The organism is Nitrosovibrio sp. Nv17, assembly GCF_900119085.1.
GTDB lineage: Bacteria > Pseudomonadota > Gammaproteobacteria > Burkholderiales > Nitrosomonadaceae > Nitrosospira.
This window is the reverse complement of the sequence record NZ_FPIQ01000001.1, coordinates 1-56,761: the sequence shown is the minus strand read 5'-3', so window position 1 is coordinate 56,761 and position 56,761 is coordinate 1. Positions and strand designations below refer to the sequence as shown.

Below are 56,761 nucleotides of genomic sequence, written 5' to 3'. Positions count from 1 at the left end.
TGCGCAAATATCAGGTCGCCGCCATGGTCCGCCGAACGGGCATGCCAGAAATGGTTGTAGCCGACGTCATAGAGCGTCGCGGCGGAGGCGAAGCTGGCGATGTGGCCGCCGACGTTGGTGTTCCTGTTGGCGCGCAGCACCATCGCCAGGGAATTCCAGCGCACGTAGGAGCGGATGCGGTGCTCCAGCGCGTGATTGCCGGGGGAGCGCTCTTCCTTGCCGGCGGGAATGGTGTTGATGTAGGCGGTGGTGGCGCTGTAGGGAAGATAGGCGCCGGAACGCCGGGCCTTTTCCACCAGCTTCTCCAGCAGGTAGTGCGCCCGCTCCGTGCCCTCCTGCGTCAGCACGGATTCCAGCGCGTCCAGCCATTCCTTCGTCTCGGTCGGATCTATGTCTGGTATGGGTTCCATGGCTCGTCTCGCATGGGTTGGCGTTCAGCAGCTGGACCGTTGCACGGATGCCGTCCGGGCGGCATGGGCACGCTCCGCGGCCTCTATGGTATTGCACAGCAGCATGGTGATGGTCATCGGACCCACCCCGCCGGGAACAGGCGTGATATGGCCCGCCTTCTCGCGGACTTCCTCGAAGTCCACGTCGCCCACCAGCCTGCCGTCAGGCAGGCGGTTGATGCCGACATCCACCACCGTGGCACCGGCCTTCACCATGTCGGCAGTGATCAGGCGCGCCCTGCCGGCCGCCACTACCAGGATGTCGGCACGTTGCGCATGGCCGGCCAGATCGGGCGTCTTCGAGGTGCAGATGGTGACGGTCGCGCCCCGCTGCAGCAGCATGAGTGCCACCGGCTTGCCGACGATGTTGCTGCGGCCGACCACCACCGCGTGCCGGCCCTCGATCGGAATGCCGTACTTCTCCAGCATCCGCATCACGCCGTGGGGCGTGCACGGCCAGAGGGCGGCACTGCCGAGGACCAGGGCGCCCACGTTGCAGGGATGAAAACCGTCCACGTCCTTCTCCATGGCGATGGCCGCAAGGATCGCATCGCTCGCGTAGTGCCGGGGCAGCGGCAATTGCACCAGGATGCCGTGGATCGCCGGATTCCGGTTCAACTCGTCGATACGCCGCACCACCTCGTCCTGGCCCGCCCGTTCGGGAAACGCATGAATCTCCGAGTGGATGCCGATCTCGTCGCACGCCCTGGCCTTGTTGCGCACATAGATGGCGGATGCCGGATTCTCGCCCACGATCACCACCGCCAGCCCGGGCCGCATGCCAATGCGGGACAGGCGCTCGGCACGCAGCCTCCATTCCGTCCGCATCTCCCGGGCAAGCGCACTACCATCCATGATCCTGGCATTCATATGTGGACTGTCGGCTGACGGGACGCTGCCGTCCCGAGGAGGGTGGATGAAAGAGGAATTATACGTCGTCCGGATACGGCTTTCACCTTTCGTACCGAATCGTCGCAAACCCCCCCTCACGGAGGGCCGGCGCAAGCCCGGCCCGATCTCAGCGGCAGGCGGACGCCTGGCGCATCCCTGTGCACGGATTCGCCCTGTTCACGCCCGAGGCGGGCTAGCGGCATCCGCTTTCCTGATCTTCGCGCGATAGATCAGCAATCCGATCAGGAACGCCGGCAGCATGACCAGGATGGCGGCCAGCAACCCCGCGGCAAGGATGTCCACCCCCTCCGTCTTGGGAAGAAAAATGGTGACGAACCAGATGGTGATGAAGGCTGCGACCATCCCTCCCAGGAACATGATCTTCTTGCCGCGCTCGTAGGTACGCCAGAGCGCGCCCGAAACCCGCACTTCATCGCGATATTCGTCGAACACCACCGCCAGGCTGTCGTCGTCCGGTCCTGCCTCGTAGCCCGCGGTGACGGCGTAGGCGTCGCTGCCATCCTCGACCCGGGATTTGTCGCTCAAGAACTCGATCCGCCGCCGCGCCCTCTTCCTGCTCATGCCTTCCTCCACGAGCATGGACTGCAGCGCCTGGAACGCATGCTCCCGGGCATTCGGCAAGTCCAGGTTTTCACCGTGACGCCACATGACCCCCACCAGATACAGCTGCACCGTCATCTGCCGGAACGGGGGCGCAAAATCATACCCCTTGTCCTTGATCTTCTCGAGCTGTGCAACCAGCAATACGCGCGCGTGCTGCACGCAGATATCGGTCTCGCCTGCTTGCGAGCCGGTTCCGGAGTCACTCATGGCCATGGAGGGATGAGACGACATGTCCGCCTCAGCTATCAACTTTTGAAGAAACTCATTATATACTGGCTATACTGCTACCGGACCCGCCAGATACATGAAATCATCCGCCCGTACGATCGTCCGCCCACACGTTTTCTCATCCACGCCCACCCTACCCACTCAACCAGCCCGATGAAAGGAAACGACCATGAAACACCACAAGTACGTCATCGTCGGCGGCGGCATCGCCGCTGATTCCGCCGTCCACGGCATCCGCAAGGTCGACCCGGACGGCGCCATCGCGATCATCGGCGAGGAACGCCACCTCCCCTACGACCGGCCGCCGCTGTCCAAGTCGCTGTGGAAGGATGCCGCCTACGAGTCCATCTGGCGCAGCACCCAGGGACCGGGCATCGCGATCCATTTGGGCAAGAAAATCGTCGCGATCGATCCCGCCGGGAAAACCGCGACCGACGATGCCGGCAATGTCTACACCTACGAAAAACTCCTCCTCGCCACGGGCGGATCGGTGCGCCGCCTCCCCGGCGCGGGCGAGCACGTCATCCACTACCGCACCGCCGACGACTACCGCAAGCTGCGTGAGCTGAGCGAAAAAGGTTCGGACTTCGTCGTGATCGGTGGAGGCTTCATCGGTTCCGAAATCGCCGCCGCCTTGAGGATGAACGGCAAGAAAGTCACCATGGTCTTTCCGGAAAAAGGCATCGGGGAGCGCGTCTACCCAGGATCGCTGGTCGAATTCCTCAATGCCTACTACCGCGAGCAGGGCGTGACCGTGCTCCCCTCGGAAACCGTCGGGGCGGTGCGGGTTGACGGCAACCGGGTCGTCGTGGCCACGGGAAGCGGCACGGAGCTCGCCGCGGACGGCGTCGTCGCGGGGCTGGGCATCCTGCCGAATACCGATCTTGCCGCCGCGGCAGGGCTCGCGGTGGACAACGGCATCGTCGTCGACGAGCAGTTGCGCACCAGCAATCCCGACATCTACGCCGCCGGCGACGTGGCCAACTTCCACAGCGCCCTGCTGGACAAGCGCATCCGCGTCGAGCACGAGGACAACGCCAACGTCATGGGAGAGACCGCGGGCGGGAACATGGCCGGGCAGTCGAAGCGCTACCTGCACCAGCCCTTCTTCTACTCCGACCTGTTCGACCTGGGCTACGAGGCGGTGGGCGAGCTGGACGCCCGCCTGGACACTGTCGAAGACTGGCAGGAGCCCTTCAGGAAAGGGGTGGTCTACTACCTGCGCAACGGGCAGGTGCGGGGCGTACTGCTCTGGAACACGTGGGGACAGGTCGACGCCGCCACACAGCTGATCGCGGAGGGCGGCACGCACACTCGCGAGACGCTGGCCGGGCGCATCACCGACTAACCGCCGCAGTGCCGCCTTGACCGCGCTGACGCTCGTCCGGCCGGACGACTGGCACCTGCATCTGCGCGACGGCGCGCACCTGCGCGCGGTGCTGCCGGATACGGCGCGGCGCTTCGCGCGCGCCATCGTCATGCCGAACCTGAAGCCACCGGTCACCAGCGTCGGGCTTGCGGCGCGGTACCGGGCGAGCATCCTCGACGCCCTGCCGCCGGGGATGCGCTTCGAGCCGCTGATGACGCTCTACCTGACCGAGGCCACCACGCCGGCGGACATCGCCGAGGCAATGGAAAGCGGCATCGTGGCGGCCGTGAAGTACTACCCTGCCGGCGCCACCACCCACTCCGCCGCGGGCGTGACCGACATCGCCCGTTGCCACGGCGTGCTCGCGGCCATGGAAGAGGCCGGCCTGCCGTTGCTGGTACATGGGGAAGTCACGGATCCCGCCGTGGACGTGTTCGACCGGGAAAAAGTGTTCCTGGAACGCGTGCTCCTTCCCGTCGTCCGGCGCTTTCCCCGGCTGCGCGTCGTGGTCGAGCACATCACCACGCGCGAAGCGGTGGACTTCGTCGAGGCCGCATCCGAAAACGTCGCCGCCACCCTCACCGCCCACCACCTGCTGCTCAACCGCAACGCGCTGTTCCAGGGCGGCCTGCAGCCGCACCACTACTGCCTGCCGTTGCTGAAACGCGAAATCCACCGCGGCGCCCTGCTGCGAGCCGCAACCGGCGGCAGTCCGAAATTCTTCCTCGGCACCGACAGCGCCCCGCACACCCGCGCCACCAAGGAGACAGCCTGCGGCTGCGCCGGGATCTACACCGCGCACGCCGCGATCGAGCTGTACGCGGAAGCGTTCGAGCAGGCGGGCGCGCTTGAACGGCTGGAGGCCTTCGCCAGCTTCCACGGTGCGGACTTCTACCGGCTTCCGCGCAACGAGGACCGCATCACCCTGGAAAAAACGCATTGGAACGTTCCCTCGCAGCTGGCGTTCGGCGACGAGGTGCTGATTCCCTTCCGTGCGGGAGAGCGGGTGGCATGGAGGCTGGCGGAACAGCCCGCGCCCACCGGCGCGGAGGCGTAGGGATCGAACCGTCACCAGTGTTTCCGGGCGCGGTTCCATCGATACAACAGCCGAGCGAACGCATCGTACGCCAGACGCGCGGCCGGTCCAACCCCGGGCACGCGCAGCAGGCGGGCGCCCCAGCGCTGACCCGGAGTCAGCGCCCAGAGCCGGGCAAACGCATCCGCGCCCACGTCGATATGGCCGTCGGCGGCCCTGACGTGCAGGCGCTCCCGTACCGCCTCCAGCGATGTCCCCACTTCCAGGGCGGCATCGGGATGGGCGTGCACGTCGATCCATGCAATATCCGAAACGCCGCAGGCCTCCATGCGCCGACGCTGGCTTTCGATCCCCGCCCTGCAGACCGGGCAGGCGCCGTTGTAGTAGACCGTACCGGACGCTCTGTCCGGAGCGTGCGCGCCGGCATCCTCACGCATGCCTCGGGCCGAACATGATGATGGCCATCCCGGCCAGCGCCACCAGCGAGCCCGCCACATCCCACAGCGTCGGCCGTATGCCCTCGATCAGCCAGAGCCAGAGCAGCGCGAAGCAGATGTAGATCCCGCCGTAGGCCGCGTAGGTGCGCCCCGCGGCGTCGGGATGCAGGCTCAGCAGCCAGGCGAACAGCGCCAGGCTGGCGGCTGCGGGCAGCAGCAGCCACGCGCTGCGGTCATGCCTGAGCCACAGGTAGGGCAGGTAGCAGCCGACGATCTCGGCAAGCGCGGTGGCGGCGAAGAGCAGCAGGGTCTTCAGCTCGAACATGCAGGTATCTTACGCCAGACTTCCCCTGCCAGGGAATGTCAGCCCTTGACCAGGCGAATGCTGCGGAACCAGCCGCCGGCCAGCACCGGTGCGTCATGCTCCAGCCTGAGTTCCGGCACGGCCGCGAGCACCTCCTCGAACACGACGTCGAGGCGGGTGACGACGTGCCGCGACAACCGGTTCAGGGCACGCCTGAACGGAGCGGCTTCGCCCGGCCGGAGGAATTTGTCGAGTATCAGCACGCTGCCGCCGGGCTTGAGCACGCGCGCCGTCTCCCGCAGGCAGGCGGTAGCGTCGGGCACGATGGCGAGGATGAGGTGCAGCACCACGTGGTCGAAGCAGGTGTCGGCAAACGGCAGGGCCATGCTGTCGCCCTGCACCAGATGGAGATGGCGGCCGTTCCCGCGCGGCCGCGCCCGCGCCAGCATGGCGGCGGTGAGGTCCAGGCCGACGTAGCGATGATCCGGAGGCAGGTGCGGAACGTCGAGGCCGGAGCCGATGCCGCTGACGAGGACGTCGAGCCCGCCCTGTCGCGGCAACTGCGCAAGGCTGGCGGCACGCAGCCCGGTGCCGGCCGCCGCCAGCACGGCATCATAGAACGGGGCGATGAGCGTGTACGCACGGCGCAGGGAGGCGCTCATCCTTGCCCTACTTGCGCTTGCGCGGTCGCGGCACCGGCCCACTGCCCGCCTTCGGGGCCGATCCGCCCGCACCCTCCGGATTCCCTGCGCGCACCGGAGCCGGCGGCATACCGCGGCCGGCACGATACGCCCACGCCAGCATCGCCAACCCGGCTCCCATCATCGGCAGCGACAGCCACTGCCCCATGGTGACACCCAGCGTCAGCACCCCCATGAAACCGTCCTCGGGCTCGCGATAGAACTCGGCGAACGAGCGGAACGCGCCGTAGCCGATCAGGAACACGGCGGACACCGCACCGGTGGGGCGCGGCTTGGCGGAGTAGATCCACATCAGCAGGAAGAACGCCAAGCCTTCGAGGGCGAATTCGTAGAGCTGGGACGGATGACGGGCAAGGTCGTCCACGTGGGGGAAGACCATGCCCCACGGCACATCGGTGGGGCGGCCCCAAAGCTCCCCGTTGATGAAATTGCCGATGCGTCCGGCCCCCAGGCCCAGCGGCACCAGGGGGGCGATGAAGTCGGTGACGGCCAGCCAGGGAAGCCGGTACTTGCGGGCGAGCAGCGCCATCGCGGCGATCACGCCGAGGAAGCCGCCGTGAAAGGACATGCCGCCCTGCCACACCGCGAAGACTTCCAGCGGATGGTCAAGGTAGTAGCCGGGTTGGTAGAACAGGATGTGCCCCAGGCGCCCACCCAGCACCACCCCCAGCACGCCGTAGAACAGCATGTCGTCGAGCATGGCGGAAGTGAACGCGCCTTCGGGGCGCGCCCGGATGCGGCGCCGGCCCAGCAGCACGAACAGCGCGAACCCCACCAGGTACATCAGCCCGTACCAGCGCACGGCGAGCGGGCCCACGGCGACGGCAATCGGGTCGAACTGCGGGTGGACGAGCATGAGGCGGGCGGGTTATGCGGTAAAATAGCCGATTATACGGCAACGGACCGCACCGCCGCCGCGTGCGCACGATCATCAATCACAATATTCTCAAGGAGTTCCCATGCCACACAATACGCGCAGCCGCGTCATCACCGAGGGAGCGCAGCGCTCGCCCAACCGCGCCATGCTGCGGGCGGTGGGCTTCGGCGACACGGATTTCGACAAGCCCATCGTCGGCGTGGCGAACGGCTTCTCTACCATCACCCCCTGCAACAAGGGCCTGAATGACCTGGCGCTGGAGGCCGAGCGCACCTTGAAGCAGGCGGGGGCGATGCCGCAGATGTTCGGCACCATCACCATCTCCGACGGCATCTCGATGGGTACGGAAGGCATGAAGTATTCGCTGGTGTCGCGCGAGGTGATCGCGGACTCGATCGAAACCGCGGTGCAGGGGGAAAGCATGGACGGCGTCATCGCCATCGGCGGCTGCGACAAGAACATGCCGGGCGCCATGATCGCGATGGCGCGGATGAACGTGCCGGCCATCTTCGTCTACGGCGGCACCATCAAGCCGGGCCGCTTCCAGGGCCGGGATCTGACCATCGTCAGCGCCTTCGAGGCGGTGGGGCAGTACACCGCGCACCGGATCGACGAGGCGGAACTGCTCGAGGTGGAGCGCCACGCGTGTCCGGGGGCGGGATCCTGCGGCGGCATGTACACCGCCAACACCATGTCGTCGGCATTCGAGGCGATGGGCATGAGCCTGCCCTACTCCTCCACCATGGCGGCGGAGGACGACGAGAAGCGCGCCAGCACCGCCCGCTCCGCCGAGGTGCTGGTGGAAGCGGTCAAGGCGCAGATCCGCCCGCGCGACATCATCACGCGCAAGTCCATCGAAAATGCGATCGCCGTGATCATGGCGGTGGGCGGCTCGACCAACGCGGTGCTCCACTTCCTCGCCATTGCCCACGCGGCACAGGTGGATTTGACCATCGACGACTTCGAGTGGATGCGCGGCCGGGTGCCGGTGCTGTGCGACCTGAAGCCTTCGGGCCGCTACGTGGCGACGGACCTGCACCGCGTGGGTGGCGTTCCACAGGTCATGCGGATGCTGCTCGACCACGGCCTGCTGCACGGCGACTGCATCACGATCAGCGGTCAGACCGTGGCGGAGGTGCTGCGCGACATTCCCCCGACCCCGCGCGCGGACCAGGACGTGATCCGGCAGTGGGAGAATCCCATGTACGCGCAGGGCCACCTCGCCATCCTGAAGGGCAACCTTTCCCCCGAAGGTTCGGTCGCCAAGATCACCGGGGTGAAGACGCCCCGGATCACGGGACCGGCCCGGGTGTTCGAATCCGAGGAGACCTGCATGGCGGCCATCCTCGAGCGCCGCATCCAGCCCGGCGACGTGGTGGTCATCCGCTACGAGGGCCCCCGCGGCGGGCCGGGGATGCGCGAGATGCTTTCGCCCACTTCCGCGCTCATCGGCGAGGGCCTCGGCGATTCGGTGGGGCTGATCACCGACGGCCGCTTCTCGGGCGGCACCTACGGCATGGTGGTGGGCCACGTCGCCCCGGAGGCGTTCGCCGGCGGCGCCATCGCCCTCGTCCAGGAAGGCGACTCGATCACCATCGACGCCGACCGCCGCCTGCTGCAGCTCAATATCTCAGAGGACGAGCTCGCACGCCGGCGCGCGGCCTGGCAGCAGCCCGCGCCGCGCTACGTGCGCGGGGTGCTGGCCAAGTACGCGAAGCTGGTCTCCACCGCCAGCCGGGGAGCGGTGACGGACTAGCGCGCACACCGTCCATTCCGCCACGGACCATGCCCAACCGTCTTTCCGGCGAAACCAGCCCCTACCTGCTCCAGCACGCCGGCAACCCGGTGGACTGGCATCCCTGGGACAGCGAGGCGCTGGCGCTGGCCCGCAGTGAGAACAAGCCGATCCTGCTGTCCATCGGCTACTCAGCCTGCCACTGGTGCCACGTCATGGCGCACGAATGCTTCGAGGACGCGGACGTCGCCGCGGCGATGAACCGGCACTTCGTCAACATCAAGGTGGACCGGGAGGAGCGCCCCGATCTCGACCAGATCTACCAGACCGCGCTCTACATGCTCACCCGGCGCCCCGGCGGCTGGCCCTTGACGCTGTTCCTGACGCCCGAGCAGAAACCCTTCTTTGGCGGCACCTACTTCCCCAGGAGCGCGCGCCAGGGGCTGCCCGGCTTCCTCGACCTGCTGCCGCGTGTCGCCGAGGCCTACCACGAGCGCGGCGATGAGATCGAGCGGCAAAGCGTCTCGCTGCTGCAGGCGTTCGCCAATTCTCTGCCCTCCGCGGAACAGGCGTACGCCGGATTTTCGCAGCGGCCGCTCGACCTGGCGCTGGCCGGTCTGCAGGAGCAGTTTGACGCCGCCGACGGCGGCTTCGGCGCAGCCCCGAAATTCCTGCATCCTACCAAGCTCGAATTCTGCCTGCGCCGCCACTTCACTACTGGCGACACACAGGCGCTGCACATGGCAACCCATACCCTGCGGCGCATGGCGGAGGGCGGGCTCCGCGACCAGCTGGGCGGTGGTTTCTACCGCTACAGCACCGATGCTCACTGGAGCATCCCGCACTTCGAGAAGATGCTGTACGACAACGGACCGCTGCTGTCACTCTATGCCGATGCCTGGCTCGCCAGCGGCGAGCCGCTGTTCAGTCAGGCCGCCGAGGAAACGGCGGTATGGATCATGCGGGAGATGGAACAGCCGGAGGGCGGCTACTATTCGAGCCTGGACGCCGATTCGGAGAACGAGGAAGGCAGATTCTATGTCTGGGACCGCGACCAGGTCGCCGGGATCCTCGACCACGATGAATATGCCGTGCTTGCACCCCGCTACGGCCTCACCCGGGACCCCAATTTCGAAGGCAGGCACTGGCATCTGGAGATCGCCCGGCCGCTTGCCGAGGTTTCCCGGGCGGTCGGCATCGACGAGGACGCTGCCCTGCAGCGGCTCGCCTCCGCACGGGCGAAGCTTCTCGCGGCACGCGCGCTGCGGGTGCGTGCCGGACGCGACGAAAAAATTCTTCCCGCCTGGAACGGACTGGCGATCAAGGGCATGGCGCATGCCGGGAGCATTCTCGGACGCGACGACTGGATACATTCAGCCGCCCGCGCCACCGACTTCGTGCGCGCCGCGCTGTGGCGAGATGGTCGCCTGCTGGCCTCCTTCAAGGACGGCAGGGCGCACCTCAACGGCTACCTGGATGACCATGCATTCATGCTCGACGGCGTGCTGGAGCTGATGCAGGCCCAATTCCGCCCGTCCGACCTGGAATTCGCCATCGCCCTGGCCGACGCGCTGCTGGAACACTTCGAGGACCGGGAGTCGGGCGGATTCTTCTTCACCAGCCACGACCACGAAAAGCTGATCCATCGCCCCAAGCCGGGAATCGACAACGTCATGCCATCCGGGAATGGAATGGCGGCGCAGGCCCTGCAGCGGCTTGGATACCTGACCGGGCGATTCCACTATCTCGAAGCGGCGGAACGCGCCCTGGCGCTGTTCTACCCCTACGCGTGCCGCAACGCCGCCTCGTGCTGCAGTTTCCTGGCGGGAGTCGAGCAGTCGCTCGCGCCCCCCGTGCTCGTCCTCCTGCACGGTCCGGCAACGACCGTACGGGAATGGAAAAGCGCCTTGCGGTCGCGCGCGCCGCTTGCCCTGGTATTTGCGCCGCCGCCGGAACTTAACGTTCCGCTCCCGGGTCTGAACTGGGCGGCCAAGGCGGAGCATACCGCCGGCGCCCGGGTATGCCTGGGCACCCGATGCCTGCCGGAAATCGCCGACCTGCGTGAACTGCTGCGCGTCTGCGAGGTTCGTGACAATACATCATCATAATCATTCAACGGATAAAGGAGCAAATATGAAAGCTGTCTGGATAGGAGTCCTTGCAGCCTCGGCCCTCTTGCTGGCCGGCGGCGCGCAGGCGGATGCCGAGCTGGCCAAGAAGAGTGGCTGCCTGAACTGCCACAACCCCGACAAGAACATGGCCGCCCCGGCTCTGAAGAACATCGCCGCCAAGTACCGCGGCGACGCCAATGCCGAAGCCTATCTGGCAGGAAAGATCAAGAAGGGAAGCGCCGGTGTCTGGAAGATGCCGATGCCGGCCATGCCGCCGAACAACGTCACCGAGGCCAACGCCAAGGTCCTGGCCAACTGGATCCTGTCCCTCAAGTAGGTCGGACGGCAGCACACGAAAGCCGGTACATTCGTACCGGCTTTTTCATTTCAACATGACTCCAGCACCGTGCATTGCCGGACGACGACGCCGCTCATTTCGCCTGCGCCTTGTGCGCCTCGACGTAAGAGCGCAATACGGCATTGATGCGGGACTGATACCGCTTACCTGTATGCCTGAAAAATTCCAGCACTTCGGCATCAATGCGCAGCGTGATTTGCTGCTTGGTGTGGGGCAACTCCGCTGCCGCTTTCATCCATGCAGCATCAGGCAAGCCAAGCGCGTCGCTGTAGTCGATCTGCTCATCAGGCATCGCAGCCACAGCATTCAGCCGGGCCTTTTGCTCCGCACTCAAAAGTGGCGGCTTCTTGAGGTCAAGAGTTCGCTTCACGATATTGCTTTGTTTCGTCGGCATTTGCTTTCCTTGCAGAGATAAGGCGGATGGTGTCCTCGTGTCGAACGGTGTAGATCACATAAAGGACAACCGAATAAGCAAACCCAATCGTGGCCCAACGATCTTCCTCGTAATCCTCGCGTCCGTCGTAGGCGTCAATCCGCCCCGAGTCATAAAAAACAAGCTCGGCATCCTCGAAGGAAACACCGTGCTTCTTCAGGTTTTGCGCCCCTTTGTCGGCGTCCCACTCAAGTTTCATTGTGTAGTTACGTCAAGATTTTGGCTATCGCCTACGCAAGCTCCGGTCTCAGAGCCTTGACCGCCTCGATCTTGCCGTGCTCCGCCATGCGGCAATATACATTCCCCACCCGCCCCACATCGAGGTCAGGTCGATGTATGACTTTTTCATTTCAGGATACTCCACCGCACCGCACCGGAAGTCCAGCCACTTTACACTGCGCCGGCTTTGGATAATACTGGGCGTCGGAAAATCGCGAATACGCTCAACGGCCCGGCCGCCATTCCACACCTTGCGCGGCACCGCCCGATTCCGGATGGCGACCGCTCCCCTTCCCGCAGACCATGGACTGATCCGTGACCAGCCTGCTCGGCGCGCTCCTGCTCCCCCCGTTGAACCTCGTTCTGCTGGCCTTGGCGGGCGTCCTGCTGCGGCGGCGCCACCCGAGGACCGGCCGCGCGCTGGTCTGGCTGGCAGGCGCCCTGCTGTGCCTGCTCTCCACTCCCTTCTTCGCGGATACGGCGCTGCGCCAGCTCGAACCCACGCCTGCGGCGCCCCGCCTCAATAGCGTGCAGGCCATCGTGGTACTGGGCGCGGGAACCTATTTCGAAGCGCCTGAATACGGAGCAAGCACGGTCGACCGGCTCGGCCTGGAGCGTGTTCGCTACGCCGCTCGGCTGCATCGGCTCACCGGCAGGCCGATACTGGCGTCGGGCGGCTCGCCCCGAGGCGGCGACTCCTCCGAGGCGGCCCAGATGCGGGCAGCGCTGCAGCAGGACTTCCAGGTCCCGGTCGCCTGGGTGGAAGAGGCTTCGCGCACGACCCGCGAAAATGCCCATCGCAGCGCGGCCATCCTGGATGCGAACGGCATTACCCGCATCGCGTTGGTCACCCACGCCTGGCACATGCAGAGGGCATCGCGGGAATTCGAACTGGCCGGACTCGAGGTCGTTCCCGCCGCCACCGCCTATACCACGCGGCGTGCGATCGACCTTCACACCTTTCTTCCCGCCGCCGGCGCCCTGCAGAGAAGCGGCTGGTTCTTCCACGAGGTCATCGGGATGCTGTGGTACCGCCTGCTTCCCGCTCCCGCTTCCACGTGAATCATGGTTAAATGATCGTTTTGGCATCGCTGGGGCATGGCATGAAGGCACGGGTGGCGTGGAAGGAGGGAATGAGCTTTCTGGGAGAGTCCGGCAGCGGCCACGCAGTGCTGATGGACGGCCCCCCGGAGGCGGGAGGGCAGAACCTGGGGCCGCGGCCAATGGAGATGCTGCTGCTGGGAACCGGCGGCTGCGCGGCATTCGACGTGGTCCTTATCCTGAAGAAGGGCCGCCAGGACATCCACGGCTGCGAGGTGGAGATCGAGGCGGAACGGGCGCCCGGGGAGCCCAGGGTGTTCACCCGCATCCACTTCCACTTCGTCCTCAGGGGAAAGCAGCTCGGAAGCGAGCAGGTGGAGCGGGCGATCCGGCTGTCCGCGGAAAAATACTGCTCGGCCTCGATCATGCTGGGAAAGACGGCGAAACTGACCCACGACTTCGAGATCGTGGAAGCCGGGGAGACTTCTCAGACCCAGTAGGCGGTGCCCGTCATGATGCGGGAGCCCAGCTTCATGGCCAGCCTGACCGGCAGCGGCAATTCCGCGCCGCCATGGGAAATGGCGACGTCGGCATGCCCGGCTTCGTCCACCTGCATCTGCGCGACAATGGCGCGGCTCTTGCCGTCGTGGTGGGGCAGGCGCTGCAGGTGCCCCGCGAGATGCGCCTCCACCTGGCGCTCGGTCTCCGCGAGGAATCCCAGGTTCCACTTGTCGCCCAGCGTGCCCGCGAAAACGCCGAGTGCGAACGAGCCGCCATACCACAGGGGATTCAACAGGCTCTTGCGCCCGTTGAGTTCCACGATGCGCCGCTCGGTCCAGGCGAGGTGCTCGGTTTCCTCCCGCGCCGACTGCGCCAGCGTCTGCTGCACCCTGGCGTCGCGCGCGGCGAGAGCCTGCCCCTGGTACAGCGCCTGCGCGCAAATCTCGCCCACGTGGTTGACGCGCATCAGCGCGCCGGACTCCTTTCTCTCCGATTCGCTCAATTCGACTTCCGGCAACCCGGCGCCAGGCACCGGGCGCAGGGTCTGCGCCGGGGAAAGCAGCGTGCGCAGCGCGCGATCGAAACCAATGATGAGCTTGTCGAGATCAGGCACCTTTTCCCGTCCGAAACGATTACGATGGCATACCCATCTGCCGCGCCAGCAGGGTCACGGGGTGCAGCACCTCGATTCCCGAGCCGCGTTCGAGCAGTCCGCTGGCGATGTGCAGGGCGCATCCCACGTTGGAGGTGGCGAGATAACGCACGCCGCTTGCATCCAGCGCGGTCATTTTATCACGCAGCAGCGCCTGCGCCATCTCCGGTTGATCCAGGAAATAGGTGCCGGCGGCGCCGCAGCACTGGTCGTTGCCCGCCAGCGGCACGACGCGCGCGCCGGGGATGCGCGACAGCAGCGCATAGGCGTGCGCCGAGGCGCGCATGACATTGCGCAGGCTGCACGGTTCGTGCACGGCGATCCCGTGCGGCAGGGGCGCGAGCGGGACATCGTCCCACACCGGATGGGCTGCCAGGAACGCGCCGATGTCCATGACGCCGGCGGAAAAGTTCTCGGCCTGCCGCTTCGATGCCGACGCCGCCGGGAACGCATCGGCGACGCCGTACTCCGCCAGTCGCGCGCCGCAGCCCGACGCGGTGCTGAGGATGGCGCGCACACCCGGCAATCCATCGAAAGCTGCCACGTTCTGCCGAGCCAGGCGCGCTGCGGTGGGCTTGTCCCCGCCGTGCCGGTGCAGGGCGCCGCAGCATGCCTGCGCGGGAGGAATGTGCACCGTGTAGCCCAACCGGTTGAGAACGAACAGGGTGGCGTTGAGCGTCGCCGCATCCGCCAGCCGGGCAATGCAGCCGAGAAACAGGCCGACCTCGCCGCGCACGCGGCCCGTGGCGGGATAGACGGCCTGCCACCCGCTTGCCGTACCGGTGCCGCGGCCCTTCCCGTCCCCTTCCTGCGGCACGCAGGGGAGATCCACTCGCGGCAGCTGACGCTCCAGGACGGCCAGCCGGCTCTTTCCCAGCAGCCTGGAGCGCCGCACGACCGCCTGCAGGCCACTGCGCTGGTAGACACGCACGAGCGGCCGCAGCGCATCGAGCCGCGCCGGCCGGGCGAGGATCCGGGTCTCCAGCCAACGCCGCAGCCAGGACGATCGCGACGCGCTCCGCTCCCCGTCGGCATCCGCGGACATGCGGATCATGGCGCGAGCTTCATCCACCAGCCCCCCGTAGCCGACGTGGTTGGGACATGCCGCCTCGCAGGCGCGGCAGGTCAGGCAGCGGTCGATGTGCAGGATGAAGCGCTCATTCATCGGGATACGCCCGCCGGCGACCCCGCTCATCAGGGCGATGCGCCCGCGCGGCGAATCCGCCTCGGACTGGGTCACGCGGTAGGTCGGGCAATGCGGCAGGCAAAGCCCGCAGGCGACGCAGCGATTCGCCTCGGCGATCAGCGACTCGATGGAGGCATCGCGGGATGAATCCGGAACGCACTCCGATGGGTTCCCGGAAAACTGGAACCCGAGCCCGGCAGCCGAGCGCTCGCTCAACATGCCCGGAGACGAACCTCGCGCCGATCTGTTTGCATGAATCGATCCATCCATTTGACAGGTTCTCCGCGGTCCGCCATCGTCCACCCGCAGCACACCCGAAAAGTCTACGCCCTAACCCCCGCAAAAACAAAAATAGGTGCCGACACGATCCCTCAGGGGAATCACGCTACAATGTCCCGCCGTGTTGCCACCCTGCCCCACTGTTGCGGTTCGCGCCTTGGAAGCCTTTTTCACCTCCACCCTGCTGGTCGCGCTCGCCGAAATCGGCGACAAGACCCAGCTGCTGTCCTTCGCGCTGGCAGCCCGGTTCAAGCGTCCCTACACCATCATGGCGGGCATACTCGCCGCCACGCTGCTGAACCATGCGCTGGCGGCGACCGTGGGTGCCTGGCTGGCGGGTCAGATCCCACCCCGAACGCTCGGCTGGGTCGTGGGACTGTCGTTCATCGCATTCGGTCTGTGGACGTTGAAGCCCGACACTCTCGACGACGGTCCGCCCACCTTCGGTGCCGGCGTGTTCGTGACCGTGCTGCTCGCCTTCTTCATCGCGGAAATGGGCGACAAGACGCAACTGGCGACCATCGCGCTGGCGGCGCGCTACGATGCCCTGGCGACGGTCGTCTTGGGCACCACGCTGGGCATGATGCTGGCCAACGCACCCGCGGTCTGGATCGGCGGCGCGCTTGCCGAGCGCATCGACATGCGGCGCGTGCGCTGGGTGGCGGCCGCCGCGTTCGTGCTGATGGGGATCTGGTCGCTGAGCGGGCATCCAGGCTACCCCGGCTGACCGGGCGCGCGGCCGGCGCCGCCCCTTTCACAGCTGGCGACTTCTGTCACTGCCGCCGAACCCGGCGAAGCCGATGAGAGGTCCCGAAACGTCCCTGCCGAAGGCGATGGCCTTGAACAGCTCGCCCATCTCGGCGGGGCTCACCAGCGTCTGCAGCTGATTCGCCAGAGGCAGGTACTCGGCAGCACGCTCAACCGGCGTGCGAGCCAGTCTGGCGGCGATGCCGCAGCCGACAAGGAAGTGCGCCTGGGTGGTGTAGCCCAGCAGATCCAGTCCGGCCCCTGCCGCGGCGTCGGTCACGGCGCTGAAGTCGACGTGTGCAGTGATGTCCTGCAGGCCCGGCAGGTGGAAGGGATCGTCATGGGCATGATGGCGGTAGTGGCACATCAGCGTCCCCTGCGTACGCTGCGGGTGATAGTACTCGCTGCGCCCGAAGCCGTAGTCGATCAGCAGCAGGACGCCCCGCCGCAGCACGCGCGCGGCGCTGGCGACGAACCCCCGCGCGGCCAGCCCGATCTCGCTGACATGGTCCGAGGCTTCGTCCGGCCCGCCGGGACCGACGAAAGGAATGAGTTGCCGGGCGGCCTCGAAGAGCGCGCCGTCCTGGAGCAGACGGTCGCTCCAGGCGAACGCGCCGCTGCCGGGCGCCCCCGCCGCCACGCCGCGCTCAAACAGACCCGCGTTTCGCCATACCACCCGATGCACCGGCATTGCGTCCAGCACTTCGTTGGCCAGCATCAGGCCCTCGAACGCATCGGGCAGGCGGTCCAGCCACTCCACGCGACTCGCCAGGGCTGGCGCAAGCCGCTCCAGCGACTGTCGCTGACGCTGACGCAGCTCCCCGCTGAGCTCCAGGATGCAGTAGCGTCCCGGCAGGGCATCCAGCTCTTCCAGTCCGGAGAGCAGGTCGCATGCAAGCCTGCCGGTGCCTGCGCCGAATTCCAGGAGGTCGCCCCCGTTCGGGAGGGACTCCAGTATCTGCGCGGCTTGGCGCGCCAGCGCCCAGCCGAACAACGGCGATATTTCCGGTGCGGTGACGAAGTCGCCCGCCCCGCCGAACTTGGCCGCGCCCCCGCTGTAATACCCCAGTCCCGGGGCATACAGGGCCAGCTCCATGTAGCGGGAGAATGAAATCCAGCCGCCCGCATCGGCGATCTCGGCGACGATGCGATCCTCCAGTGCGCGGCTGTGCCGCAGGGCGGCTTCATCGGGAACGGGCAGCGGCATTGGTGGCGGATGCGAGGTTGTGAGACACTACGATGGGTCGCGCAAGTGTACAGGGACACGTCAGGGAGGGATACCGATGCGGGGAAAGGTCATGCTCGTCACCGGCGGCGCCAGGCGGGTGGGCGCCGCCATCTGTCGCATCCTGCACGCGCGCGGCGCGAACCTGATGGTGCACTACCGGAACTCGGCACAGGATGCGCAGGCGCTGCAGGCCGGACTGGAGGCCGCACGCCCCGGCTCGGTGGCGCTGGTGCAGGCCGACCTGCTGGAGACCGCGCGGCTGCCGAGCCTGGTCGAGGCCGTGCTGGACCGGTTCGGCAGGCTCGACGCCCTGGTGAACAACGCCTCCAGTTTCTTCCCCACCCCCATGGGAGAGATCACGGAAAGTCACTGGGACGAACTCATCGGCAGCAACTTGAAGGCGCCGCTGTTCCTGGCACAGGCCGCGGCACCCGTGCTGAGGAAGCAGCACGGGTGCATCGTCAACATCGTCGACATCCATGCCGAGTGGCCGCTGAAACGGCACGTGGCCTACAACGCGGCCAAGGGCGGTCTGGCGGCGCTCACCCGCTCGCTGGCCCAGGAGCTCGCCCCCGAAATCCGCGTGAATGGCGTCTCGCCCGGCCCCATCCTGTGGCCGGAAGAGGGGGAGTGGCAGGAGGAGGATGCACGCAGGCACATCATCGAGAGAACGCTGCTGAAGCGCACCGGCGAACCGGCGGACATCGCACGGACGGTGGCCTTTCTCGTGGCCGACGCCCCCTACGTCACCGGCCAGATCATCGCGGTGGACGGAGGCCGCAGCGTGAACCTGTAGCGGGCCTGTGGCGGGCGGTTACCCGGTCAGCTTCTTCTTCAGGAGCTCGTTCACCCGCGCCGGGTTGGCCTTGCCCCGGGCCACCTTCATCACCTGCCCCACCAGGGCGTTGAATGCCTTTTCCTTGCCCGCCCTGAATTCTTCGACGGACCTGGCATTGGCTGCGATCACCGCATCGATCCACCCCTCCAGCTCGCCTTCGTCCGAAACCTGCCTCAGGCCCTGCGATTCGATGATCCGGTCGGCGAGATCCTCTCCCGCCTGCTCTTTCCGGTCCTTCCACGCCACGGGATCGTCGCCGGCCTGGGCCCACATTCGCCCGAATACGTCCTTGGCCATCCGGCCGGAGAGGGTGTCGTCCCGGATGCGACCCAGCAGCCGCGCGAGCTGGGCTGGCGACAGCGGGCAGCCGTCGAAGGATTTCCCCACGCCGTTGAGGTGGGCGGAGACCTCTCCCATCACCCAGTTGGCGCACAGCTTGGGGTCGTCGGGCAGCCTCGCGACCACGGCCTCGTAGTACTGCGCCATCTCCCTGTCGGCGGTCAGGGCCGCGGCATCGTAGGCGGACAGGCCATGGTCGCGTTCCAGGCGCTGGCGCATCTGCTGCGGAAGCTCGGGAAGATCGCGCCGCACCTGCGCGATCCAGTCCTCTCCGATCTCCAGCGGCAGCAGATCCGGATCGGGAAAGTAGCGGTAGTCCTGGGCATCCTCCTTGCTGCGCATGGCGCGGGTCTCGTTCCGGTCCGGATCGTAGAGCCGGGTCTGCTGCAGAATCTTCCCACCATCCTCGAGTACTTCCATCTGCCGCCCGGCCTCGTAGTCGATGGCCTTTTCGAGGAAGCGGAACGAGTTGAGGTTCTTGATCTCGCAGCGGGTGCCGAGCCTGTCGGATCCCGCGGGCCGGACGGACACGTTCGCATCGCAGCGGAACGAGCCTTCCTGCATGTTGCCGTCGCAGATGCCGATCCAGCGCACCAGCGCATGCAGGGTTCGGGCGTAGCTGACCGCTTCGGCGCTGCTGCGCATGTCCGGTTCGGAGACGACCTCCAGCAGGGGCGTACCCGCCCGGTTCAGGTCGATGCCGGTCATGCCATGGAAATCCTCGTGCAGCGACTTGCCCGCATCCTCCTCAAGGTGCGCCCGCACGAGGCGGATGACCCTGTCGACCTCGCCCGAGCGTATGGCCACGCTGCCGCCTTCCACTATCGGAAGCTCGTACTGGCTGATCTGGTAACCCTTGGGCAGATCGGGATAGAAGTAATTCTTGCGCGCGAAGACCGAAGGCGAGCGTATCCGGCCGCCTACCGCAAGACCCAGCCGGATCGCCCGCTCCACCGCGCCGCGGTTCAACACCGGCAGCACGCCGGGCAAAGCGAGATCGACCGCGCAGGCAGCGGTGTTGGGTGCGGCACCGAATGCGGTGGAGGCGCCCGAGAATATCTTGGAACAGGTCGAGAGCTGGACATGCACTTCGAGGCCGACCACGATCTCCCATTGCACTGCGCGCATTCCGCTCACTCCCGCGTTCCGGGCGCACCATCGGGACAGGCCTGCGGCACCCGCAGATGCCAGTCGGTCGCCTGCTGATAGCGATGGGCCGCGTTCAGCATGCGCGCCTCCGCGAAGTAGTTGCCGATGATGTGCAGGCCGACCGGCCTGCTCCCTTGGCCGAAGCCCACGGGGATGGACATGGCCGGCAACCCCGCGAGGTTCGCGGCGATGGTGTAGGCATCGGACAGGTACATCTGCACCGGATCGCTGCTGCGCTCCCCCAGGTCGAACGCGACCGTGGGTGAGGTTGGCCCCATGATGAGGTCGCACTGCCGGAAGGCCTCGACGAAGTCCTGCGCGATCAACCGACGCAGTCTCTGCGCCTGGAGGTAGTAGGCGTCGTAGTAGCCTTGCGAGAGCACGTAGGTACCGATCAGGATGCGGCGCTGCACCTCGGCCCCGAACCCCTGCGCGCGCGTCTTGCGGTACATGTCGTCGAGGTCGGCGTACGCCGGCGCACGGTAGCCGTAGCGCACCCCGTCGAAACGGGAAAGATTGCTCGACGCCTCCGCCGGGGCCAGCACGTAGTAGACCGGCACTGAAAGCCGGGTGGCGGGCAGCGATACCTCCACGGCCGTGGCGCCGAGCCTGCGGTATTCCCCGAGGGCAGCCTCGACGGCACGCGCGACGTCGCGATCCACTTCCTTGACGAAGTATTCCTTGGGCAGACCGATGCGCAACCCCGCCAGCGGCTTCTCCAGGTCGCGCGCGTAGTCCTCCGGTTCACGCTGCAGGCTGGTGGAGTCGCGCGCATCGAATCCCGCCATGACGTTCAGCATCAGGGCCAGATCCTCGGCGGTCTTCGCCATCGGCCCGCCCTGGTCGAGACTGGATGCGAATGCGATCATGCCGTAGCGCGACACCATTCCATAGGTGGGCTTGAGGCCCGAGATACCGCACAGCGCCGCCGGCTGGCGGATCGAGCCGCCCGTATCGGTACCGGTCGCCGCCGGGGCCATGCGCGCGGCCACCGAACAGGCGGAGCCGCCCGAACTGCCACCGGGCACGGCCGCAACGTCCCAGGGATTTTTTACCGGTCCAAAGTAGGAGGTTTCGTTGCTGGACCCCATGGCGAACTCGTCCATGTTGGTCTTGCCGATGTTGACCGCTCCCGCCGCATCGAAGCGCTCGATCACGTGCGCATCGTAGGGGGAGACGAAATTGGAGAGCATCCTCGATCCGCAGGTGGTAAGCCGTCCGCGCGTGCAGAATATGTCCTTCTGGGCGATCGGGATGCCGGTCAGCGGTTGCGCCTCTCCGGACGCAATCACTGCATCAGCGGCGCGCGCCTGGCCAAGGCTCGCTTCCTCGTCGACGCTGATGAACGCGTTCAGCACCGGGTTGAGCGACCTGATGCGTTCCAGAAATGCGGAGGTCAATTCGACGCTGGAAATCTTCCTTGCCGCGAGCAGGGCGGACAGGCGCGCGACACTGGAATTCAGCATGACGTCGTCAAAACCGGACAGATCATCAAAGGCGGTGGATGCGATGTCGATGATTGGAAGGGATCCGGATGGGAGCGGACGTGCGCGAAAACCTTCAAACCTATTCGATGACCCTGGGTACCAGATAGAGTCCCGCTTCGACGCTGGGCGCCACCGACTGAAACAGCTGGCGCTGGTCGGCTTCGGTCACCGCATCCGGACGCAGGCGCAGCATCACGTCCTGTGCGTGGGACAAAGGTTCCACCGCCGCTGCCTCCACTGCCTGCATCTCCTGAATCAGGTCGAAAACGCCTGCCAGCTGCGCAAGTACAGCGTGTGCCTGCTCCTCTCCGACCTCGATGCGCGCCAGGTCCGCAACACGTTTCACGTCGTCCAAAGACAGCGGCATTTGCCCCGAAACCCTTATATTCAAATAGCTAATAGAGTATCATAGCCTGCCTGATCGGCGTATTCTTTTCTTGCGCGGCCTGCTCCAGTCATCTTCGACCGATATCGTCCACATGCTCAATTTCATCAACAACAACGTCCTGAAGGGCTATTTCTCGACCGACATGGCGATCGATCTGGGTACCGCGAACACCCTGATCTACGTGCGCGGCCAAGGCATCGTGCTCAATGAGCCCTCGGTGGTGGCGATTCGCCAGGATGGAGGACCCAACGGCAAGAAGATCATCCAGCAGGTGGGACTGGCCGCCAAGCAGATGCTGGGCCGCACGCCCGGCAACATCACCGCGATCCGTCCCATGAAGGATGGCGTCATCGCTGACTTCACCGTCACCGAGCAGATGCTGAAGCACTTCATCAAGAAGGCGAATCCTCCCCGGTTGTTTTCCGCCAATCCGCGGATCGTGATCTGTGTCCCGTTCGGCTCCACCCAGGTGGAACGCCGCGCCATCCGTGAAGCAGCCTATGGCGCGGGGGCACGCAAGGTCGAGTTGATCGAGGAGCCGATGGCCGCGGCCATCGGTGCCAGCCTGCCGGTGGAGGAAGCGACCGGTTCGATGGTGGTCGACATCGGCGGCGGCACCACGGAAGTCGGCGTCATCTCGCTGGGCGGCATCGTCTATTCGAACTCGGTGCGGGTGGGTGGCGACAAATTCGACGAGGCGATCATCAACTACATCCGCCGCAACTACGGCATGCTGATCGGGGAAGTCACCGCGGAATTGATCAAGAAGGAAATCGGCTCGGCCTTTCCAGGATCGGAAGTACGCGAGATGGAGGTCAAGGGACGCAATCTGGCGGAAGGCATTCCGCGCAGCTTCGCCATCTCCAGCAACGAGATCCTGGAAGCCCTGACCGATCCGTTGAACAGCATCGTCAGCGCGGTCAAGTCTGCACTGGAGCATACGCTTCCCGAATTGGGCGCGGACATTGCCGAAAAGGGCATGGTGCTCACTGGTGGTGGCGCGTTGCTGCGCGACATCGACCGGCTGCTGATGGAAGAAACCGGCCTGTCGGTGATCATCGCCGAAGATCCGCTGACGTGTGTCGTGCGCGGATCGGGAGTCGCACTGGAGAACATGGACAACCTGGTCGGCATCTTCGCCAGCGACTGATGCCTGCATAGGGCCTGAATCGGGGTTTTTCTGAACCGGTACGCAATGGAGACAACACCCCAGTTTTTCAGGCAGGGTCCCAGCCTGCCGGCCCGCCTGGGGTTCTTCGTGCTGCTCTCCCTGCTGCTGATGGTAATCGATACCCGGTTCAAGTACCTGCGCGAGATTCGCCAGGCCCTCAGCGTCATCACCTATCCATTGCAACGGCTGGCGAACGTTCCGGTGGTGGTCCATGACAAGGTGGATGATTTTTTCGCCAGCCGGCATGCGGCGGAAGAAAATGCCCACCTGCGGCGTCAACGCCTTGCGGATCGGCGGCAGCTGCAGCAACTGGATGCGCTCAAGACCGAGAATGCGCAACTGCGCAAGCTGCTGGATGCCACCCAGCGGGTTGAAAATGATGCAGTCATGGCCGAGATCCTGCACGTGCCGCACGACCCGTTCAATCGCAAGGTGATCCTCGACAAGGGCAGCCGGCATGGAATCAAGCCTGGCCAGGTCGTGGTGGACGACGTGGGCGTGGTGGGGCAGGTCACCCGCGATGCTCCCTGGTTGTCCGAGGTTACGCTCATTACCGACAAGGATCACTCGGTACCGGTGCAGATCGTGCGCAACGGCCTGCGTTCGGTGGTGTCAGGCACCGGCAAGGACGGCACGCTGGAATTGCGCTACGTCGCGGTCAATACGGATATCGAGGAAGGCGACATGCTGGTTACTTCCGGAATAGACGGCGTCTATCCGCCCGGCCTCCCCGTGGCGACGGTCTCCAAGATCGAGCGCAACCCATCGTATGTCTTTGCCCGCGTCACCTGCGCCCCCGCAGCGAATGTCGGCCACCACCGACAACTGCTGATCCTGTCCATGCTGACGCCCGCCATGGAGAATCCTGCGGAAGCATTCCCTTCCGACTCCCAGCCCGAAGGCAGGAAGCGAAAAGAAGTTGGCGTTCGCTGATCATCCTCGAGAAGAGATCCTTCGACCCGTCAGAGGCTCCTTCATCCTTCTGAGCCTGGTCGCGTCGATACTTCTGAGCCTGGCACCCCTGACCGACGTCCTGCATGCGCTCTGGCCGGATTTCGCCGCCATGACGCTCCTCTACTGGTGCATCAATCAGCCCCAGCGGGTGGGCATGACCAGCGCCTTCAGCATGGGGCTGCTGATGGACGTGGGCAATGCAGCCATCTTCGGGCAGCATGCCCTGGCCTACAGCATCATGGCATTCATCGCCCTGCTGTTCCATCGGCGCCTGCACAACTTCGGCTTGCTGCAGCAGGCGCCCCAGATGGGGCTGATACTGCTCGCCGGGCAGTCCGTCATGCTGCTGACCTGGCTGCTGAACGGCATGGATTTCCCACCGTGGGATTTCTTCCTCGGCAGCGTGACCGGTACCCTGCTGTGGCCGCTGCTCGCCTCGGTGCTGAGGGCTCCCCAGAAGCCCAGAAGGACCGAATCGAATACGCTATGAAACGCAGGGTAGAGCTTCGCAACCATCCACGCGAACTTCGCTTCTTCCACATGCGGCTGGGAATAGGCGCAGGCTTCGTATTGCTGCTGTTTCTTCTCCTGTTTTCGCGCTTTTTCTACCTGCAAGTGTCGCAGCGAGACCACTACCATACGCTGGCGGAAGCCAACCGTATCTCCATCGCGCCCATCGTCCCGAACCGGGGACTGATCTTCGATCGCAACGGCGAAGTACTGGCGCACAACTACTCGGCCTATACGCTGGAAATCGTGCCCAACAGGACAGCGAATCTGGAGGCGCTCATCGATGAATTGTCCACCATCGTCGAAATAGGCGCCAGGGATCGCAAGCGTTTCAGGAAATTGATGGACGAGAGCAAGCGGTTCGAAAGCCTGCCTATCCGGACGCGCCTGTCGGACGTGGAAGTGGCGCGCTTTGCCGCCAACCGCTACCGCTTTCCGGGTGTTGAGATCAAGGCGCGCCTGTTCCGGCAATATCCGAAGGGAGAGATCGCATCGCACGTGGTGGGCTATATCGGCCGCATCAACGATCGGGATCTGGAGCAACTGGAGGCGGGCAAGAATCTGGCCAACTACCGTGGCTCCCTGTACATGGGCAAGATCGGCATCGAACAGAGCTATGAACAGGAACTGCATGGCATCACGGGCTTCGAGGAGATGGAAACCGATGCGGCCGGGCGGATCATACGGGTGATCTCCCGTACTCCCCCGGTATCGGGCAACGACCTGACCCTGTCGCTCGACATCAGGCTGCAGGAAGTCGCGGAGAAAGCCTTCGGGGACCGGCGCGGCGCACTGGTGGCGATCGATCCGGCCACCGGCGACGTCCTGGCGTTCGTCAGCAAGCCCGGATTCGATCCCAACCTGTTCGTGGACGGCATCGACTCCGAGAACTGGGACCTGCTGAACAACTCCATCGACCGGCCTCTGAACAACCGCGCCCTGCGCGGCCTCTACCCTCCCGGCTCCACCTTCAAGCCATTCATGGCGCTGGCGGGTCTGGAACTGAAGAAGCGCACGCCACGACAGGAAATCAGCGACACCGGGTACTTCAGCCTTCCCGGCAGCAGCCACCGCTTCCGCGACTGGAAGGCGGGCGGCCATGGCTACGTGGATCTGCACAAGTCCCTGGTGGTATCGTGCGATACCTACTACTATGGCCTCGCCCACGATCTCGGCATCGACAGCATCTTCAATTTCGTCAGCCAGTTCGGTCTCGGGAAGAAAACCGGCATCGACATCGAAGGCGAAGCCGGCGGACTTCTTCCCTCTCAGGAATGGAAGATGAAGCGCTACAAGCAGAAATGGTATGCGGGGGATACCATCTCGGTGGGCATCGGCCAGGGCTACAACCTCGCCACACCGCTGCAGCTGGCGTTCGCAACCGCGATTCTCGCCAGCGGAGGTACCGCTTTCCGGCCCCATTTGGTCAAGCGCATCCGCAACAGCAAGGACGACGACATCCAGGAGATCACCGCGCAGCCCCTCTACACGCTGGATCTCGATCCCGTCAATCTGGAGCACATCCGCAACGCGTTGGTCGCAGTCACCCAGCCCGGCGGCACCGCAGCACTGGCCGGCGCCGGCGCCGCTTACACCTTTGCCGGAAAAACGGGGACATCCCAGGTGATCGGCATGAAGCAGGGAGAAAAGTACGTGGAGAACAAGATTCAGGAGCGCCACCGGGACCATGCGCTGTTCGTCGCCTACGCCCCTGCCCAGGCGCCACGCATCGCCCTGGCGGTGCTGGTGGAAAACAGCGGGCATGGCGGCGCGGCCGCCGCGCCGGTCGCAAGGCTGGTGATGGATTACCACCTGCTCGGCAGGTTGCCTGCCGAGCAGGTGGCCAACTCGATTCCGGAAGATGAGAACGGCGCCTACGATTGAGCGGTTGCGCTGGTGGCACTATCTCACGCGCCATGTGGACGGCTTTCTGCTGAGCGGCATCCTGCTGCTGATGCTGACAGGGCTCGCCACGCTCTACAGCGCCACCGATGCCAACCTGGGCCGTGTCACCAATCAGGCGGTCAACATGCTGGTCGCGCTCGGCATCATGTGGCTGGTGGCGTACATCCCCCTGCAGCATATCATGCGCATCGCGCTTCCCCTGTACGTGATCGGGTTGATCCTGCTGCTCGGTGTGGCGCTGTTCGGCGAGATCAACAACGGCGCCCGCCGCTGGCTGAACATCGGCGTGACCCGCATCCAGCCTTCCGAGCTGATGAAGGTGGCGGTGCCGCTGATGATGGCATGGTACTTCGACAAACATGAAACCACCCTGCGGCTGCGCGACTACGCGATCGCGACGGCACTGCTGCTGATTCCGGTGGTGCTGATCCTGCGCCAGCCGGACCTGGGAACAGCGTTGCTGATCACGGCCAGCGGCTTCTACGTCCTGTTCCTCACCGGATTGTCCTGGCGCATCATGGCCGCGCTGCTGGTCGCGGGCGCAGTGAGCCTGCCCATTCTGTGGTCGATGATGCACGACTACCAGCGGCGGCGTGTCATGACGTTGCTCGACCCGACTCAGGATGCGCTGGGGGCAGGGTATCATACCATCCAGTCCACCATCGCCGTCGGTTCGGGAGGCATACTGGGAAAGGGGTGGCGAAAGGGCACGCAGACCCACCTCGACTTCCTGCCGGAACGGAGCACCGATTTCATCTTCGCAGTATTTTCGGAGGAATTCGGCCTGATCGGCAACTCGCTGCTGCTCCTGCTGTACCTGATCGTCATCGCCCGCGGCCTGATGATCGCCGCCAACGCCTCCACCCAGTTCACCCGGCTGATCGCCGGATCCATCACGCTGACATTCTCCACCTATATATTCGTCAACATCGGCATGGTGATCGGCATCCTGCCGGTAGTGGGGGTACCGTTGCCGCTGATCAGCTACGGCGGAACCTCGATGGTGACAATGCTGCTCGGGTTTGGTATTTTGATGAGCATCCGGACGCACCCCAAATTGGTGAAAACCTGAAGACGCCTCCGAAATGCTCTTCGCCGTGGAAACGAAACATATGAGTTGCTACAGACTATGTGGCGTGGCCGTGATGGTGATATTCCTGGCCGGCTGCGGCAGCTTCCTGAAACGCGACGGGAGCGGGAGGACGCCTTCCGCCGCCCCGGTGAAATCCGGCACCGCTGCAAAGAAGGGCGGCTATTATCTCGACGACGGGCCGGGCGACGATCCGCCGGGCGACCTGGCCTCGATCCCGGACGCCGTTCCACGGGCCGAGCCCCTGCGCGCAGCCAACATGCGGCCGTACGTCGCGCTGGGCAAATCCTATACGCCGATGACCACCCTGGATCCCTATCGGGAACGGGGCATCGCCTCCTGGTATGGCCGCCGCTACCACGGTCAGAAGACCGCGTCCGGTGAGGTCTATGACATGTACGCCATGACCGCCGCGCATCCCACGCTGCCACTGCCCAGCTACGCCCGTATCACCCACCTTGACAGCGGACGGTCCGTGATCGTGCGCGTCAATGACCGCGGCCCTTTCCATTCCGATCGCCTGATCGATCTCTCCTACACCGCCGCCTTCAAGCTGGGCGTGCTGGATGGCGGCAGCGGCTGGGTGGAGGTGGAAAGCATCCTGCCGGGTGCGGAGTCTCCCGCCGCCGCAGCGACGACGACGTCTGCTTCACCTCCACAGGATGCGCCGCCGGTGCAGAACCGGGCCGGGACGGCCGATGCCGCAACCACGAATATGCCGGCTTTGCCGGACACGGGCGGCATCTACCTGCAACTGGGCGCCTTTGCCGCCTACGACAATGCGGACAGCTTCCTCGCCCATATGCGGACGGAACTGCCGGCGCTGAGCCATGTACTGGGCATCGTCCCCCGGGATGGCCTGTTCAAGGTGCACGCCGGACCCTTTCCCGATCATGCCGCAGCACGGCAGGCGGCGGACGGGATCGCACGAACGCTTTCCATCCGGCCCATGCTGCTGGTACGCTAGCCTAGGGCCGCATCCCTTGATAGAATCGACGTTTTCATCAAGCCCGCCCGCCCACGAGACCAGGACCAACCCATGACCACCCCTAATTTTCGACCCGCCGCGCAGATCGGTACCTTCTATCCCCCGCAACGCGTCCTGATGGGGCCTGGGCCCTCGGACACGCACCCGCGCGTGTTGTCGGCCATGGCACGGCCGACGCTGGGCCACCTCGATCCGGTCTTCACGGAGATGATGGAAGAGCTGAAGAGCCTGCTGCGCTACACCTTCCAAACCTCCAACCTGCTGACCTTTCCAGTATCCGGTCCGGGATCGGTCGGCATGGAAATGTGCTTCGTCAACCTGGTCAATCCCGGCGACAAGGTGATCGTCTGCCGCAATGGCGTGTTCGGTGGACGCATGATCGAAAACGTGCAGCGTTGCGGCGGTACCGCGGTCGTGGTGGAAGACAAGTGGGGGGCTCCGGTCGATCCGCAGAAGCTGGAGGATGCGCTGAAGCAGAATCCCGACACCCAGGTCGTCGCCTTCGTGCACGCGGAAACCTCGACCGGCGCCCTCTCGGACGCCCGGCTGCTGTGCGAGATCGCACAGCGCCACGACTGCCTCACCATCGTGGACACCGTCACTTCGCTGGGCGGCTCGCCGGTGCAGGTGGACGAATGGAAGATCGACGCGATCTATTCCGGCAGCCAGAAATGCCTGTCCTGTCCGCCGGGGCTGTCGCCGATCAGCTTCTCGGAACGCGTGGCGGAGCGGGTCAGGAACCGCAAGAGCAAGGTGCAGAGCTGGTTCATGGATCTGAACCTGCTGCTCGGCTACTGGGGCACCTCCACCCGCACCTACCACCATACCGCGCCCACCAACGCCCTGTACGGCCTACATGAAGCCCTGGTGATGCTGTACGAGGAGGGACTCGAACATTCCTGGGCGCGCCACCGGCGTAACCACATTGCCTTCAAGGCCGGACTGGAGACGCTGGGTATGGGCTACCTGGTCGAGGAGGCGGCGCGCCTGCCACAGCTCAATTCGGTGCATGTCCCGGCCGGCATCGACGAGAAGGAGGTGCGGCGCAGGCTGCTCGACGACTACAGCCTGGAGATCGGCGCCGGCTTGGGCGATCTGGCAGGCAAGATCTGGCGCTTCGGCCTGATGGGCTACTCCAGCAAGGTCGAGAATGTCGTGCTGTGCCTGAATGCGCTGGAAACGGTATTCTCCGACATGGGCAGGAAGGTCGAGCCTGGGTCCGCCGAAGCGGCGGCACACCGCGCTTATGCGAGCCACCCTGCCCTGCAGCAGTCCAGCCCCGCCAAGGAAGAGGCGATAGCCTAGGCAGGAAGCAAGCAGCGGCGAGGTGTGTGCTACAGGCCCAGCCGCTGCCAGATGGTCGTCGTCAGCCCCGCCGAATTCAGCGTGTAGAAGTGCAGCCCCGGCGCGCCGGCACTGAGTAGCCGGTCGCAGAGGTCCGTGACCACATCCAGCCCGAATGCGCGGATGGAAGCGCCGTCATCCCCATAACCCTCCAGCTTTTTCCTGATCCAACGGGGAATCTCGGCGCCGCAGGTATCCGAGAACCGCGCCAGTTGGGAAAATTTGTTGATGGGCATGATACCGGGCACGATGGGAACATCGATCCCCATCGCCTCGCAGGCATCGATGAAATTGAAGTAGGCGTCCGCGTTGTAGAAGTACTGGGTGATCGCAGAATCCGCCCCCGCCTCCACTTTCCGTCGGAAATTCAGCAGATCGTCCTGCGCCGAGGGTGCCTGGGGATGGTACTCCGGGTACGCCGCCACCTCGATGTGGAATGCGCTTCCGAACTCCTTGCGAATGAATCTGACCAATTCCTCCGCGTAGCGGAATTCCCCCGACTGCGCCATGCCCGAAGGCAGGTCACCCCGCAGAGCGACGATGTGGCGGATGCCGACCTCCCGGTATCTTTCCAGCATGGCACGTATGCTTTCCCGCGTCGAACCGATACAGGAAAGATGCGGCGCCGCGGCATGGCCTTCTGCCTGGATCTTCAGCACCGCCTCCAGCGTGCGGTCCCGCGTGGACCCCCCTGCCCCGAACGTCACCGAAAAAAATTTCGGATCGAGTTGCGCCAGTTGCCTGCAGGTCGCGCGCAGTTTTTCCATCCCATCCGCCGTCTGTGGCGGGAAGAATTCGAAACTGAAAGTCGGCACGAATCTCTTCTGGGATTCCATCATCCGGGATTCGATCGGGTACGATGCCTGCGCGCGAATCAGTACCGGTACATCGCGGGCTTGTAGGGTCCGTTCCTGTCCAGGTTCAGGTACCGCGCCTGCTCGTCGGTCAGGATGGTGAGCTTCGCGCCCAGCTTGCCCAGATGCAGGCGCGCCACCTTTTCGTCGAGGTGCTTGGGCAGTACGTAGACGCCTTGTGGATAATCCGCACCGTTCTTCCACAGTTCGATCTGCGCCAGCACCTGATTGGTGAAAGAACTGGACATGACGAACGAGGGGTGGCCGGTGGCGCAGCCCAGATTCACCAGACGCCCCTGCGCCAGGACGATGATGCGCCGCCCTGTCGGAAAGACGACGTGATCCACCTGCGGCTTGATGTTCTCCCATGGGTACTGCTGAATGGAAGCGATGTCGATTTCCGAGTCGAAGTGGCCGATGTTGCAGACGATGGCCTGATCCTTCATCCGCAGCATGTGCTCATGGGTGATCACGCGCAGGTTTCCGGTGGCCGTGACGAAGATGTCGGCCTGGTCGCAGACCTCGTCCAGGGTGACGACGCGGTAGCCTTCCATCGCCGCCTGCAGGGCGCAGATCGGATCGATCTCGGTCACCCATACGGTCGCACCCAGGCCACGCAGGGACTGGGCACAGCCCTTGCCCACGTCGCCGTAGCCGCACACCAGCGCGATCTTGCCGGCGATCATCACGTCGGTGGCGCGCTTGATGCCATCCACCAGCGATTCGCGGCAACCGTAGAGATTGTCGAACTTGGACTTGGTGACCGAGTCGTTGACGTTGAATGCGGGAAACGGCAATTCGCCGCGCTTGTGCATTTCGTACAGGCGATGCACGCCGGTGGTGGTCTCCTCGGTCACGCCGCGAATCGCCGCAAGCCTGCTGGAATACCATCCCGGCTGGCGCTCCAGCCGCTTGCGGATGGCCGCGAACAGCACTTGCTCCTCCTCGCTCCCGGGATGCGCAATGACCGAAGGATCCCGTTCCGCCCGGCTTCCGAGTAACACCAGCAACGTCGCGTCGCCGCCGTCGTCCAGTATCATGTTGGGCCCGTGATCCGCGCCCGAGGCATCGGTCCATTCGAAAATGCGGTGGGCATACTCCCAGTACTCCTCCAGCGATTCGCCCTTGTAGGCGAAAACCGGCATACCTGCCGCAACGATGGCTGCAGCCGCGTGATCCTGGGTGGAGAAGATGTTGCAGGAAGCCCAGCGCACCTCGGCTCCCAAATGGATCAGGGTCTCGATCAGCACCGCTGTCTGGATCGTCATGTGCAGGGAGCCGGCGATGCGCGCACCCGCCAGGGGACGCGCATCGCCGTATTCCTCCCGCAACGCCATCAGGCCGGGCATCTCGGTCTCGGCGATGGCGATTTCCTTGCGGCCCCACGGCGCCAAGGACAGGTCGGCTACCGCGTGGTCGGGGAGGGCTCTCTTCGGGGAGGATGCAGCGGTGGAAGTGGAACCAAGCACAGCGCTCATGGAATCAGTCTCCGGAAATGGACGAGCGCAGTTGTGACGATCCTTCCCGGCCGAGCCTCGCGGGATATACCCGTTGCAGCGCTCCTCGACCGGGGGAATTGAATCCGGTATGTCTGTGGCCTGGACCTGTCTGCCCGGCTATATCACTGCGACCGCAGCAGCCGTACCGAAGCCGGCATCGGCGCGCAGCTGCGCGGCCTTGTCGAGGGCTTCCCAGGTGAATTCCGGCTCGTCGCGCCCGAAGTGGCCGTAGGCAGCCGTCTTCTGGTAGATCGGGCGCAGCAGGTCGAGCGTATGGATGATGGCGCGCGGACGCAGATCGAAGTGCCTTTCGATCAGGGTGACGATCTCGGTATCGGGAAGTTTGCCGGTGCCGAAGGTGTCGACCATGAGCGAAACCGGCCGTGCAACCCCGATGGCATATGCTATCTGAACCTCGCAGCGACTGGCGATGCCGGCAGCGACGATGTTCTTGGCGACATAGCGACAGGCGTAGGCGGCCGAGCGGTCGACCTTGGACGGGTCCTTGCCCGAGAAGGCGCCGCCGCCATGATGAGCCGTCCCGCCATAACTGTCCACGATGATCTTGCGACCCGTCAGTCCGCAGTCTCCCATGGGCCCTCCTACCACGAAACGGCCGGTTGGATTGACCAGGTAGCGGGTCTGTCCGTTCAGCATGTTCTTCGGAAGCACCGGCTTGATGATCTCCTCGATCACCGCTTCACTCAATTGTTCATGGGAAACCTGGGGGTCGTGCTGGGTCGAGATCACAACGGTTTCGATACGCTGCGGCTTGCCATTGTGATAGCGCACCGACACCTGGGACTTGGCATCCGGACGCAGCCACGGCAGGCGCCCGTCCCGCCTGAGCTCCGCCTGCCGCTCCATCAGGCGATGGGCATAGTAGATCGGCATCGGCATCAGTTGCGGCGTCTCGTCGCAGGCATAGCCGAACATCAGCCCCTGGTCGCCGGCCCCCTGGTCCATTTCCTCTTCCTTGGTGCGATTGACTCCCTGGGCGATATCGGGAGATTGCTTGTTGAAGGCGGTCAGGACGGCGCAGGTATGGTAGTCGAACCCGATGTCCGAGCCGTTGTAGCCGATGCGCCTGACGGCCGCCCGCGCAACCTGCATGTAGTCGACGTTGGCCGTGGTGGTGATCTCGCCGGACATCACGATGAGGCCGGTGCTGCATAAAGTCTCGCAGGCCACCCGGGCATTGACGTCCTGCTCCAGGATGGCATCCAGGACGGCGTCTGAGATCTGGTCGGCCACCTTGTCGGGATGGCCTTCGGACACGGATTCGGAAGTAAACAGGTAGTCGCTCATGGGTACGCGGTCGGTTGGCATTCAGGAAAAACCGCAGGATACCAAATTATGTGCGGATTAAGAAGGACAAGCTCGAAAAACGCGATACCCCCTGGTTAATCTGGCGGTGGCCAGGGCGCCCGTGCAAATCCGGCGTGGGCCCCGGCTCGAAATGACGGCATGACTGCTGCGACCGCCGATTGACAGGAATTTCGTCCTGTAACACACTCGCACTGATCCATGTACGCTCGGGACCAATTCGCGATGAAGGCAGGAATCACCGGCCGATGAAGCTCAGATTCACCAAGATGCATGGGCTGGGCAATGATTTTGTCGTCATTGACGGCATCCGCCAGTCCATTCACCTCGATCCGGCACAGCGGCGACACCTGACCGATCGCCACTTCGGCGTCGGTTGCGACCAGATCCTGCTTATAGAGTCTCCTGCCACGGATGACGCCGATTTCCGCTACCGGATCTTCAACGCCGATGGAAACGAGGTGGAGCAGTGTGGAAACGGCGCGCGCTGCTTCGTGCGATACGTTCATGATCGCGGGTTGACGAACAAGGATGAAATCCGTGTGGAAACCCGCGGCGGCCTGATCACGCTGCGGCTCGAACCAAATGGCAACGTCGCCGTCGACATGGGCGTACCGCGATTCGAACCGGATGCCATTCCCTTCATCGCGGATGGATACGCGCCGGTCTATCCGCTCGAGCTCGATGGGAAATGCGTGGAAATCAGCGCCGTTTCCATGGGCAATCCTCACGCGGTGCGGTGGGTGGATGACGTCGATCGGGCGCCGGTGCAAACCGAGGGTGCGCTGATCGAAGGCCATCCTCGCTTCCCTCGCCGCGTCAATGTCGGATACGCACAGGTGCTGGATCGAGGACACATCAGGCTGCGGGTGTACGAACGCGGCACGGGCGAGACGCTGGCGTGCGGTACGGGCGCCTGCGCTGCAGTGGTGGCCGGCATCCGGCGGGGCCTGCTCGCTTCCGAGGTCGAAGTCCGCTTTCGCGTGGGCAGTCTGGCTATATGCTGGGAGGGAGAAAATCGGCCAGTATGGATGACGGGGCCCGCCACTTTCGTGTTCGACGGCGAAATCGACCTGGCGAACGCTTCATGAAGGACATTCCGGCTGCTCCTTGCGGCATGACGACCGGGAGATGGAGACAAAAGGGGTGAAGCTCGATCCGGAAGAGGTCGTTCGCTATCTGCAGGAACACCCGCAATTCTTCGACGAACACGCCGGCATCCTGGCAGAGATACGGATTCCATGCCGGCACGACGGCAGGACCATCCCCATCAGCGAGCGGCAGGTAGCAGTACTCCGGGACAAGAACCATATCCTGCAGGACAGGCTGGCTGAACTGATCAGATTCGGGGAAGAAAACGATACCCTGGGCCAGAAACTGCATCGCCTTGCAATCATGCTGCTCGGCTGCACCTGCCTGGGCGATCTTCTGCAACGGCTGGATTCCCACCTGCGCGGAGAATTTCTGATTCCCCACGTGACGTTGCGCCTGTGGGACATCGTCGCCGATCCGGCACCTCCCGAACTGGCGCCCGTGAGCCCGAGTGCCCGCACCCTGGCGGAAGACCTGCTGCAGCCCCGTTGCGGCCACCACGTGCCGGACGAAATCAGGAACTGGTTCGGAACAGGCGCGGGCCACCTGCGTTCCTTCGCGACGATCCCTTTGCGGAGGCAGCGCACCTTTGGCCTGCTGGTACTGGGAAGCGAGGATCCGCAGCGCTTCTACCCGGAAATGGGCACCCTTTATCTGACGCGGCTCGGTGAACTCGTAAGCGCCGCATCGGTGCGATATCGGCCATCCACGGGCAATGGAGGCACCGAGGCGTGACTAGCACCGTCAGCGCGCGCAATGACACGGGATCCATGCTTGCCGCGAGTTATGTGTCCCATCTTGCCAATGAGCGCCGCTTGTCGACGCATACCTGCGGGAACTATTCGCGCGACATCTCGGTGCTGCTCTATTCGGCAGGGGAAACGCCGCTCGACCAGTTGCGGGTATATGATATTCGCCGCTTCGTGGCGCAGCGCCATGGCAAGGGATTCTCGGGAAAAAGTCTCGCCAGAATGCTGTCGGCATGGAGAGGATTCTATCGCTACCTGATGCGCAACCACGGCTACACCAGCAACCCGTGCGCAGGCGTGCGCGCGCCCCGGTCTCCCCGCCCCCTGCCGCGTACCCTGACTCCCGACGAGGCTGCGAGACTGCTGGACTTCAACCCCGGCGGCGATCCGATGGCGATGCGGGACAAGGCCATGTTCGAGCTATGTTACTCCTCGGGGCTCAGGCTGGCGGAACTCACCAACCTGCGATCGCAGGATCTGGATCTGTACGACGAAACGGTGCGTGTCGCCGGCAAGGGCGGCAAGACCCGGATCGTACCAGTGGGCGCGGCGGCAAGACGCGCCCTGCATGCCTGGCTGGCACTGCGGGAGACGCTGGCCCGGCCCGGCGCCACCGCCCTGTTCCTGTCCCGGCACGGAAACGACATCAGTTCGCGGTCCATCGCCCAGCGACTGAAGAGCCAGGCCGTCCGGCAGGGTATCGACTCCGGCATCCACCCCCACGTGCTGCGACACTCGTTCGCATCCCACGTGCTGCAGTCCAGCGGCGACCTGCGCGCGGTACAGGAAATGCTGGGGCATGCCAGCATCAGCACCACCCAGGTCTACACGCACCTCGATTTCCAGCACCTTGCCAAGGTGTACGACGTCGCGCATCCGCGGGCTAAAAAGTCCCGCGCAGGCATGACCGACCATGCGCCCGACGGGGACTCCCCGAAAGATGAAAGGTAAGGAGTGTCCCCGGAACCCGGAGCGGTTCATGTCACCTCGACCCCATTTATCGAATCGGCATCAAGGGTGTGGATGATCCGGGTGCCGGAAGCCTGAACCGTGCATGCGGCCGACGCCGGCCCTGACCTCGATGCGGACAGGGCCACCGGGACGATCCGGCGACCGCCATCGAAAATACGCCGATAACGAGTGCCTCTCGCCCGATTTGAGTATAATCGACGCTTTCCTTTTTCATTCCGGGACGTGGCAGACTTTCGCGGCACCACCATACTCTCTGCGCGGCGCGGCGCCCAGGTGGCGCTTGGCGGCGACGGGCAGGTCACGCTGGGTGCCATCGTGGCCAAGGCCAGTGCCCGCAAGGTACGCCGACTCTACCATGGAAGGATACTGGCCGGTTTTGCAGGCGGTACCGCGGATGCCTTCACCCTGTTCGAACGCTTCGAGGGCAAGCTGGAAAAGCATCAGGGACATCTCATGCGTTCGGCAGTGGAACTGGCCAAGGATTGGCGCACCGATCGCATTCTGCGCCGCCTGGAGGCCATGCTGGTGGTGGCGGACCATGAGAGCACCCTCATCATCACGGGTTCCGGCGACGTCATCGAGCCCGAGTTGGGACTCGCCGCCATTGGCAGCGGCGGTTCGTATGCACACTCGGCAGCGCGGGCGCTGCTCGAAAACACCGATCTGCCCCCATTGGAGATCGTCAGGAAATCCTTGACCATTGCCGGCGACCTGTGCATCTATACCAATCAGAATCATGTGATCGAAACCCTGGGGTGATTGCTGCATGCAGAATCCTTCCGTCCGCCATGACTGAGGGTCCACCCTCAACCAGCCAGATACCCTGTCGGACCTCGGGTATTCCCTTTTTTCCTCGTACCCCCGCCTTGCCACCGACGCCCTTGAAATCATGTCGCAACTGACCCCGCAGGAAATCGTCCAGGAACTGGACAAGCACATCATCGGACAGGATGCCGCCAAGCGCTCGGTTGCCATCGCCCTCCGCAATCGCTGGCGCAGGCAACAGGTGCAGGAACCCCTGCGGCAGGAGATCACGCCGAAGAACATCCTGATGATCGGCCCGACAGGTGTCGGAAAGACGGAGATCGCCCGCCGGCTCGCTAAACTTGCGGATGCGCCCTTCATCAAGGTGGAAGCAACCAAATTTACGGAGGTGGGCTACGTGGGGCGTGACGTGGATTCCATCGTCCGCGACCTGGTGGAGTCCGCCATCAAGCAGGCGCGCGAGAAGGAGACGCAGAAGGTGAGGGCGCGCGCGGAAGATCATGCCGAGGAGCGTATCCTCGACGTACTGCTGCCTCCCGCACGAGAACTGATACCGCAATCCGAAACGGTAGAGAACGAGGGTACGGCGCGGCAGAAATTTCGAAAAAAATTGCGCGAGGGCGAGCTCGACGACAAGGAGATCGAGATCGAGGTGGCGGGGGCGCATGCTCACATGGAGATCTTTGCACCCCCTGGAATGGAAGAACTCACCACGCAGATTCAGGGCATGTTCCAGAATTTGGGCGGGGAAAGAAAAAAGACCCGCAGGCTGAAGATTCGCGAAGCGATGAAGCTCATCATCGACGAGGAGGCCTCCAAGCTGGTCAATGATGAGGAGCTCAAGGTGCAGTCGGTACGGAACGTGGAACAGAACGGCATCGTCTTCCTGGATGAAATCGACAAGATCACGAGCCGCTCCGAAACCTCCGGTGCGGACGTCTCGCGACAGGGTGTGCAACGGGACCTGTTGCCGCTGGTGGAAGGCACAACCGTTTCAACCAAGTACGGCATGATCAGGACGGATCACATCCTGTTCATCGCCAGTGGTGCCTTCCATCTCTCCAAGCCTTCCGATCTGATCCCCGAGCTGCAGGGCCGTTTCCCCATCCGCGTGGAATTGGGCAGCCTGACCGCCCATGATTTCGTGCAGATACTCACCAATACCGACGCCTGCCTGGTGCGCCAGTACGAGGCGTTGCTGAAAACGGAGAACATCACGCTGGAGTTCACGCCCGAGGCGGTCAAGCGACTGGCGGAGATCGCCTATACGGTCAACGAGAAAACCGAGAACATCGGTGCAAGACGGCTTCACACCGTCATGGAAAAGCTTCTGGAGGATGTGTCCTTCGATGCCGAAAAGCACAGTGGTGATGCCATCACCATCGATGCCACCTACGTCGACGTGCGTCTCGGCGGCCTGTCGCAAAGCGAGGATCTGGCCCGCTACGTCCTCTGAGTCGCAAGGGGTTCGTCAGCGACCCTCGCGCAGGACTCCCAGCAACGCTCCGCGCGATCGCAGGTCCTGCATGGCTGCGGCCCCCCCCTGGATCACGGCGTCGGGAACGGGGTGGCGGCTCTCCGCTGCTATGATCGCGAGCGCCTCGCGACCGGTATGCTCCTCCCTCTCCAGCAGACTCATCAGACGCGCGGTGAATGCATTGATCTCGATGAAGCGGATGCGCTCTCCGGCATCGCGGAATACCAGCAGCCGGGTCTCCCCCGGCGTGACGCGGGTCCTTGGCCGGATGCGATGCACGGGCCAGCGGTAGCACAGGTTGGCCAGCGCCGGTGCGGCCACAGGACGCCGGGCCAGCAGGTCCCCGTCCACGTCGATCCGCTCCCAGTCCAGCACTCCCATCGACGTGGCGAGCGCCAACTCCACCCATTCGTAGTGCGCCAGTTCCAGCATGAACTCGGGATAGTCGGGCAGCGGCACCCATTCGTCCTGAAGAAACCCCACGAATTCATTCGGGATGTCCCGGAAATAAGGCGATCGGCTGCGATGCACGGCCACAAACGCGCGCACCAGCCGCTCCCAGCGGCGCGCGCCCAGCACTTTCCTCAGCACGGGAAAACAGGTCAGCAGGAAGCCGTCGATGTTGCCGTAGACCAGCCTCCGGTACACCCGCATGCGCGCCGCGTCGGTCCCCTGGGGCCGGGCATTGTTCCGCGGGTCGCGGAGATGGGCGGCGAAGGCATATTGATAGCGCTGGAATTCAGGCAGTGGTGCAGGCATGGCCCACTCTCGCATGCCGCGACTGGATGAGGCCGATACGCTCGACCTCCTGCACCAGTTCATGCAGCGGCGGAATATTGAAATCGCGTTCCAACAGTGTGGGTGCCACGCCATGGATGCGATAGGTCTGATCCAGCAGCGACCACACTGCATCGATGACATCCGCGCCGTGCGTATCGATGATCAGGCGTTCACTTTCCCGGTAATGGCCAGCGACGTGCATATAGGCGATGCGCTCGCCCGGCATCGAGCGGATGAATTCGACAGGATCATAGCCATGATTCACGCTGTTGACATAGACGTTGTTGACATCGAGATGCAGATCGCAGTCCGCTTCCTGCAGGATGGCAAGGATGAATTCCGCCTCGCTCATGTCCGCGATCGGGGCCTTCACGTAGAACGAAGCGTTCTCCAGCGCGATGCGGCGCCCCAGGATGTCCTGGGCGCGGCGTATACGCCCGGCCACATAGCCCACCGCCTTTTCCGTGAATGGGATGGGCAGCAGGTCGTAGAGATGGCCGTCGTCGGAGCAGTACGAGAGATGCTCCGTATACAGGTCGATCCGATGGCAGTCCAGAAACCGTCGTATCCCGCGCAGCAATTCCTCATCCAGGGGAGCAGGGCCGCCGATGGAGAGCGACAGGCCGTGGCAGACGAAAGGATAGCGCTCCGTGAAGCTGCGCAGATCCCTTCCTGCCGCGCCCCCCAGGTCGATCCAGTTCTCGGGCGCGATTTCGAAGAAGTCGATGGCGGCGGGAACGCGCACCTTCAACTCGGCAATCAGCTCACGCCGGAAACCGAGGCCTGCGCTGATACGCTGCAAGGATTTCATCATGGTCTTCACGATGACGAGACGGCAGGGGAACGAGGGTCATCGACGCAAGGATGCGGACTCAACCCGAAAACCGATGGAAGAAGCCGGGTTCGCTCACATGCACGCAGCATCCCCCGGCCCCTGGCCGAACGAACGGCCGGTATCTCTATCGCCGCCTACTTGGCACCGCCACACTTGCCTTCTTTGGCCTTGCTCTTCGCTTCCTCCTTGGTGATGTAGCCGTCCTGGTTGGCATCCATGCGCTTGAACATGGCGTCGTGATGCGCAGCCCACTCCTCTCGGGTGATTCTGCCGTCATTGTTCGCGTCCGCCATGGCTGCGCCGCATTTTCCTTCGCCGCACGCATTCTGGCTCTTGCCGCCACACTTGCCTTCCCCGCATTTCCCCTCGCCACACTTGCCTTCCCCGCTGGTCTTTTCCCCGTATTGATGGGCATCGACCACCATGTAGCCCTTTTCTAGAGGCTGCACCGAAAAAGGGTTGTCGGCCGCGGAAACCGTGGCCACGTTACCGAAACCGAGGACGAAGGCAGATCCGACAGCGACGGAAAGGATGGATTTTTTTCTGGACATGACGTTTTCTCCTGTATGGGTAATTCCGATGAGTGTAGGTGCCCAAGCCAGCCGGAATCTCCCCCTTATTCCTTCCGGGACGACTCGACACGCGAACATGCATATAGCCACCGAGACCATTCTTGTCGAAGCCAGCGATGGCCTGCCGGTAACATAGCACAGTTTCCGGCGAGGTGCGACAGGCTGCCATTCCCCTCTGCAGGCTCCCGGCAGTCCGGCCGGAAGGCGAGGCGGATTCCCGGCTCATTGCTGCAAACCTGCGGGCATTCCAGTAAAATTCCAAGCCGGCGCCTGCCTGCACCCGAAGGTGCGCTGGCGCGGTGAGCGCGAGGCTACGGCCGGACGCCGAATCGCGGCGTCCGCACACGCTGCTTCAGTCGTGCATCCCGGCCACACTCCGGCAGAAACGATTCCGTTGCGCCCAACCCCTCCGATTTAGGATATGATCTTTTTCTGCACCATCCACAACCTTGATACGTCACCGAATATAAAAGGGACCTCACATGCCGCAAGAATTGCGTAAACCAGCGGCCCCCTACAAGCCGAAAAAGGGGGAAAGCTACATGAGTTCCAGACAGCTCATGCATTTTCGTAGCATATTGGAGGGAATCAAGACCGAATTGGGCCAGGACATCGAGCGCACGGTTCATACGATGCAGGACGAGGCCACCATTTTTGCCGATCCCAACGACCGTGCCAGCCAGGAGTCGGACATGGCATTGGAGTTGCGCAATCGCGATCGCGAACGCAAATTGATCAAGAAGATCGAGGAAACCATCGCCAAGATAGATACCGGAGATTATGGCTACTGCGAAAGCTGCGGCATCGAAATCGGCCTCAAACGCCTGGAGGCCCGCCCCACCGCCACACTCTGCATAGATTGCAAGACGCTGGACGAAATCAGGGAAAGACAGGTCGCCAAGTAGAAGAGGATGTCTTGGCCATCGCTGGCGCATCGGCACGTTTCCCGACCGCAGCGGCTCTCCCGGTCACAAGGGAGAATGGATTCTCCCCCGTTTTCTGAGGCCCGCGCCCTGCCAGGCGCAGGAGAGCGGCGACATGCGTTCCGGTATCAGGAAATCGTGCTGTCGGTGCTGTCGACGATCTCCACCACGGTGACCGCCTTCATGCTGAGCCGCAGCCGCCCCTTGTCGTCGGCCTCCAATACCTTGACGCGCACTGCCTGACCTTCCTTGAGGTAATCGGCAACGCTGTTGACACGCTCGTTGGCGATCTGGGAAATGTGAAGCAGGCCATCCTTGCCCGGGAGAACGCTCACGATCGCACCGAAATCCAGCAGCTTCAGGACGGTACCGTCGTAGATCCGCCCCACCTCCACCTCGGCGGTGATGTCCTCGATGCGCTTTCTCGCCAGCTCGCCGCCCTCGGCATTGATACAGGCGATCATCACCGTGCCGTCGTCGGTGATGTCGATGGTGGTGCCGGTTTCCTCGGTCAGCGCACGGATGACCGCCCCCCCCTTGCCAATCACGTCGCGTATCTTTTCCGGATTGATCTTTATCTTGATGATGCGCGGGGCATGTTCTGAGATGTCCTCGCGCGTGGCAGGAAGCGCCTGTTTCATGATCTCCAGGATGTGCATGCGGCCTTCTCGCGCCTGCACCAGGGCGGCGTGCAGGATATCGCGGGTGATGCCCTGTATCTTGATATCCATCTGCAACGCGGTGATGCCCTTTTCGGTGCCCGCCACCTTGAAATCCATATCGCCCAGGTGGTCCTCGTCCCCGAGTATGTCCGTCAGCACCGCGAACCGATTCCCCTCCTTGATGAGCCCCATGGCGATCCCCGCCACATGCGCCTTCAGGGGCACACCGGCGTCCATCAGGGCCAGACAGCCGCCGCATACCGAGGCCATGGAACTCGAACCGTTCGATTCGGTGATTTCCGACACGACCCGCAACGAATAGCCAAATTCCTCGGCAGAAGGCAGCACCGCCACCAGGGCCCTCTTGGCCAGGCGGCCATGCCCGATCTCGCGGCGCTTGGGGGTGCCCACGCGACCGGTCTCCCCGGTGGCGTAGGGGGGCATGTTGTAGTGGAGCATGAAACGCTCGGAGTAGTCCCCCTGGAGCGCATCGATCTTCTGCTCGTCGCGCCCCGTTCCCAGCGTCGCGATCACCAGCGCCTGGGTTTCCCCGCGAGTGAACAGTGCGGAACCATGCGTGCGCGGCAGCAGCCCGCTGCGGATCGTGATGGGACGGACGGTGCGCGTGTTGCGACCATCTATGCGCGGCTCGCCATCGAGAATCTGGGAGCGCACGATCCTCGATTCGAGGGCGAAGCAGATCTCCTTGACGCGCTGACCGTCCGGCCCGCCTTCGGTATCGACCCCGACTTCGGCAAAAACCTTCTTCCAGACATCATCTATCGCCTCGGATCGCGCCTGTTTCTGCTTCAACTGGAACGCATGACGCAGATCGGCCTCGGCCAGGCCGGCAATTCTCTCGGCGAGCGCACCGTCCGTTTCCGCGGGTGCCCAGTCCCACGCAGCGGCCCCCGCTTCATCGGCAAGTTCATTGATGGCGTCGATCACGGTCTGCATCTGCTGGTGGCCATGCATGACCGCACCCAGCATGACCTCCTCGGATAATTCCAGGGCCTCGGATTCCACCATCAGCACGGCCTGCTGCGTACCCGCGACCACGAGATTCAATTCGGTCTGCTTCAATTCGGTCGTGGTCGGATTGAGCACATACTCGCCGTTCAGATAACCGACCCGCGCAGCGCCGATGGGACCGTCGAAGGGAATGCCCGAAAGCGCCAGCGCGGCCGAAGCGCCTATCATGGCGGGAATATCCGCGTCGATCTCGCTGTCGGAGGACAGGACGGTGGCAACGATCTGCACCTCATTGTAGAAGCGCTCCGGAAACAGCGGCCGTATGGGCCGATCGATCAGACGGGAAGTCAGAATCTCCTTCTCGGAAGGGCGTCCCTCGCGCTTGAAGAAACTTCCGGGAATCCTGCCGGCGGCATAGCTCCGCTCCTGGTAGTCCACCGTCAGTGGGAAAAAATCCTGGCCTTGCTTGGCATTCCTCGCACCCACCACGGTAACGAGCACCACGGTATCTTCCAGGGAAACCATGACTGCACCATGCGCCTGCCTTGCGATTTCGCCTGTCTCCAGGGTCAGTCGATGGCGCCCGTAGGAAATGCTCTTCTTGATTGGTTTCAAAATTGACTGCCCTTTATTTATACAAAGATTGCGTTGTCCGTGCCCATCATCGGGAACCGCATCGGCACGCCGGAAAGAACCGCCTTGCGCTCTTCTCTTACATGCTGCGCCGAGCCATCCCTGGACGGAATCGGGCGGTCACTTGCGCAGACCGAGGCGCTCGATCAGTACCCGATAGCTGTCCATGCTGTTACGCTTGAGGTAGTCGAGCAGCTTGCGACGACGGCTGACCATCCGCAACAGGCCCCGGCGGGAATGATGATCCTTGACGTGCGCCTTGAAATGGGTCGCCAGATCATTGATACGGGTGGTCAGCAACGCCACCTGTACCTCGGGGGAACCGGTATCGCCAGCCGCGCGCTGGTAGTCGCGCACGACCTGTGCTTTCCGATCGGTTGTGATTGGCATGTGCGTCTCCATTAAATGCCTGATACGAAAGGCCGGTATTTTACTCTTTAACGACGCGAATTCTCAAGTAACGCGAAAATTTTATTTTATCCGCGGCCGATCCGGTGGCCGGGAAACGTTCATCCGGCACTACCCGGCGAACCCCAATTCCCTGCCGGCATGGCGCGACACCGCCGCCAGCGTGGCGCATGCGGCGCGGGAATCCGCCCCCAGGCGCAGCAGCGTGCCGATTGCCACACGACCCCGCAGCAGCAGCATCGCCAGGCGCACCGGATCGGGGCTGCCGTCGCGGCGCAGCGCTCCGAGCAGCGCCGCGGGAGGCGAGCACTCCACCGGATCCGATATCGCGCGCACCGCCAGGAACGCCGTTCCGGTGCGGAAGGCGACTTCCGCCACGGCGCCGCTCTCCATGTCCACCGCACGTGCCCCTGCGGACTGCGCCAGTTCACGCTTGGCCGCAGCCGAAGCCAGCATGTGCGGACTTGCCGCCAGTATCCCGCCCGCTATCCGCACGCGCGCCGAAAGCAGTTCCCGCACCCGGCTGCGCCACTCGGTATCGATCGGGAGCAAGCGATCGGCGGAAACCGAATCCGGCAACATCAGGTCCCCCGGTCGCAAGCTGGAATCCAGCGCTCCGGCAAACCCGAAGCTCACCAGGGCGGAGGCGCCTCCGGCGTGCAGTCCCTCTGCCGCCTCACGCGCCGCCTCCGCGCCGATTCCGCAAAGCCATATCGCCGCGCCGGGTCCCAGGCTGACCCGGCTGTTGAAGGGCAGGCGCCGCGAAGTGACGCACCGTGCTTCCATTCGCATCGCGGTCACGATGCCCACGCCCGTCACGTGGAGCGGATCCGCGTCAGCGCGTGATACCGGACCAGTGCCCAGAGCGGGAAATAGCTCGTGTACCCATGATACTTGAGGTAGAAAACCCTGGGAAAACCCGGGGCGGTGAACCACGGCTCATGCCACAACCCGTCGTCGGACTGGGTGTCCAGCAGATACGCGATCCCCCGCGATACCTCATGGCTCTCGCCTTCACCCGCAGCCATCAGGCCGAGCACCGCCCATGCCGTCTGGAAGGACGTGCTGGTTTCGAAACGTCCCGCCAGTCTCGGATCGGCATAGGTATCGTTGCCTTCTCCCCAGCCCCCGTCGTCGCGCTGCACCGACTTCAGCCACTGCACTGCACGGCGCACGGCGAGGTGATCAGTATCCACGCGTGCCAGCCGGCAGGCCTCCAGCACCGACCAGGTACCATAGATATAGTTGCTCCCCCAGCGCCCGAACCACGCGCCGCTGGACTCCTGCTCGCGGAACAGGTAGGCCAGGCCGCGTTCCACCGCTTCCCTGTGGCTCGGATCGCCATGCAGCGCCAGAAAACCGGTGCATCGGGCCGTCACGTCGCTGGTAGGCGGATCGAGCAGGGCGCCATGGTCGGCAAACGGGATTTCGTTCAGGTAATAGTAGGTATTGTCGCTGTCGAATGCCGCGAACCCGCCGTTGCGAGACTGCATGCCGGCAAGCCAGTTCGCCGCGCGGACGATACTGTCGCGATAGGCCTGCGGATCCGCCTGGTGCAGGGCCCATGCAACCGCAGCGGTATCATCCAGATCCGGATAGTGGGGATTGGCATATTGAAATGCCCAGCCGCCTCCTGGCAGATCGGGATGCTCCACCTGCCAGTCGGCGGGCGCATCCAGTATCTGGTTGGGAATCAGCCAGTCCAGGGCCCGGCGCACCGGCTTCTCATCCACCTTTCCGCCCTCCTGCAGGGCAAGACCCGTCAGCACGGTGTCCCATACGGGCGACGTGCACGGCTGGCACCACGCGCGTTCGCCCTCCTCCACCAGCAGCCCCCGGAGCGCGCTGCGGCACTGCTCGCGATAGGGATGCTCGTAGGGATACCCCAGCAGGGCCAACGCCTCGTTGGCGTTGACCATCGCCGGGAAGATGGCCCCGAGGCCGCATTCGCCATTGAGCCGTTCGATGATCCAGGATTCGGCGCGCTTCAGCGCGAAGCGGCGCAGGAAAGACGGAATGAACGGTTCGAGCGGCGAGGCGAGGCGCTCCGCCCAAAGAAATATCCGGTTCAGCCGGGTACGCACCGGGAAATAGCCCCGCTCATTCTCCGGAGGCACCGTGAACAACTCCCGGATATCGACATTGCGCGGGTTCGCCGCACGCGCCTTCAGGCTGCAGAGGATGGACAGCGGAATGGTCACGGTACGCGACCAGTAGGCCACCTTGCTCAGGTGGAAGAAAAACCAGCGCGGAAAGAGAATGATCTCCACCGGCACGAAAGGAACGCCGCGCCAGGGAATCTGCCTGTACATCGCAAGCAGCATTCGTGTGAACACATTGGCGCGCGCGGCGCCACCATGCGTCAGGATGGCCTTGCGCGCACGCGTCATGTGCGCGGCGTCGGGTGAATCGCCCACGAGCTTGAGGGCATAGTAGGCCTTGATCGTGCAGCTCAGGTCGATGTCGCCGCCATGGTACAGTGGCCAGCCGTCATGCGCAGGCACCTGCTTCTCACGAATGAACCGGGCCAGCCTGATCTCCAGCGCCTCGTCTATGTCATCCATGAAGTGCATCATGAGGATGTACTCCGCTGGAATCGTACAGTCCGCCTCCAGCGGAAAACACCAGTGGCCATCCTCCTTCTGCAGGGCGAGCATCGCCTCGCGCGCCGCTGCCAGCCCATCCTCCAGCGCCCCCGGAGTCGGCGACTCATCCTGCAAAGGCAATCTCGCAGTACGTTCCAGTCTTTTCATACCCTCCCACCTCTCTCATTCCATCCCTGGCGGCATGGAAGCTGTCTTTTCACGTCATGCATTCCCATATGTGACAGTCCTGCATACGCAGCATCCTCCAACGGGATGAAGTATAAACAATAATCGTCCAAAAAGTGTACGACTTGGCACGCGTATCCTTGCGTGCGCGTGGGTGAGGACTCATGCACCCGCCCTTCGAGCGGGCGCCCGCAGGATCGCCGGCAGGATCACGAGCGTGCAGATCAGCGTGAAGGCCAGGCCCACCGTCAGCATGATGCCGATGCTGGCGGTGCCATCGTGGGCCGAGAACATCAGACTGGCGAAATCCACGAGTGCGGTGAGGGCACTGTAGAAAATGGCGCGCGCGGTACTCGTGTGGATCAGCATCTCGCTCACCATCTCGTTGTTCAGGCTCCTGTGCACCATGTGCAGGCTGCTGTCGATGCCGAGGCCGAGCAGCAACGGCAGCGCAATGATGTTGGCAAAATTGAACGGGACGTTCAGCAGGATGGTGAACGCAGCAGTGAACAGGCTGGACAGCAGGAGAGGAATCAGCACCAGCAGCGTATACTTCACGCTGCGCAATATGATCAGCAGCGCCACGATGATCCCCAGCAGCGCCAGCAGGAATGCGTGGATGAACGCCTGGACGACCGCCTCGCCCGCTTCCAGGCCGATCATGGGTGCGCCGGTCGCGTTGGGCGCCACCTCCAGCACTGCCCGCACGAAATGCCGCAACGCCGTGTTGTCGTCGAGATTCTCCGCCGGATACACCGCCAGCCGGTACTCCCCCGTCGGGCTGCGCCAGCGCCGGCTCAGCGCCTCGGGCAGATCCTGCTCCTCGAACGGAGCCGCTTCCATCGCCGCGCGCAGGCTGCGCAGGGCATTCGGCAGCGTCATCAGCATGTCATCCTCGACGTCCGCCAGCAGCTTGCGCCTCTCGGGAACGGATGCCGCGTCCAGCCGTACGAACAGTGCCCTGAGAGAGGCGGCGAGCGGCCGCGCCACTGCCGCCGCGGCATGCCCGGCGTGCCCGGCCACGAATCGATCCAGCGCAGCCGCCAACTCCTCGAGTGCCTGCCGCTGACGAGGCGAAGCGTCCTCTGTCTCGCTTCGAACCCTTTCGGACAGCTGGATCGGCCCCATCGTCAGCGCCACATCCTCGATCAGTCCCATTTTCACCTCCTGCTCGGCGGGCACGAAATCCAGAATCGTGACCACCTTGCTCACTTCGGGCAATTCGGCCAGCCGCTGCGCCAGCCGCTGCGTCTCCTCGCTGCCGCTGGCCAGTGCCATCGCATGCCAGGGCGACTGGTCCGGATCGGCCAGCAGCTCGCGAAAGGTCTTGACCGCCTGTCCGGTCTGATCCTGCAGGTTGAGCAGATTGTAGTCGAACCGCACCTGCGGCAGCAGCAGGACTGCTGCAATGGCAGCGGCCGCCGCGACGGCATAGGTCAGACGATGCCATCTCAGCGACCACTCGAGCATGCGCCCGACGGAAGCCTTCGTGCCGGAAATGTCCGGCAGCCGACCAGAGGAATAGCGCAGCAGGGCGGGACCCAGGGTCAAGGTCACGAGCAGGCTGATGATCATGCCCGTTCCGGAGATGATGCCCAGTTCCGCCACACCGCTGTAATCGGTGGGGATGAACGCATAGAAGCCGATGGCGTTGGTGATCGTGCATGCGGTCAACGCAGCGCCGGCGTCGCCCCCCGATACGTACACCGCCCCCGTCGGCGGCAGGCCGTTTTTCAGGATTTCACGATACCGGAGCAGGAAATGGATGGCGAAATCCGCCCCCAGGCCTATGTACAGCACCGCAAACGCGATGGAGATCAGGTTCAGGTGGCCCACCGCCGCGGTGGCAAAGGCAGCGGTCAGGACCAAGCCCATGCCGAGGCAGAGCAGCACGTTGAGTATCAGTCCTGGGGTACGCATCGCAAAGTACAGCACGATCACCACCAGCAGGAAGGTGATGACGCCTGCGGACTCCATGCCCCGCAAGGAACTGTTGAGCTCCTCCTCCGCCAGCGCCACCTCCCCGGTGATGCGCATCCGCACCGGCCCGGCATCCGTGATGCCGATCTCCTCTGCCGCCGCATGCAGCGCCGCGATGGACTGCTCGGCCGGAAACATCTGGCTATAGTCCAGCCTGGGCTTGATGACGATCAATTCCTGGTACGTCTTCTTCCGTTCCCCCCCATGGAACAGGGCCTGCCATGACAGCACCCGGGGCGAACCCGCAAGCCGCGCATCCAGCGTCGTCTGCACCGCCGCCAATACCGGCTGCAGCTCCAGGCTGCGCCCCTTGCCCAGCTCCTCCACGGCGCCGGTCAGCACCGAGGCGAAGGCGGGCAGCGTGGGATCGGTGGCGATGTATGCGATCAACGGCTGCGCCTGGGCCAGGCTGTCGGTGATCTGCTCCAGCTCCGGCACGCTCAGGTAGAGCAGGCCGTTACGCGCAAAGAAACTGTTCACGGTCGGCGGATAGACGTCGTGGAAATTCCCGGGATCCGTTCTCAGGCGCTCCGCCAGATGCTCCGCCGCCAGATGGGCCTGCTCCGGCGCCGGCGCGTCCAGCACGACCAGCAGGGTATCCATGTCCTGAGGGAAGGTCTGGTTGTAGTGCTTGAGATTGACGCGGAACGGCAGGTGCTCGGACAGCATGTCCGCGGTATCGGTATTCATCCCCAGATTGCGCGCGACGTAGACGCCGCACGCCGCCACGGTCAGCAGCGATGCCAGCAGGACCCAGGCGCCGTGCCGATAGCAGAAGCTGGTCCAGCGTGCGAAAACAGCGTAGATATGACCGTGGGAAGCGGAAGCCGAGGCAGTCATCCTTCAGGGAACGATCAGCCCAGTCGCAATGGGAAAATCGGGGAAAAACAGCTCAGGCCGCCTTTGGCCGGACCCATCATGGAAATGCGATCCGAACGCGCCGGAACGCATGGAAACCAGGACATCCCCCTGGAAACGAATCCGCGCACCCCCGACGGGCTGGTCGATGCATGACGGGATTCTATTCCTTCTCGGTCAGGGCGATCTTTTCCCTGAGCATGTCGACCAGCGTCTGAAAGCCGTCTCGCTGCAGAATGGCGCGGTATTCGGTGCGCTTGAGAGCGAGGTCGCTGACCCCGTCGGCGAGAATGTTGACGATGCGCCAGCCGTCCTTTTCCCGCCGCATGATATAGTCGAAACGAACGGGATTGCCCTTCGGCAATACGAGCCTGCTGCGCACCATGATCTGATCCCGCGGCATGGCCTGCTGCTCCAGAATCTCGAAGCGCTCGCCCGCGTGGCTCTTGAACCATCCTGCATAGGTGCCGATACTGAGCTTCCTGAACACGTCCATGAAGGTGTGCTGCTGGCTCGCGTTCAGGTCGGTCCAGCCCGCCCCGAGGATGGTCCGGGCGATGAAGTCGAAATCATGGGACTGCTCGATGACCGGCGCCAGCAGTTCAAAACGGCCGCGGTAGCCGAGCCTCTTCCCGTCCTGCATCGTCTTGATGAGGGAATCCTGCAGGTGACCCACCACCCGCTCCGGATCGTCGGCGCCGATTTCCTTCGCCCAGGACGCCGATGCGACCATCAGCGTGAGGGCTACGATCGCCTGAACATGCAGCATGAATCTGGTCACATTCAGGAGCCTCATAAGATTACTCGTACCACATACTCCGTACCAGCGTCTTCATGCGGCCGGAATCGTACTCCAGCCGGCCGGCTCACTCCACCCTGACGGGGATTCCGCCTATGGTGGGACGGGACTTGCGGTCTTCCGTCATCCATTTGGGTGTGGGTTCCGCCACCATCGGACCGGTTGTCCTCGGTCCCCTGATCGAGGCGATGAGCGCCTTGAAGGGGTGCTGCAGGGTATCCTCGACGGCGGTCGCCTCGTATCCGCAGTGGGCCATGCACTGGGCGCACTTGGGATTGCTGCTGTTGCCGTACTTGTCCCAGGGCGTGTCCTCCAGCAGTTCCTTGAAAGTGGCGGCATACCCTTCATCCGGCAGCAGGTAGCAGGGTTTCTGCCAGCCGAATACGTTGCGCGTGGGGTTGCCCCACGGCGTGCATTCGTAACTCTGGTTGCCCGCCAGAAAATCGAGATAGAGCGTGGAGTGATTCAGCTTCCAGTTGCGCTTCTTCCTGCCGATCTCGAAAATGCCGCGGAACAGCTTCTTGGTGTCCTGGCCCTTGATGAAGATGTCCTGCCTGGGCGCACGCTCATAGCTGAATCCGGGAGCGATGGTCGCGCCTTCCACCCCCAGGCTCATGGCATAATCGAGGAACTCCGCGACGTCGTCCGGAGTCTCGCCCTGGAACAGGGTGCAGTTGATCGTGACCCGGAATCCCCGCTCCACGCAAAGCTTGATCGCCTCGACCGCCCGATCGAAAACGCCATCCTGGCACACCGAGGCGTCATGCCTCTCCTTCATGCCGTCCAGATGAATGGAGAAGGTGAGATAGGGCGACGGCGTGTAGTCGCCGATCTTCTTCTTCAGCAGCAGCGCGTTCGTGCAGAGATAGACGTACTTCCTGCGCGCGATGATGCCTGCGACGATCTGCGGCATCTCCTTGTGGATCAGCGGCTCGCCTCCGGGAATCGATACCATGGGGGCGCCGCACTCGTCGACGGCCTGCATGCACTCTTCATACGAAAGGCGCTTGTCGAGTATCTCGTCCGGATAGTCGATCTTGCCGCAACCGGCGCAGGCGAGGTTGCAGCGAAACAGGGGCTCCAGCATCAGCACCAAAGGATACTTCTTGACCCCCATCAGTTTTTGCTTGAGCAGATAGGTACCGACAGTGATCTGCTGGCGTAAAGGCACTCCCATGAACGCATCCTCCTAAGACTTCAATACCCCACCGATGACCGTAGAGATAATTTTTATTGTGAACCCGCACACCTGCATGCCGGATTCCTCCCGCCGGGTCGGCGAGGCGATCCGCTCATGTTCCGACTGCCTTCCTGTTCGACTCCGGGGTGGTGCCGGACTGCATCAGCATGGTAGCACGTATGCCCTGTAAACTAAATACACAGCGGCTTTAGGGTTATAGGGCACGAAATTCCGGAACGATCGCCGTCGATTCGGCAGAGCTCATCATTCGAAAAAAATAGGGCGCCGAAGCGCCCTATTCCGATCCGATCCGATTCGATCAGAAGTTGTGGCGCACGCCGATCGTGTAGGTCGCACGATTGCCGGTTGCGTACACGGGAGCGATCGCGCCACCGATGTCGTTCGCCGCGGCGCCGTTGGCATTGGTCACGTACACGTGCTGGTAGCCGCCGAACAGGCTAGTGCGCTTGCTCAGGTTGTGGATGGCACCGACCGTGAAGCTGTCGGCCTTGCGACGGGCGGAATTATAAATGCCGCCGGCATCCGCACGGGTCATGCCGCCTTGGGCCACCAGCGTGGTGTTGCCCCACCGGTACTGCGCGCTGGCAAACCAGGTATGGCCATCGCCGCCCACGTTCATGGCGGAATTGCACTGGCCGGAAGTGCCGATATCTGCAGGGTTCGACACCAGGGCCGCAGCGGTGCTACACGTTGCCGCGCCGATGGCGTTGTTGATGTCCTCATACTGGCCGCTGAGCTTGAAGTTCTCGATCGCCCAGGAAGCGCCCACACGCCATACTTCTTCGGCCTTTCTCAAACCCACGAGATTCTTCTGCGTCTCGTTGACGTTGTCGCGGGAGTAGCCACCGAAGATATCGAAGCCGCCGAAGCCGTCGACATCCACGTGGTACTTGGCAGCGGCCTGGCCGTCGAATTCGCCGTTCCTGCCGCCGGTATTGCCGTTGCTGCCCAGACCGCCGGGATACAGGCCCGAGAAGATGCTGCCGTTCTGGAGGGGATCGAGCGAATTGGAGTCACCCGGCAGCAGCACGCCCGAGAAGGAGAAGCCTTCGATGTTGGCCGAATCGTAGCGGATCGCGCTGTTGAGGAAGGTGTTCGCACCCGCGCCCAGGCCATTGGCGCTGGCGGTCATGGTGCCGCCGGAACCGGCCGCCTGGAGGGTGGTGTAGGCGAACGGATCGATCGTCTGGCCACCGGCGAAGTCCTTGAACGGAGACTGGAGGCGACCGAACCGGATTTCACCCCATTCGTTGCTGGAGAGACCCACCCACTGCTCGCGCGGCGTCGTCGCCGAACCGGAACCGGTGTTCAGGCCGAATTCCAGGCGGGCATTGGCCCTGAGCCCGTTCCCGAGATCTTCGGTGACATGCAGACCCCAGCGCGACGAACGGGAATTGTCCTGCAGTGACCCCTGGCTGGGCGTGCCGGCAAAGTCAACCAGGCTGTATTCCGCCTGCACCCGGCCGAATATCGTGACATTCGTTCCCTGAGCGGATGCGGCCACCGGGACTGCGAGTGCTCCGGCGGCAGCCAGTGCAATCAGCTTCTTTTTCATGTGGAAAATCTCCTTTAAAGTTGAAACATCTGGGCCATCTCACCGACCCTATTTCGGCAAAGTGCGTCCCGCTGCTTGACTAGACCTCTCCTACCTCGTGAGAGGGTTGAAGGCGATTGTGCCTAAAGCGACCACGCGTAGCAAGGAAATCAATAAACTTTCCGAATCTCGGACGGCATTATGTTGCTTTTTTGCAACAAACAATCCTGGGCCATATGAAGTACACGCCGGAACACGCCAGAAAAATTCCCGGGAGACGGTTCGGGCTGCATGTCCGCGTCGACCTCATCCGAACAGCCGCTCCAGCTCGACCCCCGGATCCGGGGCACGCATGAAGGCCTCCCCCACCAGGAAGGCGTCGACTCGATGATCGCGCATGGACGCCACGTCGGCAGGCGACAGTATCCCGCTCTCGGTCACCACGATGCGTCCCGGTGGAATACGGCCGAGCAGCCCCAGCGTCGTCTCCAGCCGCGTTTCGAAGGTGTGCAGGTTGCGGTTGTTGATGCCGACCAGGGGAGAACGCAACTGCAGCGCAAGCGCCAGCTCCGCGCCATCATGCACCTCGACCAGCACCGCCATGCCCAGGTCATGGGCGGCCGACTCCAGCCTGAGCATCCGCGCCACCGCCTGGCTTTCGGATGGTCCCGCACCGGCCGAGCCTTCGGGCAGGAGAAACGCCGCCACGATGATGAGTATGCAATCCGCCCCCAGTACGCGGGCCTCTGCCACCTGGTACTCCTCCAGCATGAAATCCTTGCGCAGCACCGGCAGCTCGCAGGCGGCGCGGGCCTGACCCAGATAGGCCCCGTCTCCACCGAAGAACTGCCGGTCGGTCAGCACCGACAGGCAGGCGGCGCCATGCCGGGCATAGCTGGCGGCGATGGCGGCGGGATCGAACGCTTCCCGCAGCACCCCCCGGCTGGGGCTGGCGCGCTTGATCTCCGCGATGACGGCAGGACGGCCGGCCGCGATGCGCGCCCGGATCGCACCGAGAAAGTCACGCGGGGGCGGCGCGGCCGCCGCCTCCCGGCAGACGGCGGACAGGGGCCTGGACACCTTGGCGGAGGCGATTTCCGTCGACTTCACGGCCAGGATCCGCTGCAGGATGGTGGACATGGAATCAGCCGGTCGTGACATGGGGCGCCCGATCCTGCCGGGAATGGCTTACCAGAGCGCGCAGTTTCGCCCGCGCGGCGCCGGTCTCGAGGGCTCCACGGGCCTGCAGCACACCCTGACCCAGCGATTCGGCCAGCCCCGCCGCATAGATCGCCGCACCCGCGTTGAGCAGCACCACATCGCGCGCAGGCCCCGGCCGATCGTCCAGCACCGCGAGCAGCATATCGCGGGCATGGGCGCCGTCGCGGGTACGGATGGCTTCCAGCGGCGCCCGTTCCAGGCCGAAATCCTCCGGCCTGATCACGTATTCGCGCACCTTCCCATGCCTCAGCTCGCCGACACGGGTCTCGCCGGCGATGGTGATCTCGTCCAGCCCGCCTTGCCCCTCCTGCCCGCTCTCGCCGTGCACCACCAGCACATGCTCGCTGCCCAGGCGTTGCAGCACTCGCACCAGTATGCCGACGAGATCCGGATGGAACACCCCCAGGACCTGGTTCTTTGCCCCGGCCGGATTGGTGAGCGGCCCCAGGATATTGAACAGCGTACGCACGCCCAGCTCGCGGCGCACCGGCGCGGCGTGCTTCATCGCACCATGGAAGTTGGGGGCGAACATGAAGCCGATCCCGACCTTCCCGATCGCCTCCGCCACCTGCGTGGGCGTCTGGTCCAGATCGACGCCCAGGGCCTCCAGCACATCCGCGCTGCCCGACCTGCTGGATACCGAGCGCCCGCCGTGCTTGGCGACCCGCGCCCCGGCGGCGGCGGCCACGAAGGCCGCGGCCGTGGAGATATTGAACGTGTGCGCGGCATCCCCGCCCGTGCCGCAGGTATCGACCAGATGCGCGGGATCCGCCACCTCGACCCGCGTGGCGAACTCGCGCATCACCTGTGCGGCGGCGGCGATTTCCCCGATGGTCTCCTTCTTCACCCGCAGTCCGGTGACGATGGCAGCGATCAGCTCGGGCGAGAGTTCCCCGCGCATGATCTGGCGCATGAGCGTAAGCATCTCGTCATGAAAAATCTCGCGATGCTCGATGATGCGTACCAGCGCTTCCTGCGGCGTCATGAGCTTCAGCCCGAGAACCGGAAATCCGCGGCATGGCGGCGGCCGCGCACGACACGGCCTGAAGACGGAGTGCTCACCGGTTCAGGAAATTTTCCAGCAGCCGATGCCCGTGCTGGGTCAGGATGGACTCCGGATGAAACTGCAACCCCTCAACCGCAAGAGTCCTGTGCCGGACACCCATGATTTCCCCATCCTCGGTCCACGCAGTGATCTCGAGAGCCTCCGGCAGGCTCGCGCGCTCGATGGCAAGGGAGTGATAGCGCGTCGCCATGAAGGGGCTGGGCAGCCCCTTGAACAGGCCGGCGCCATCGTGGAATATGGCGGAAGTCTTACCGTGCATGAGCTGCCGGGCATGCACGATCCGGCCACCGAAGGCCTGGCCGATGCTCTGATGGCCGAGGCATACGCCCAGGATCGGTATCCGGCCGCTGCAGGATTCGATGAGCGGCACCGATATCCCCGCCTTGCCGGGAGTGCAGGGACCGGGCGAGACGACGATGCGCGCGGGTTGCATCCGCGCCACCTCGTCGAGCGTGATCTCGTCGTTGCGAACCACCACCACCTCCTCGCCCAGTTCGCCGAAATACTGGACCAGGTTGTAGGTGAAGGAGTCGTAGTTGTCGATCATCAGCAGCATACCGAGGATATTCCTTTGCTCTGCAAGGCCATGGTCCCGGATGATTCTCTTGGATACCCGCTGTTTCCTTCGATGCTCCCGCACCGATGGCTTGGAACCGAATGCACGAAAGCCGTCATTATCCCCCATATCGGCCCCAGCCGGACGTTTTGAACGCTGGATTTGCAGCTACCCGATGGGTTGCGTTCCACTCCACCCATCCTGCCTTTCTACCCTTCCTTCCGCCCTACCCGTAGGATGGGTGAGCGTAGCGTAACCCATCAAAACCGCTTGCCCCGTGATGGTTGCCACCTGCTTTTCTTCCCACCACATCTGAAATTACCCGATGGGTTGCGTTCCACTCCACCCATCCTTGTATGATCAGAGATATTCAGATTTTGTTTGTGATGCAAGTAAGATGATGCTTCACTGGGGAAGCCGTCCCATCCTGAAGACAGGTTTTTTAAGGTCTGAGCTTGTGATGTAGATTGGCTCCCCGCCCTATTCGCCAATACCGTGGAGTATCCGAGGCTTTGAGCCTGTATACACAAGGATGGTAGGCGCGTGTGCAGGGTCGGGGAACCCGTGACATTGTATCGCGACTTCATTCGAGGATTCATCATGACACTTCAAACGACTGAACCCGGAACACCTGCACAGATTGCTGTTCCCGTTGCTGCTGGTATCGATGTGGGAGCCACAGAGCTA

At 63.9% G+C, this 56,761-nt stretch carries 54 protein-coding genes and 1 riboswitch (1 of these 55 cut by a window edge); of the genes, 22 read left to right on the top strand and 32 right to left on the bottom strand.

Translation table 11 applies throughout. From position 1 onward, the window contains the following. The 3 genes from aceE to BT108_RS00260 form a co-directional block, all read right to left on the bottom strand. On the bottom strand, window positions 1–410 hold the beginning of the coding sequence (gene aceE, locus BT108_RS00270) for a pyruvate dehydrogenase (acetyl-transferring), homodimeric type (protein WP_072292554.1). Its footprint begins 2,263 nt before the window's first position; only the first 410 of its 2,673 coding nucleotides appear in the window; it begins with the start codon at window positions 408–410; the stop codon falls past the left edge of the window. Window positions 411–434: 24 nt separating this feature from the next. Then, the gene (gene folD / locus BT108_RS00265) at window positions 435–1,319 is read right to left on the bottom strand and encodes a bifunctional methylenetetrahydrofolate dehydrogenase/methenyltetrahydrofolate cyclohydrolase FolD (RefSeq protein WP_072292553.1); all 885 of its coding nucleotides are present in this window, start codon (window positions 1,317–1,319) and stop codon (window positions 435–437) included. A 198-nt stretch (window positions 1,320–1,517) separates the two neighbouring features. Further along, complete coding sequence (locus tag BT108_RS00260) at window positions 1,518–2,171, bottom strand: hypothetical protein (protein WP_072292795.1); 654 nt, start codon at window positions 2,169–2,171, stop codon at window positions 1,518–1,520. Window positions 2,172–2,361: 190 nt separating this feature from the next. Between BT108_RS00260 and BT108_RS00255 the strand changes: the two genes are divergently transcribed. Beyond that, entirely contained in the window at window positions 2,362–3,540 is a 1,179-nt protein-coding gene (locus BT108_RS00255; protein ID WP_072292552.1) for an NAD(P)/FAD-dependent oxidoreductase, read from the top strand. Window positions 3,541–3,556: 16 nt separating this feature from the next. Beyond that, complete coding sequence (gene pyrC, locus BT108_RS00250) at window positions 3,557–4,618, top strand: dihydroorotase (RefSeq protein ID WP_072292551.1); 1,062 nt, start codon at window positions 3,557–3,559, stop codon at window positions 4,616–4,618. Window positions 4,619–4,629: 11 nt separating this feature from the next. Here the strand turns inward: pyrC and BT108_RS00245 are convergent, their stop codons facing one another. From BT108_RS00245 to lgt, 4 genes are read right to left on the bottom strand one after another with little or no spacing between them, the layout of a single operon-like run. Then, the gene (locus BT108_RS00245) at window positions 4,630–5,034 is read right to left on the bottom strand and encodes a thiol-disulfide oxidoreductase DCC family protein (protein WP_072292550.1); all 405 of its coding nucleotides are present in this window, start codon (window positions 5,032–5,034) and stop codon (window positions 4,630–4,632) included. After that, window positions 5,027–5,359: a YnfA family protein gene (locus BT108_RS00240; RefSeq protein ID WP_072292549.1), complete on the bottom strand. Its 333-nt coding sequence runs from the start codon at window positions 5,357–5,359 to the stop codon at window positions 5,027–5,029. Before BT108_RS00240 ends, BT108_RS00245 begins: the two co-directional genes overlap by 8 nt. Before the next feature lie 38 nt (window positions 5,360–5,397). Then, window positions 5,398–6,000, bottom strand: a complete 603-nt coding sequence (locus tag BT108_RS00235) for a class I SAM-dependent methyltransferase (protein ID WP_072292548.1) — start codon at window positions 5,998–6,000, stop codon at window positions 5,398–5,400. 7 nt (window positions 6,001–6,007) lie between these two features. After that, window positions 6,008–6,895, bottom strand: a complete 888-nt coding sequence (lgt, locus tag BT108_RS00230) for a prolipoprotein diacylglyceryl transferase (RefSeq protein WP_083566064.1) — start codon at window positions 6,893–6,895, stop codon at window positions 6,008–6,010. A 103-nt stretch (window positions 6,896–6,998) separates the two neighbouring features. Here lgt and ilvD point away from each other — a divergent pair, with 103 nt between their 5' ends. Genes ilvD through BT108_RS00215 form a run of 3 tightly spaced genes read left to right on the top strand, consistent with a single transcriptional unit; the run spans window position 6,999 to window position 11,099 of the window. Further along, window positions 6,999–8,672 carry a dihydroxy-acid dehydratase gene (gene ilvD, locus BT108_RS00225; protein WP_072292547.1) on the top strand — a complete coding sequence of 558 codons (1,674 nt, stop codon included), beginning with the start codon at window positions 6,999–7,001 and terminating at the stop codon, window positions 8,670–8,672. A gap of 29 nt (window positions 8,673–8,701) precedes the next feature. Continuing rightward, the gene (locus BT108_RS00220) at window positions 8,702–10,759 is read left to right on the top strand and encodes a thioredoxin domain-containing protein (protein WP_072292546.1); all 2,058 of its coding nucleotides are present in this window, start codon (window positions 8,702–8,704) and stop codon (window positions 10,757–10,759) included. 25 nt (window positions 10,760–10,784) lie between these two features. Continuing rightward, window positions 10,785–11,099: a c-type cytochrome gene (locus BT108_RS00215; protein ID WP_072292545.1), complete on the top strand. Its 315-nt coding sequence runs from the start codon at window positions 10,785–10,787 to the stop codon at window positions 11,097–11,099. A gap of 94 nt (window positions 11,100–11,193) precedes the next feature. Here the strand turns inward: BT108_RS00215 and BT108_RS00210 are convergent, their stop codons facing one another. Beyond that, window positions 11,194–11,514, bottom strand: coding sequence for a BrnA antitoxin family protein (locus BT108_RS00210; RefSeq protein WP_072292544.1), 321 nt, complete (start codon window positions 11,512–11,514; stop codon window positions 11,194–11,196). After that, a complete protein-coding gene (locus BT108_RS00205) occupies window positions 11,474–11,752 on the bottom strand; it encodes a BrnT family toxin (RefSeq protein WP_072292794.1) in 279 nt (92 codons plus the stop codon). Before BT108_RS00205 ends, BT108_RS00210 begins: the two co-directional genes overlap by 41 nt. A gap of 335 nt (window positions 11,753–12,087) precedes the next feature. Here BT108_RS00205 and BT108_RS00200 point away from each other — a divergent pair, with 335 nt between their 5' ends. Both BT108_RS00200 and BT108_RS00195 read left to right on the top strand, forming a co-directional pair. Then, on the top strand, window positions 12,088–12,834 hold the full coding sequence (locus BT108_RS00200; RefSeq protein ID WP_143142321.1) for a YdcF family protein: 747 nt from the start codon (window positions 12,088–12,090) through the stop codon (window positions 12,832–12,834). A gap of 41 nt (window positions 12,835–12,875) precedes the next feature. Continuing rightward, window positions 12,876–13,313 carry an OsmC family protein gene (locus BT108_RS00195; RefSeq protein WP_072292793.1) on the top strand — a complete coding sequence of 146 codons (438 nt, stop codon included), beginning with the start codon at window positions 12,876–12,878 and terminating at the stop codon, window positions 13,311–13,313. Here the strand turns inward: BT108_RS00195 and coq7 are convergent. Beyond that, entirely contained in the window at window positions 13,301–13,927 is a 627-nt protein-coding gene (coq7, locus tag BT108_RS00190) for a 2-polyprenyl-3-methyl-6-methoxy-1,4-benzoquinone monooxygenase (protein ID WP_072292543.1), read from the bottom strand. The two genes, BT108_RS00195 and coq7, sit on opposite strands and share 13 nt — an antisense overlap. A 19-nt stretch (window positions 13,928–13,946) precedes the next feature. Then, complete coding sequence (locus BT108_RS00185) at window positions 13,947–15,371, bottom strand: (Fe-S)-binding protein (RefSeq protein WP_083566063.1); 1,425 nt, start codon at window positions 15,369–15,371, stop codon at window positions 13,947–13,949. A 217-nt stretch (window positions 15,372–15,588) separates the two neighbouring features. Between BT108_RS00185 and BT108_RS00180 the strand changes: the two genes are divergently transcribed. Next, on the top strand, window positions 15,589–16,158 hold the full coding sequence (locus tag BT108_RS00180; protein ID WP_072292542.1) for a TMEM165/GDT1 family protein: 570 nt from the start codon (window positions 15,589–15,591) through the stop codon (window positions 16,156–16,158). A 27-nt stretch (window positions 16,159–16,185) separates the two neighbouring features. Here the strand turns inward: BT108_RS00180 and BT108_RS00175 are convergent, their stop codons facing one another. Continuing rightward, a complete protein-coding gene (locus tag BT108_RS00175; RefSeq protein ID WP_072292541.1) occupies window positions 16,186–17,385 on the bottom strand; it encodes a class I SAM-dependent methyltransferase in 1,200 nt (399 codons plus the stop codon). A gap of 76 nt (window positions 17,386–17,461) precedes the next feature. On the opposite strand from BT108_RS00175, the gene BT108_RS00170 reads away from it, so the two are divergent. Then, the gene (locus BT108_RS00170) at window positions 17,462–18,202 is read left to right on the top strand and encodes a pteridine reductase (RefSeq protein ID WP_072292540.1); all 741 of its coding nucleotides are present in this window, start codon (window positions 17,462–17,464) and stop codon (window positions 18,200–18,202) included. A gap of 18 nt (window positions 18,203–18,220) precedes the next feature. Here BT108_RS00170 and gatB read toward each other — a convergent pair whose 3' ends face one another. From gatB to gatC, 3 genes are all read right to left on the bottom strand, one after another. Beyond that, window positions 18,221–19,702, bottom strand: a complete 1,482-nt coding sequence (gatB, locus tag BT108_RS00165) for an Asp-tRNA(Asn)/Glu-tRNA(Gln) amidotransferase subunit GatB (protein ID WP_143142337.1) — start codon at window positions 19,700–19,702, stop codon at window positions 18,221–18,223. Window positions 19,703–19,716: 14 nt separating this feature from the next. After that, window positions 19,717–21,198 (bottom strand): Asp-tRNA(Asn)/Glu-tRNA(Gln) amidotransferase subunit GatA, encoded by a 1,482-nt coding sequence (gene gatA / locus BT108_RS00160; protein ID WP_072292538.1) that lies wholly within the window; start codon window positions 21,196–21,198, stop codon window positions 19,717–19,719. Between the two features lie 100 nt (window positions 21,199–21,298). Beyond that, entirely contained in the window at window positions 21,299–21,586 is a 288-nt protein-coding gene (gene gatC / locus BT108_RS00155) for an Asp-tRNA(Asn)/Glu-tRNA(Gln) amidotransferase subunit GatC (RefSeq protein WP_072292537.1), read from the bottom strand. Window positions 21,587–21,698: 112 nt separating this feature from the next. On the opposite strand from gatC, the gene BT108_RS00150 reads away from it, so the two are divergent. The 7 genes from BT108_RS00150 to BT108_RS00120 all read left to right on the top strand — a co-directional run bounded on the left by BT108_RS00150 (window position 21,699) and on the right by BT108_RS00120 (window position 29,530). Further along, complete coding sequence (locus BT108_RS00150) at window positions 21,699–22,757, top strand: rod shape-determining protein (RefSeq protein ID WP_072292791.1); 1,059 nt, start codon at window positions 21,699–21,701, stop codon at window positions 22,755–22,757. A 45-nt stretch (window positions 22,758–22,802) separates the two neighbouring features. Next, complete coding sequence (gene mreC, locus BT108_RS00145; protein ID WP_072292536.1) at window positions 22,803–23,711, top strand: rod shape-determining protein MreC; 909 nt, start codon at window positions 22,803–22,805, stop codon at window positions 23,709–23,711. Then, window positions 23,698–24,222: a rod shape-determining protein MreD gene (gene mreD, locus BT108_RS00140; protein WP_072292535.1), complete on the top strand. Its 525-nt coding sequence runs from the start codon at window positions 23,698–23,700 to the stop codon at window positions 24,220–24,222. Before mreC ends, mreD begins: the two co-directional genes overlap by 14 nt. Further along, complete coding sequence (mrdA, locus tag BT108_RS00135; RefSeq protein ID WP_072292534.1) at window positions 24,219–26,126, top strand: penicillin-binding protein 2; 1,908 nt, start codon at window positions 24,219–24,221, stop codon at window positions 26,124–26,126. Before mreD ends, mrdA begins: the two co-directional genes overlap by 4 nt. Continuing rightward, window positions 26,104–27,219 (top strand): rod shape-determining protein RodA, encoded by a 1,116-nt coding sequence (gene rodA / locus BT108_RS00130; RefSeq protein ID WP_072292533.1) that lies wholly within the window; start codon window positions 26,104–26,106, stop codon window positions 27,217–27,219. Before mrdA ends, rodA begins: the two co-directional genes overlap by 23 nt. Before the next feature lie 40 nt (window positions 27,220–27,259). Further along, window positions 27,260–28,204, top strand: a complete 945-nt coding sequence (locus BT108_RS00125) for a septal ring lytic transglycosylase RlpA family protein (protein WP_255369548.1) — start codon at window positions 27,260–27,262, stop codon at window positions 28,202–28,204. A 72-nt stretch (window positions 28,205–28,276) separates the two neighbouring features. Next, window positions 28,277–29,530, top strand: a complete 1,254-nt coding sequence (locus BT108_RS00120; RefSeq protein ID WP_072292531.1) for a pyridoxal-phosphate-dependent aminotransferase family protein — start codon at window positions 28,277–28,279, stop codon at window positions 29,528–29,530. 29 nt (window positions 29,531–29,559) lie between these two features. On the opposite strand, the gene metF is transcribed toward BT108_RS00120, so the two are convergent. The 3 genes from metF to metK form a co-directional block, all read right to left on the bottom strand. Then, the gene (metF, locus tag BT108_RS00115) at window positions 29,560–30,405 is read right to left on the bottom strand and encodes a methylenetetrahydrofolate reductase [NAD(P)H] (protein WP_072292790.1); all 846 of its coding nucleotides are present in this window, start codon (window positions 30,403–30,405) and stop codon (window positions 29,560–29,562) included. Window positions 30,406–30,443: 38 nt separating this feature from the next. Continuing rightward, window positions 30,444–31,901 (bottom strand): adenosylhomocysteinase, encoded by a 1,458-nt coding sequence (ahcY, locus tag BT108_RS00110; protein WP_072292530.1) that lies wholly within the window; start codon window positions 31,899–31,901, stop codon window positions 30,444–30,446. Window positions 31,902–31,917: 16 nt separating this feature from the next. Next, window positions 31,918–31,994, bottom strand: a riboswitch (S-adenosyl-L-homocysteine riboswitch). 45 nt (window positions 31,995–32,039) lie between these two features. Then, complete coding sequence (gene metK / locus BT108_RS00105) at window positions 32,040–33,230, bottom strand: methionine adenosyltransferase (protein WP_072292529.1); 1,191 nt, start codon at window positions 33,228–33,230, stop codon at window positions 32,040–32,042. A 266-nt stretch (window positions 33,231–33,496) separates the two neighbouring features. On the opposite strand from metK, the gene dapF reads away from it, so the two are divergent. The 5 genes from dapF to hslU all read left to right on the top strand — a co-directional run bounded on the left by dapF (window position 33,497) and on the right by hslU (window position 38,282). Then, window positions 33,497–34,339, top strand: a complete 843-nt coding sequence (dapF, locus tag BT108_RS00100) for a diaminopimelate epimerase (protein ID WP_072292528.1) — start codon at window positions 33,497–33,499, stop codon at window positions 34,337–34,339. A 55-nt stretch (window positions 34,340–34,394) separates the two neighbouring features. Continuing rightward, the gene (locus BT108_RS00095) at window positions 34,395–35,075 is read left to right on the top strand and encodes a DUF484 family protein (RefSeq protein ID WP_083566081.1); all 681 of its coding nucleotides are present in this window, start codon (window positions 34,395–34,397) and stop codon (window positions 35,073–35,075) included. A 35-nt stretch (window positions 35,076–35,110) separates the two neighbouring features. Further along, window positions 35,111–36,040, top strand: coding sequence for a tyrosine recombinase XerC (gene xerC, locus BT108_RS00090; RefSeq protein WP_072292527.1), 930 nt, complete (start codon window positions 35,111–35,113; stop codon window positions 36,038–36,040). A 243-nt stretch (window positions 36,041–36,283) separates the two neighbouring features. Continuing rightward, window positions 36,284–36,820 (top strand): ATP-dependent protease subunit HslV, encoded by a 537-nt coding sequence (gene hslV / locus BT108_RS00085; protein WP_072292526.1) that lies wholly within the window; start codon window positions 36,284–36,286, stop codon window positions 36,818–36,820. 130 nt (window positions 36,821–36,950) lie between these two features. Then, window positions 36,951–38,282: an ATP-dependent protease ATPase subunit HslU gene (gene hslU / locus BT108_RS00080; protein WP_072292525.1), complete on the top strand. Its 1,332-nt coding sequence runs from the start codon at window positions 36,951–36,953 to the stop codon at window positions 38,280–38,282. 15 nt (window positions 38,283–38,297) lie between these two features. On the opposite strand, the gene BT108_RS00075 is transcribed toward hslU, so the two are convergent. The 3 genes from BT108_RS00075 to BT108_RS00065 form a co-directional block, all read right to left on the bottom strand. Continuing rightward, complete coding sequence (locus BT108_RS00075) at window positions 38,298–39,062, bottom strand: HvfC family RiPP maturation protein (RefSeq protein ID WP_072292788.1); 765 nt, start codon at window positions 39,060–39,062, stop codon at window positions 38,298–38,300. Then, window positions 39,043–39,894: an HvfB family MNIO-type RiPP peptide maturase gene (locus BT108_RS00070; protein WP_072292524.1), complete on the bottom strand. Its 852-nt coding sequence runs from the start codon at window positions 39,892–39,894 to the stop codon at window positions 39,043–39,045. Before BT108_RS00070 ends, BT108_RS00075 begins: the two co-directional genes overlap by 20 nt. Before the next feature lie 158 nt (window positions 39,895–40,052). Continuing rightward, window positions 40,053–40,469 (bottom strand): HvfA family oxazolone/thioamide-modified RiPP metallophore, encoded by a 417-nt coding sequence (locus BT108_RS00065; protein ID WP_072292523.1) that lies wholly within the window; start codon window positions 40,467–40,469, stop codon window positions 40,053–40,055. A 503-nt stretch (window positions 40,470–40,972) separates the two neighbouring features. Here BT108_RS00065 and dksA point away from each other — a divergent pair. Beyond that, on the top strand, window positions 40,973–41,395 hold the full coding sequence (dksA, locus tag BT108_RS00060; RefSeq protein WP_072292522.1) for an RNA polymerase-binding protein DksA: 423 nt from the start codon (window positions 40,973–40,975) through the stop codon (window positions 41,393–41,395). A gap of 146 nt (window positions 41,396–41,541) precedes the next feature. Here the strand turns inward: dksA and pnp are convergent, their stop codons facing one another. The 11 genes from pnp to BT108_RS00005 form a co-directional block, all read right to left on the bottom strand. Further along, a complete protein-coding gene (gene pnp, locus BT108_RS00055) occupies window positions 41,542–43,662 on the bottom strand; it encodes a polyribonucleotide nucleotidyltransferase (protein WP_072292521.1) in 2,121 nt (706 codons plus the stop codon). A 138-nt stretch (window positions 43,663–43,800) separates the two neighbouring features. Then, window positions 43,801–44,070, bottom strand: a complete 270-nt coding sequence (gene rpsO, locus BT108_RS00050) for a 30S ribosomal protein S15 (RefSeq protein WP_072292520.1) — start codon at window positions 44,068–44,070, stop codon at window positions 43,801–43,803. Window positions 44,071–44,199: 129 nt separating this feature from the next. Then, entirely contained in the window at window positions 44,200–44,907 is a 708-nt protein-coding gene (locus tag BT108_RS00045) for a phosphorylase family protein (RefSeq protein ID WP_072292519.1), read from the bottom strand. Continuing rightward, a complete protein-coding gene (gene shc, locus BT108_RS00040) occupies window positions 44,904–46,841 on the bottom strand; it encodes a squalene--hopene cyclase (protein WP_072292518.1) in 1,938 nt (645 codons plus the stop codon). Before shc ends, BT108_RS00045 begins: the two co-directional genes overlap by 4 nt. 180 nt (window positions 46,842–47,021) lie before the next feature. Continuing rightward, window positions 47,022–49,679 (bottom strand): MMPL family transporter, encoded by a 2,658-nt coding sequence (locus BT108_RS00035; RefSeq protein WP_072292517.1) that lies wholly within the window; start codon window positions 49,677–49,679, stop codon window positions 47,022–47,024. A gap of 181 nt (window positions 49,680–49,860) precedes the next feature. After that, window positions 49,861–50,493 carry an HpnM family protein gene (locus BT108_RS00030; protein WP_072292516.1) on the bottom strand — a complete coding sequence of 211 codons (633 nt, stop codon included), beginning with the start codon at window positions 50,491–50,493 and terminating at the stop codon, window positions 49,861–49,863. 70 nt (window positions 50,494–50,563) lie between these two features. Then, entirely contained in the window at window positions 50,564–51,673 is a 1,110-nt protein-coding gene (gene hpnH / locus BT108_RS00025) for an adenosyl-hopene transferase HpnH (protein WP_072292515.1), read from the bottom strand. A gap of 322 nt (window positions 51,674–51,995) precedes the next feature. Beyond that, window positions 51,996–53,252 (bottom strand): porin, encoded by a 1,257-nt coding sequence (locus tag BT108_RS00020; RefSeq protein ID WP_072292514.1) that lies wholly within the window; start codon window positions 53,250–53,252, stop codon window positions 51,996–51,998. 285 nt (window positions 53,253–53,537) lie between these two features. Next, entirely contained in the window at window positions 53,538–54,371 is an 834-nt protein-coding gene (gene trpC, locus BT108_RS00015; protein WP_072292513.1) for an indole-3-glycerol phosphate synthase TrpC, read from the bottom strand. 4 nt (window positions 54,372–54,375) lie between these two features. Then, window positions 54,376–55,437, bottom strand: a complete 1,062-nt coding sequence (trpD, locus tag BT108_RS00010; RefSeq protein ID WP_072292512.1) for an anthranilate phosphoribosyltransferase — start codon at window positions 55,435–55,437, stop codon at window positions 54,376–54,378. A 73-nt stretch (window positions 55,438–55,510) separates the two neighbouring features. Further along, the gene (locus BT108_RS00005) at window positions 55,511–56,074 is read right to left on the bottom strand and encodes an anthranilate synthase component II (RefSeq protein WP_072292511.1); all 564 of its coding nucleotides are present in this window, start codon (window positions 56,072–56,074) and stop codon (window positions 55,511–55,513) included. Window positions 56,075–56,761 lie beyond the last annotated feature (687 nt).

Excerpts from the sequence above, each read along its gene's own strand:
- folD (WP_072292553.1), bottom strand. The coding sequence starts at position 1,319 with ATGAATGCCAGGATCATGGATGGTAGTGCGCTTGCCCGGGAGATGCGG.
- BT108_RS00260 (WP_072292795.1), bottom strand. The coding sequence starts at position 2,171 with ATGAGTGACTCCGGAACCGGCTCGCAAGCAGGCGAGACCGATATCTGC.
- BT108_RS00255 (WP_072292552.1), top strand. The coding sequence starts at position 2,362 with ATGAAACACCACAAGTACGTCATCGTCGGCGGCGGCATCGCCGCTGAT.
- BT108_RS00245 (WP_072292550.1), bottom strand. The coding sequence starts at position 5,034 with ATGCGTGAGGATGCCGGCGCGCACGCTCCGGACAGAGCGTCCGGTACG.
- BT108_RS00240 (WP_072292549.1), bottom strand. The coding sequence starts at position 5,359 with ATGTTCGAGCTGAAGACCCTGCTGCTCTTCGCCGCCACCGCGCTTGCC.
- BT108_RS00235 (WP_072292548.1), bottom strand. The coding sequence starts at position 6,000 with ATGAGCGCCTCCCTGCGCCGTGCGTACACGCTCATCGCCCCGTTCTAT.
- lgt (WP_083566064.1), bottom strand. The coding sequence starts at position 6,895 with ATGCTCGTCCACCCGCAGTTCGACCCGATTGCCGTCGCCGTGGGCCCG.
- ilvD (WP_072292547.1), top strand. The coding sequence starts at position 6,999 with ATGCCACACAATACGCGCAGCCGCGTCATCACCGAGGGAGCGCAGCGC.
- BT108_RS00220 (WP_072292546.1), top strand. The coding sequence starts at position 8,702 with ATGCCCAACCGTCTTTCCGGCGAAACCAGCCCCTACCTGCTCCAGCAC.
- BT108_RS00215 (WP_072292545.1), top strand. The coding sequence starts at position 10,785 with ATGAAAGCTGTCTGGATAGGAGTCCTTGCAGCCTCGGCCCTCTTGCTG.
- BT108_RS00210 (WP_072292544.1), bottom strand. The coding sequence starts at position 11,514 with ATGCCGACGAAACAAAGCAATATCGTGAAGCGAACTCTTGACCTCAAG.
- BT108_RS00205 (WP_072292794.1), bottom strand. The coding sequence starts at position 11,752 with ATGAAACTTGAGTGGGACGCCGACAAAGGGGCGCAAAACCTGAAGAAG.
- BT108_RS00195 (WP_072292793.1), top strand. The coding sequence starts at position 12,876 with ATGAAGGCACGGGTGGCGTGGAAGGAGGGAATGAGCTTTCTGGGAGAG.
- BT108_RS00185 (WP_083566063.1), bottom strand. The coding sequence starts at position 15,371 with ATGTTGAGCGAGCGCTCGGCTGCCGGGCTCGGGTTCCAGTTTTCCGGG.
- BT108_RS00175 (WP_072292541.1), bottom strand. The coding sequence starts at position 17,385 with ATGCCGCTGCCCGTTCCCGATGAAGCCGCCCTGCGGCACAGCCGCGCA.
- BT108_RS00170 (WP_072292540.1), top strand. The coding sequence starts at position 17,462 with ATGCGGGGAAAGGTCATGCTCGTCACCGGCGGCGCCAGGCGGGTGGGC.
- gatA (WP_072292538.1), bottom strand. The coding sequence starts at position 21,198 with ATGCTGAATTCCAGTGTCGCGCGCCTGTCCGCCCTGCTCGCGGCAAGG.
- gatC (WP_072292537.1), bottom strand. The coding sequence starts at position 21,586 with ATGCCGCTGTCTTTGGACGACGTGAAACGTGTTGCGGACCTGGCGCGC.
- BT108_RS00150 (WP_072292791.1), top strand. The coding sequence starts at position 21,699 with ATGCTCAATTTCATCAACAACAACGTCCTGAAGGGCTATTTCTCGACC.
- mreC (WP_072292536.1), top strand. The coding sequence starts at position 22,803 with ATGGAGACAACACCCCAGTTTTTCAGGCAGGGTCCCAGCCTGCCGGCC.
- mrdA (WP_072292534.1), top strand. The coding sequence starts at position 24,219 with ATGAAACGCAGGGTAGAGCTTCGCAACCATCCACGCGAACTTCGCTTC.
- rodA (WP_072292533.1), top strand. The coding sequence starts at position 26,104 with ATGAGAACGGCGCCTACGATTGAGCGGTTGCGCTGGTGGCACTATCTC.
- BT108_RS00125 (WP_255369548.1), top strand. The coding sequence starts at position 27,260 with ATGAGTTGCTACAGACTATGTGGCGTGGCCGTGATGGTGATATTCCTG.
- BT108_RS00120 (WP_072292531.1), top strand. The coding sequence starts at position 28,277 with ATGACCACCCCTAATTTTCGACCCGCCGCGCAGATCGGTACCTTCTAT.
- metF (WP_072292790.1), bottom strand. The coding sequence starts at position 30,405 with ATGGAATCCCAGAAGAGATTCGTGCCGACTTTCAGTTTCGAATTCTTC.
- ahcY (WP_072292530.1), bottom strand. The coding sequence starts at position 31,901 with ATGAGCGCTGTGCTTGGTTCCACTTCCACCGCTGCATCCTCCCCGAAG.
- metK (WP_072292529.1), bottom strand. The coding sequence starts at position 33,230 with ATGAGCGACTACCTGTTTACTTCCGAATCCGTGTCCGAAGGCCATCCC.
- dapF (WP_072292528.1), top strand. The coding sequence starts at position 33,497 with ATGAAGCTCAGATTCACCAAGATGCATGGGCTGGGCAATGATTTTGTC.
- xerC (WP_072292527.1), top strand. The coding sequence starts at position 35,111 with ATGCTTGCCGCGAGTTATGTGTCCCATCTTGCCAATGAGCGCCGCTTG.
- hslU (WP_072292525.1), top strand. The coding sequence starts at position 36,951 with ATGTCGCAACTGACCCCGCAGGAAATCGTCCAGGAACTGGACAAGCAC.
- BT108_RS00075 (WP_072292788.1), bottom strand. The coding sequence starts at position 39,062 with ATGCCTGCACCACTGCCTGAATTCCAGCGCTATCAATATGCCTTCGCC.
- BT108_RS00070 (WP_072292524.1), bottom strand. The coding sequence starts at position 39,894 with ATGAAATCCTTGCAGCGTATCAGCGCAGGCCTCGGTTTCCGGCGTGAG.
- BT108_RS00065 (WP_072292523.1), bottom strand. The coding sequence starts at position 40,469 with ATGTCCAGAAAAAAATCCATCCTTTCCGTCGCTGTCGGATCTGCCTTC.
- dksA (WP_072292522.1), top strand. The coding sequence starts at position 40,973 with ATGCCGCAAGAATTGCGTAAACCAGCGGCCCCCTACAAGCCGAAAAAG.
- rpsO (WP_072292520.1), bottom strand. The coding sequence starts at position 44,070 with ATGCCAATCACAACCGATCGGAAAGCACAGGTCGTGCGCGACTACCAG.
- shc (WP_072292518.1), bottom strand. The coding sequence starts at position 46,841 with ATGAAAAGACTGGAACGTACTGCGAGATTGCCTTTGCAGGATGAGTCG.
- BT108_RS00035 (WP_072292517.1), bottom strand. The coding sequence starts at position 49,679 with ATGACTGCCTCGGCTTCCGCTTCCCACGGTCATATCTACGCTGTTTTC.
- BT108_RS00030 (WP_072292516.1), bottom strand. The coding sequence starts at position 50,493 with ATGAGGCTCCTGAATGTGACCAGATTCATGCTGCATGTTCAGGCGATC.
- hpnH (WP_072292515.1), bottom strand. The coding sequence starts at position 51,673 with ATGGGAGTGCCTTTACGCCAGCAGATCACTGTCGGTACCTATCTGCTC.
- BT108_RS00020 (WP_072292514.1), bottom strand. The coding sequence starts at position 53,252 with ATGAAAAAGAAGCTGATTGCACTGGCTGCCGCCGGAGCACTCGCAGTC.
- trpC (WP_072292513.1), bottom strand. The coding sequence starts at position 54,371 with ATGTCCACCATCCTGCAGCGGATCCTGGCCGTGAAGTCGACGGAAATC.
- trpD (WP_072292512.1), bottom strand. The coding sequence starts at position 55,437 with ATGACGCCGCAGGAAGCGCTGGTACGCATCATCGAGCATCGCGAGATT.
- BT108_RS00005 (WP_072292511.1), bottom strand. The coding sequence starts at position 56,074 with ATGCTGCTGATGATCGACAACTACGACTCCTTCACCTACAACCTGGTC.